55 protein-coding genes (2 of these 55 cut by a window edge) are annotated in these 56,241 nt (G+C 64.5%); 43 read left to right on the top strand and 12 right to left on the bottom strand.

Annotated features, from left to right (window positions below; all coding sequences use genetic code 11):
- The 3 genes in view from AC0Z35_RS11010 to purF are tightly spaced (at most 30 nt apart) and all read left to right on the top strand, a layout consistent with a single transcriptional unit that may run on beyond the window.
- Positions 1-574: the 3' portion of an SPOR domain-containing protein gene (locus tag AC0Z35_RS11010; protein ID WP_046807480.1), read on the top strand. 278 nt of this gene lie to the left of the window's left edge; 574 of the gene's 852 nt are visible here — the last part of the coding sequence; its start codon lies beyond the left edge, outside the window; the stop codon is at positions 572-574.
- Positions 574-1,062: a CvpA family protein gene (locus tag AC0Z35_RS11005; protein ID WP_046807457.1), complete on the top strand. Its 489-nt coding sequence runs from the start codon at positions 574-576 to the stop codon at positions 1,060-1,062. Before AC0Z35_RS11010 ends, AC0Z35_RS11005 begins: the two co-directional genes overlap by 1 nt.
- Before the next feature lie 30 nt (positions 1,063-1,092).
- Complete coding sequence (purF, locus tag AC0Z35_RS11000) at positions 1,093-2,613, top strand: amidophosphoribosyltransferase (RefSeq protein ID WP_485131962.1); 1,521 nt, start codon at positions 1,093-1,095, stop codon at positions 2,611-2,613.
- 1 nt (position 2,614) lies between these two features.
- Here the strand turns inward: purF and dld are convergent, their stop codons facing one another.
- The 7 genes from dld to map all read right to left on the bottom strand — a co-directional run bounded on the left by dld (position 2,615) and on the right by map (position 10,649).
- Positions 2,615-4,399 carry a D-lactate dehydrogenase gene (dld, locus tag AC0Z35_RS10995; protein WP_485131961.1) on the bottom strand — a complete coding sequence of 595 codons (1,785 nt, stop codon included), beginning with the start codon at positions 4,397-4,399 and terminating at the stop codon, positions 2,615-2,617.
- Positions 4,396-5,163 (bottom strand): transcriptional regulator LldR, encoded by a 768-nt coding sequence (gene lldR, locus AC0Z35_RS10990; RefSeq protein ID WP_485131960.1) that lies wholly within the window; start codon positions 5,161-5,163, stop codon positions 4,396-4,398. The genes dld and lldR overlap by 4 nt, the downstream gene beginning before the upstream one ends.
- Before the next feature lie 179 nt (positions 5,164-5,342).
- A complete protein-coding gene (locus tag AC0Z35_RS10985; protein ID WP_485131959.1) occupies positions 5,343-5,864 on the bottom strand; it encodes a M48 metallopeptidase family protein in 522 nt (173 codons plus the stop codon).
- The gene (locus tag AC0Z35_RS10980; RefSeq protein ID WP_046807197.1) at positions 5,861-6,355 is read right to left on the bottom strand and encodes a disulfide bond formation protein B; all 495 of its coding nucleotides are present in this window, start codon (positions 6,353-6,355) and stop codon (positions 5,861-5,863) included. Before AC0Z35_RS10980 ends, AC0Z35_RS10985 begins: the two co-directional genes overlap by 4 nt.
- Positions 6,356-6,409: 54 nt before the next feature.
- Positions 6,410-7,123, bottom strand: coding sequence for a MarC family protein (locus AC0Z35_RS10975; protein WP_046807192.1), 714 nt, complete (start codon positions 7,121-7,123; stop codon positions 6,410-6,412).
- Between the two features lie 80 nt (positions 7,124-7,203).
- Positions 7,204-9,810, bottom strand: coding sequence for a [protein-PII] uridylyltransferase (locus AC0Z35_RS10970; RefSeq protein WP_485131958.1), 2,607 nt, complete (start codon positions 9,808-9,810; stop codon positions 7,204-7,206).
- Positions 9,811-9,827: 17 nt separating this feature from the next.
- On the bottom strand, positions 9,828-10,649 hold the full coding sequence (gene map, locus AC0Z35_RS10965; protein ID WP_485131957.1) for a type I methionyl aminopeptidase: 822 nt from the start codon (positions 10,647-10,649) through the stop codon (positions 9,828-9,830).
- Positions 10,650-11,511: 862 nt separating this feature from the next.
- Between map and rpsB the strand changes: the two genes are divergently transcribed.
- The 16 genes from rpsB to AC0Z35_RS10885 all read left to right on the top strand — a co-directional run bounded on the left by rpsB (position 11,512) and on the right by AC0Z35_RS10885 (position 27,267).
- A complete protein-coding gene (rpsB, locus tag AC0Z35_RS10960; RefSeq protein ID WP_046807189.1) occupies positions 11,512-12,261 on the top strand; it encodes a 30S ribosomal protein S2 in 750 nt (249 codons plus the stop codon).
- A gap of 180 nt (positions 12,262-12,441) precedes the next feature.
- On the top strand, positions 12,442-13,320 hold the full coding sequence (gene tsf, locus AC0Z35_RS10955; RefSeq protein WP_046807188.1) for a translation elongation factor Ts: 879 nt from the start codon (positions 12,442-12,444) through the stop codon (positions 13,318-13,320).
- Positions 13,321-13,495: 175 nt separating this feature from the next.
- A complete protein-coding gene (pyrH, locus tag AC0Z35_RS10950; RefSeq protein WP_046807187.1) occupies positions 13,496-14,212 on the top strand; it encodes a UMP kinase in 717 nt (238 codons plus the stop codon).
- A gap of 15 nt (positions 14,213-14,227) precedes the next feature.
- Positions 14,228-14,788, top strand: a complete 561-nt coding sequence (gene frr, locus AC0Z35_RS10945) for a ribosome recycling factor (RefSeq protein WP_046807186.1) — start codon at positions 14,228-14,230, stop codon at positions 14,786-14,788.
- A gap of 179 nt (positions 14,789-14,967) precedes the next feature.
- Complete coding sequence (gene uppS / locus AC0Z35_RS10940; RefSeq protein ID WP_046807185.1) at positions 14,968-15,732, top strand: polyprenyl diphosphate synthase; 765 nt, start codon at positions 14,968-14,970, stop codon at positions 15,730-15,732.
- Between the two features lie 52 nt (positions 15,733-15,784).
- Positions 15,785-16,642 carry a phosphatidate cytidylyltransferase gene (locus AC0Z35_RS10935; RefSeq protein WP_046807184.1) on the top strand — a complete coding sequence of 286 codons (858 nt, stop codon included), beginning with the start codon at positions 15,785-15,787 and terminating at the stop codon, positions 16,640-16,642.
- Complete coding sequence (locus AC0Z35_RS10930) at positions 16,639-17,838, top strand: 1-deoxy-D-xylulose-5-phosphate reductoisomerase (protein ID WP_314364241.1); 1,200 nt, start codon at positions 16,639-16,641, stop codon at positions 17,836-17,838. The genes AC0Z35_RS10935 and AC0Z35_RS10930 overlap by 4 nt, the downstream gene beginning before the upstream one ends.
- 43 nt (positions 17,839-17,881) lie before the next feature.
- Complete coding sequence (gene rseP, locus AC0Z35_RS10925) at positions 17,882-19,213, top strand: RIP metalloprotease RseP (protein ID WP_485131956.1); 1,332 nt, start codon at positions 17,882-17,884, stop codon at positions 19,211-19,213.
- A gap of 53 nt (positions 19,214-19,266) precedes the next feature.
- On the top strand, positions 19,267-21,600 hold the full coding sequence (gene bamA / locus AC0Z35_RS10920; RefSeq protein WP_046807181.1) for an outer membrane protein assembly factor BamA: 2,334 nt from the start codon (positions 19,267-19,269) through the stop codon (positions 21,598-21,600).
- Between the two features lie 109 nt (positions 21,601-21,709).
- On the top strand, positions 21,710-22,270 hold the full coding sequence (locus AC0Z35_RS10915; RefSeq protein WP_046807180.1) for an OmpH/Skp family outer membrane protein: 561 nt from the start codon (positions 21,710-21,712) through the stop codon (positions 22,268-22,270).
- 17 nt (positions 22,271-22,287) lie between these two features.
- The gene (gene lpxD / locus AC0Z35_RS10910; protein WP_046807179.1) at positions 22,288-23,385 is read left to right on the top strand and encodes a UDP-3-O-(3-hydroxymyristoyl)glucosamine N-acyltransferase; all 1,098 of its coding nucleotides are present in this window, start codon (positions 22,288-22,290) and stop codon (positions 23,383-23,385) included.
- 67 nt (positions 23,386-23,452) lie between these two features.
- On the top strand, positions 23,453-23,908 hold the full coding sequence (gene fabZ, locus AC0Z35_RS10905) for a 3-hydroxyacyl-ACP dehydratase FabZ (protein WP_006219108.1): 456 nt from the start codon (positions 23,453-23,455) through the stop codon (positions 23,906-23,908).
- Positions 23,909-24,703, top strand: coding sequence for an acyl-ACP--UDP-N-acetylglucosamine O-acyltransferase (gene lpxA, locus AC0Z35_RS10900; protein WP_104145642.1), 795 nt, complete (start codon positions 23,909-23,911; stop codon positions 24,701-24,703).
- A complete protein-coding gene (gene lpxB, locus AC0Z35_RS10895; protein ID WP_485131955.1) occupies positions 24,700-25,896 on the top strand; it encodes a lipid-A-disaccharide synthase in 1,197 nt (398 codons plus the stop codon). Before lpxA ends, lpxB begins: the two co-directional genes overlap by 4 nt.
- On the top strand, positions 25,883-26,491 hold the full coding sequence (gene rnhB / locus AC0Z35_RS10890) for a ribonuclease HII (RefSeq protein ID WP_046807176.1): 609 nt from the start codon (positions 25,883-25,885) through the stop codon (positions 26,489-26,491). Before lpxB ends, rnhB begins: the two co-directional genes overlap by 14 nt.
- Entirely contained in the window at positions 26,488-27,267 is a 780-nt protein-coding gene (locus AC0Z35_RS10885; RefSeq protein WP_485131954.1) for a TrmH family RNA methyltransferase, read from the top strand. The genes rnhB and AC0Z35_RS10885 overlap by 4 nt, the downstream gene beginning before the upstream one ends.
- A gap of 599 nt (positions 27,268-27,866) precedes the next feature.
- Here the strand turns inward: AC0Z35_RS10885 and ppsR are convergent.
- Positions 27,867-28,694 (bottom strand): posphoenolpyruvate synthetase regulatory kinase/phosphorylase PpsR, encoded by an 828-nt coding sequence (gene ppsR / locus AC0Z35_RS10880; RefSeq protein ID WP_046807173.1) that lies wholly within the window; start codon positions 28,692-28,694, stop codon positions 27,867-27,869.
- 181 nt (positions 28,695-28,875) lie between these two features.
- On the opposite strand from ppsR, the gene ppsA reads away from it, so the two are divergent.
- On the top strand, positions 28,876-31,242 hold the full coding sequence (gene ppsA, locus AC0Z35_RS10875) for a phosphoenolpyruvate synthase (RefSeq protein WP_046807172.1): 2,367 nt from the start codon (positions 28,876-28,878) through the stop codon (positions 31,240-31,242).
- An 85-nt stretch (positions 31,243-31,327) separates the two neighbouring features.
- On the opposite strand, the gene AC0Z35_RS10870 is transcribed toward ppsA, so the two are convergent.
- Positions 31,328-32,257, bottom strand: a complete 930-nt coding sequence (locus tag AC0Z35_RS10870; protein ID WP_485131953.1) for a bifunctional transcriptional activator/DNA repair enzyme AdaA — start codon at positions 32,255-32,257, stop codon at positions 31,328-31,330.
- Between the two features lie 94 nt (positions 32,258-32,351).
- The gene (locus AC0Z35_RS10865) at positions 32,352-33,089 is read right to left on the bottom strand and encodes a glutamine amidotransferase (protein WP_046807171.1); all 738 of its coding nucleotides are present in this window, start codon (positions 33,087-33,089) and stop codon (positions 32,352-32,354) included.
- 169 nt (positions 33,090-33,258) lie between these two features.
- Between AC0Z35_RS10865 and AC0Z35_RS10860 the strand changes: the two genes are divergently transcribed.
- The 3 genes from AC0Z35_RS10860 (at position 33,259) to AC0Z35_RS10850 (ending at position 35,923) form a co-directional block, all read left to right on the top strand.
- Entirely contained in the window at positions 33,259-33,696 is a 438-nt protein-coding gene (locus AC0Z35_RS10860) for an NfeD family protein (protein ID WP_046807170.1), read from the top strand.
- Positions 33,697-33,783: 87 nt separating this feature from the next.
- Entirely contained in the window at positions 33,784-34,710 is a 927-nt protein-coding gene (locus AC0Z35_RS10855) for an SPFH domain-containing protein (RefSeq protein WP_046807169.1), read from the top strand.
- 25 nt (positions 34,711-34,735) lie between these two features.
- The gene (locus AC0Z35_RS10850; RefSeq protein WP_104145646.1) at positions 34,736-35,923 is read left to right on the top strand and encodes a GGDEF domain-containing protein; all 1,188 of its coding nucleotides are present in this window, start codon (positions 34,736-34,738) and stop codon (positions 35,921-35,923) included.
- 1 nt (position 35,924) lies between these two features.
- Here the strand turns inward: AC0Z35_RS10850 and smpB are convergent, their stop codons facing one another.
- Positions 35,925-36,455: an SsrA-binding protein SmpB gene (gene smpB / locus AC0Z35_RS10845; protein WP_255444759.1), complete on the bottom strand. Its 531-nt coding sequence runs from the start codon at positions 36,453-36,455 to the stop codon at positions 35,925-35,927.
- Between the two features lie 69 nt (positions 36,456-36,524).
- Between smpB and AC0Z35_RS10840 the strand changes: the two genes are divergently transcribed.
- The 7 genes from AC0Z35_RS10840 (at position 36,525) to AC0Z35_RS10810 (ending at position 42,227) form a co-directional block, all read left to right on the top strand.
- The gene (locus AC0Z35_RS10840) at positions 36,525-36,959 is read left to right on the top strand and encodes a type II toxin-antitoxin system RatA family toxin (protein ID WP_485131952.1); all 435 of its coding nucleotides are present in this window, start codon (positions 36,525-36,527) and stop codon (positions 36,957-36,959) included.
- A complete protein-coding gene (locus AC0Z35_RS10835) occupies positions 36,949-37,296 on the top strand; it encodes an RnfH family protein (protein WP_046807166.1) in 348 nt (115 codons plus the stop codon). Before AC0Z35_RS10840 ends, AC0Z35_RS10835 begins: the two co-directional genes overlap by 11 nt.
- A 276-nt stretch (positions 37,297-37,572) precedes the next feature.
- The gene (locus AC0Z35_RS10830; protein WP_046807165.1) at positions 37,573-38,727 is read left to right on the top strand and encodes an acyl-CoA dehydrogenase family protein; all 1,155 of its coding nucleotides are present in this window, start codon (positions 37,573-37,575) and stop codon (positions 38,725-38,727) included.
- A complete protein-coding gene (locus AC0Z35_RS10825) occupies positions 38,724-39,899 on the top strand; it encodes an enoyl-CoA hydratase/isomerase family protein (protein WP_046807164.1) in 1,176 nt (391 codons plus the stop codon). The genes AC0Z35_RS10830 and AC0Z35_RS10825 overlap by 4 nt, the downstream gene beginning before the upstream one ends.
- A gap of 229 nt (positions 39,900-40,128) precedes the next feature.
- Complete coding sequence (gene mmsB / locus AC0Z35_RS10820) at positions 40,129-41,019, top strand: 3-hydroxyisobutyrate dehydrogenase (RefSeq protein ID WP_485131951.1); 891 nt, start codon at positions 40,129-40,131, stop codon at positions 41,017-41,019.
- A gap of 1 nt (position 41,020) precedes the next feature.
- Positions 41,021-41,458 (top strand): PaaI family thioesterase, encoded by a 438-nt coding sequence (locus tag AC0Z35_RS10815; RefSeq protein WP_104145648.1) that lies wholly within the window; start codon positions 41,021-41,023, stop codon positions 41,456-41,458.
- Positions 41,459-41,537: 79 nt separating this feature from the next.
- Positions 41,538-42,227, top strand: a complete 690-nt coding sequence (locus tag AC0Z35_RS10810) for a VIT1/CCC1 transporter family protein (RefSeq protein WP_046807161.1) — start codon at positions 41,538-41,540, stop codon at positions 42,225-42,227.
- A 174-nt stretch (positions 42,228-42,401) separates the two neighbouring features.
- Here the strand turns inward: AC0Z35_RS10810 and ygfZ are convergent, their stop codons facing one another.
- A complete protein-coding gene (gene ygfZ / locus AC0Z35_RS10805; protein ID WP_485131950.1) occupies positions 42,402-43,430 on the bottom strand; it encodes a CAF17-like 4Fe-4S cluster assembly/insertion protein YgfZ in 1,029 nt (342 codons plus the stop codon).
- A 154-nt stretch (positions 43,431-43,584) separates the two neighbouring features.
- Between ygfZ and mltG the strand changes: the two genes are divergently transcribed.
- From mltG to AC0Z35_RS10740, 13 genes are all read left to right on the top strand, one after another.
- On the top strand, positions 43,585-44,739 hold the full coding sequence (gene mltG / locus AC0Z35_RS10800) for an endolytic transglycosylase MltG (RefSeq protein WP_485131949.1): 1,155 nt from the start codon (positions 43,585-43,587) through the stop codon (positions 44,737-44,739).
- Positions 44,736-45,359 carry a dTMP kinase gene (gene tmk / locus AC0Z35_RS10795; RefSeq protein WP_219992279.1) on the top strand — a complete coding sequence of 208 codons (624 nt, stop codon included), beginning with the start codon at positions 44,736-44,738 and terminating at the stop codon, positions 45,357-45,359. Before mltG ends, tmk begins: the two co-directional genes overlap by 4 nt.
- Positions 45,356-46,405, top strand: coding sequence for a DNA polymerase III subunit delta' (gene holB, locus AC0Z35_RS10790; RefSeq protein ID WP_046806813.1), 1,050 nt, complete (start codon positions 45,356-45,358; stop codon positions 46,403-46,405). Before tmk ends, holB begins: the two co-directional genes overlap by 4 nt.
- 80 nt (positions 46,406-46,485) lie before the next feature.
- Positions 46,486-47,256, top strand: a complete 771-nt coding sequence (locus AC0Z35_RS10785) for a TatD family hydrolase (protein ID WP_120155052.1) — start codon at positions 46,486-46,488, stop codon at positions 47,254-47,256.
- Between the two features lie 182 nt (positions 47,257-47,438).
- Positions 47,439-48,395 carry an ankyrin repeat domain-containing protein gene (locus AC0Z35_RS10780; protein ID WP_120155054.1) on the top strand — a complete coding sequence of 319 codons (957 nt, stop codon included), beginning with the start codon at positions 47,439-47,441 and terminating at the stop codon, positions 48,393-48,395.
- A 207-nt stretch (positions 48,396-48,602) separates the two neighbouring features.
- Positions 48,603-49,343 (top strand): IclR family transcriptional regulator, encoded by a 741-nt coding sequence (locus AC0Z35_RS10775; protein ID WP_046806816.1) that lies wholly within the window; start codon positions 48,603-48,605, stop codon positions 49,341-49,343.
- Between the two features lie 191 nt (positions 49,344-49,534).
- Positions 49,535-50,278 carry a transporter substrate-binding domain-containing protein gene (locus tag AC0Z35_RS10770; protein ID WP_485131948.1) on the top strand — a complete coding sequence of 248 codons (744 nt, stop codon included), beginning with the start codon at positions 49,535-49,537 and terminating at the stop codon, positions 50,276-50,278.
- Entirely contained in the window at positions 50,275-50,943 is a 669-nt protein-coding gene (locus AC0Z35_RS10765; RefSeq protein ID WP_046806818.1) for an amino acid ABC transporter permease, read from the top strand. Before AC0Z35_RS10770 ends, AC0Z35_RS10765 begins: the two co-directional genes overlap by 4 nt.
- Complete coding sequence (locus AC0Z35_RS10760; protein WP_046806819.1) at positions 50,940-51,722, top strand: amino acid ABC transporter ATP-binding protein; 783 nt, start codon at positions 50,940-50,942, stop codon at positions 51,720-51,722. The genes AC0Z35_RS10765 and AC0Z35_RS10760 overlap by 4 nt, the downstream gene beginning before the upstream one ends.
- Positions 51,719-52,666 carry a formimidoylglutamase gene (gene hutG, locus AC0Z35_RS10755; protein WP_485131947.1) on the top strand — a complete coding sequence of 316 codons (948 nt, stop codon included), beginning with the start codon at positions 51,719-51,721 and terminating at the stop codon, positions 52,664-52,666. The genes AC0Z35_RS10760 and hutG overlap by 4 nt, the downstream gene beginning before the upstream one ends.
- 272 nt (positions 52,667-52,938) lie before the next feature.
- A complete protein-coding gene (locus tag AC0Z35_RS10750) occupies positions 52,939-54,228 on the top strand; it encodes a Glu/Leu/Phe/Val family dehydrogenase (RefSeq protein ID WP_104145655.1) in 1,290 nt (429 codons plus the stop codon).
- A 312-nt stretch (positions 54,229-54,540) separates the two neighbouring features.
- A complete protein-coding gene (locus AC0Z35_RS10745) occupies positions 54,541-55,020 on the top strand; it encodes a thioesterase family protein (RefSeq protein ID WP_485131946.1) in 480 nt (159 codons plus the stop codon).
- 343 nt (positions 55,021-55,363) lie between these two features.
- Positions 55,364-56,241: the 5' portion of a porin gene (locus AC0Z35_RS10740; protein WP_046806857.1), read on the top strand. It continues 232 nt past the right edge of the window; the window shows 878 of its 1,110 coding nt (coding positions 1-878); it begins with the start codon at positions 55,364-55,366; its stop codon lies beyond the right edge, outside the window.

Here is a 56,241-nt window from a genome sequence, read left to right as displayed (position 1 = left end):
CGCGTCGGGCGCAGCCGCCGCCAATGGCGCCGCCACGGGCACCGCGCCTACCGAAACCCCGGTGCCCACGCCGCCTGCCGTGACCTCCACGCCGCCCGCCGCGACGGCGTCCAGCGCGCAAGGAACCACCGTGCAGGTCACGCCGCCCCTGGTGCCGCCGAAGCCCGAAGCCAAGCCCAAGCCGGAACCCAAGCCCGAGGCCAAGCCGGAAGCCAAACCGGCTACCCCCGCCAAGCCCGACACGCGTTCCGATGACGGTGCGCGCGCTTTGGCGCTGCTGGAAGGGCGCGCGGCACCGGCTGCTTCGGCGCCGGCCGCCGCGCCCAAGCCTGCCGCCAAGGGCAATTTCGTGTTGCAGATCGCGGCGTACACCACGTCGGAAGACGCCCAATCGCGTCGCGCCAAGCTGCATCAGGCGGGCGTCACCAACGCATTTGTTGAACAAGCCTCCATCGGAGGCAAGCAGCAGTACCGTTTGCGCGTGGGGCCGTTCCCCTCTCGCGAAGCGGCACAGGCGGCCCAGGCGCGTTTGCGCACCTTGGGCTATGACAATGGTTTTATCGCCGCCCAATAGTGACCGGTTTCGACTTCGTCGTGCTGGCCATCCTGGCGGTCTCGGGTGTGCTGGGCCTGGTGCGCGGCCTGCTCAAAGAGGTGCTGTCGCTGGTCGCCTATCTGCTGGCCTTCGTGGCCGCGATATGGTGGGGTCCCACGGTGTATACGTGGCTAGAGCCCTATATTGAAACGACGCTGCTGCGCATGGGAGTCTCATACGCCGTGGTGTTCATCCTCGTGCTGCTCGGTGTGGGTTTGGTCAACATGACGCTAGCCGCCTTGATCCGCAGTACCGGACTCAGCCCGGCCGATCACGGTCTGGGCGGAATGTTCGGGCTGGCCCGTGGTCTGCTGATCGTGCTGGCGTTGGTGGCCGCTGCCGGCTACACGCCGCTGCCCCAAGAGCCGTGGTGGAAGGACGCCATGTTTTCGCATTCGGCCATCGAGGCCATCAAACATATCAAAACGTGGCTGCCGCCGTCTTTGGCGACTTGGCTGCCGTATTGATTAGCTTCAAATCAACCAGGAAATCTCACCATGTGTGGAATCGTAGGGGTCATCGGGCGCGGGCCGGTCAACCAGCTGCTCTATGACAGCTTGCTGTTGTTGCAGCATCGCGGGCAGGACGCCGCGGGCATCGCGACGTCGCAAGGCAACCAATTCAATATGTACAAGGCTCACGGCCTGGTGCGCGACGTCTTCCGTACGCGCAACATGCGTTCGTTGCCCGGTACGTCCGGCGTCGGCCAGGTCCGCTATCCCACCGCGGGCTCCAGCGCCAGCGAGGAAGAGGCCCAGCCGTTCTACGTCAACGCCCCGTTCGGCATCATGTTTGCCCACAACGGCAACCTGACCAACTGGCGTGAACTGCGTGAATCGCTGTACCGCGTCGACCGTCGCCACATCAACACGAATTCCGATTCCGAAGTGCTGCTGAACGTGCTTGCGCACGAGCTGCAATCCTCGGCCAACGGTGTGTCGCTAGACGACGACGCGATCTTCCGTGCGGTGTCGGCCCTGCATAAGCGCGTGCGTGGCGCCTACGCCGTCGTGGCGCAGATTTCCGGTTACGGCCTGCTGGCCTTCCGCGACCCCAACGGCATCCGCCCGTTGTGTATCGGCCGCATGGAAACCGACGAAGGCGTTGAATGGATGGTGGCCTCGGAATCCGTGGCGCTGGAAGGCAGCGGCTTTGTCTTCGTGCGCGACGTCGAGCCCGGCGAAGCCGTGTTCGTCGACCTGGACGGCCGCTTCGTCAGCCGCCAGTGCGCCGAGAACCCGCAACTGGTGCCCTGCATTTTCGAATACGTGTACTTCGCGCGTCCGGATTCGCTGATCGACGGCGTGTCGGTCTACGACGCCCGCCTGCGCATGGGCGAGTACCTGGCCGACAAGGTCGCGCGCAACATGCGCCTGGGCGACATCGACGTCGTCATGCCGATTCCGGATTCCTCGCGCCCCGCCGCCATGCAGTTGGCCGCGCGCCTGAACCTGGACTACCGCGAAGGGCTCATCAAGAACCGCTACGTGGGCCGCACGTTCATCATGCCGGGCCAGGCGGTGCGCCGTAAGTCCGTGCGCCAGAAGCTCAATGCCATCGGCATGGAATTCAAGGGCAAGAACGTGCTGCTGGTTGATGACTCCATCGTGCGCGGCACCACTAGCCGCGAAATCGTCGACATGGCGCGCGCCGCCGGCGCCAACAAGGTGTACTTCGCGTCCGCCGCGCCTCCGGTGCGATTCCCGAACGTGTACGGCATCGACATGCCCACGCAATCGGAACTGATCGCCACCGGCCGCACCGACGAAGAAATCGCCCGCGCCATCGGCGCCGATTCGTTGATCTACCAGGATCTGTCCGACATGCAGCAGTCGGTGCGTGACCTGAACCCCAAGATGCAGCGCTTTGAGGCTTCGTGCTTCGACGGCGAATACGTCACGGGCGACATCACCGCCGAATACTTGGCCCGCCTGGGTCAGTCGCGCGCCGAACCCGGCCAGGACGAAGGCGCCAGCGGCTTGCAATTCAACATGGGCTACGCCGCCAACGACGCCTGATCTACCCCTGCGCGCCGCGGCCATCCTCTTGGCCGCGGTAAGCGGCCGGCAACCCTTGCTGGCCGCAGCAGGCGCCCCAATTCAACAGTTTTGACGTGTGCCCGATGCCCGGGTTGAACGTGTTGGTGGGGTCTAGTTCCCGATAAAACGCAGCCAGCGCCGGCTTGGCAACATACAAGTGCCCCACGTTGTGCTCGGCCGGATATTCCGCCTGCCGCGCGTCCAGCAACGCCCACATGCGATGCTCCATCGCGACCGGGTCGACGCCCTTGCGCACGATGTAGTCCTGGTGAAACACGTGGCAGAAAAAGTGCCCGTAATACAGCTTGTGCACGATGTCGCGTTCCATGTCGGCCGGCAGGGTCTCGACCCATTCCCGGTCATTGCGGCGCAACGCGATGTCCAGCGGCACGATGTCCTGCACCGTTGAGCGATGCGTGTCGCGATAGCGGATTGCCGCGCCCGCGATGGCAAAGCGGTGCAGGAAGGCCTTGCGTCCTTCTTCGGCGTCGCATTCAAAGAATGCGGCGTCCTTGCGCCCCGCGAAGTGCTTCGTCAAAAACGCGCGCGTGGCCTCGACCGTATCGTTGGACACGCGCAGCAGCAGGTGGTGTTCGTAGTGGTCGCGGTAGTCGCGCATGCGGCGCGGAAGATGATTCGGCAGCAGCGCCACAGCGGCCTGTATCGCGCGGTCGATCAGGCCTGGCAGGCCCAGCCGTTCCGCCATGCCGTCCAGCCGGCTCTTGATGGCAAAGGCCTTGGGTACGCGGGCGGTGCCCAGTTTGTCGATCAGCAAAAACACGTCTTTGCCGTAGCGCGCGCCGATATCGAATGCGTCGCGATGGATGTATTCGCCCGCGATGGGCAGCCGTGGAAGCTTGGCCAGCAGTTCGCGGCGCACGGCGGTCAGGTCATCGGGCAGGTTGCTGCCGATATAAAACACCGTGCTGGGTTCGCGCTCGAACGTGTCCAGCCGCACCGCGAACAGGCACACACGGCCGGCCGAGCCGGAGGCTTCGTGCAGGCGTGAGGGGTCCGCATTGAAGCGCGCCGGCGTGGGGGCGTCGATCTGGCGCACATGGTCGGCATAGTTGGGGTCTGACGCCGCGCCCACGTCATCGCTGATATCGCCGGGACCATAGTCGCCGGCCTGCAAACGGGTCAGGATCTCTTCGGGCGTCTGGCCCAGGTCGATGCCCAGATGGTTGACCAGGTTAAGCGAACCGTCTTCGTTCAGCCGCGCGTACAGCGCCAGTTCGGTGTACGCGGGCCCGCGCCGCAGCAAGGCGCCGCCCGAGTTGTTGCACACGCCGCCCAGCACCGACGCCCCAATGCAGGACGACCCGATCACCGAATGCGGTTCGCGACCCAGCGGCGCCAGCGTCTGCTCCAGCCGGTCCAGCGTGGCGCCGGGCAGGCACACCACCTGCCGCCCGTCGCGGATCACTTGCACCCCCGGAATGCGCAGCGTGCTGATCAGCACGATCTCGCGGTCGTACTGATCGCCATCGGGCGTGGACCCGCCGGTCAGCCCGGTGTTGGCGGCCTGCATGATGACGATGCGCCCCGATTGCACCACGGCTTGCAGCACACGCCACTGCTCCAGCAAGCTGCCGGGGCGTACCACCGCAAGCACACGGCCTTCGCCCGTGCGATGGCCGCGACGAAAGCGGCGCGTGGCCGCATCGCCGGTCAGTACATGCGCGTTGCCGACCACGGCGCGCAGTTGGGTCAGCAATTCGGTGCCGGTGTCGGTGTCGGTGTCCGGGGCGGAGGCAGGCGTCATGGTTGGGGCGAGGGCGGGGTCGGGGAGGGCAGGCGGGCGGCGCGGTCGCGCCGGGCGGCGTCTTCGTCCATTTTGACGAGCGTGGCGCGGATGTAGTCCAGGTGCTGGCCGATGACGGTGCGCGCCTGGTCGGCGTCGCCGTCAAGGATGCTTTGCATCAGCGCCTGGTGCTGATGGGTCAGCTTGTCGTGCGAGGACGGGCTGTCCTGGATGACCATGATGCGGCGGTTTTGCGCCACGGTGGACAGCATCAGGTCGAACAGCCCGCGCATGACTTGCAGCAGCACCAGGTTGTGCGAGGCTTCGGCAATGGCCAGGTGAAACTGCGCGTCGGCGTGGGCCGAGAGCTCGGCATTGCCGCGTTGCTGGTAGTCGACCATCTGATCGAAGCAGCGCTGGATCTTGGCCTTGTCCGCATCGGTGGCGCGTTGCGCCGCGTAGCTGGCGGTGCTGGTTTCCAGCGCGCAGCGCGTTTCCAGCACGTCATAGCGGTACTGCGGATCGTGCTGCATCAGCGCGGCCAACGGCGACATCGATTCCTGCGGCCATTGATGCGCGTCGGCCGCCAAAAACGTGCCGGCGCCGACGCGGCTGATCAGGATGCCGTGGCTGGACAGCTTCTGGATGGCCTCACGCAAGGCGGTGCGTGACACGCCCAGGCTCTGCGCCAAGCCGCGCTCGGCCGGCAGCCTTCCACCCGGCGCGATGTTGCGGGCCTGGATCAGGGATAACAGCTTTTCAGCGACTTGGTCTGACAGACGCATGGGATATTGGTACGACCAATTTGCCGCCCCTTGCGGGCGGCGGCGCATGCCAATCAGGCGCCGGAGGCAATGATACCCAAGAATCGCCGCTCAATCTCGCGGGAAGATTCGTTTAATTCGCGATATTGCCAAGCGAAACTGGTACGACCAATTTTTTGTAAAGCTACGCTGCCCGACCTTCAGCCCACCGGCGCCCACAGCGTTTCGCGGGTGGCTTCCAGATGCGTCAGATACAGCCGCAGATCAAATTCGTATTGGTGGTAGTGCGGTTCCATGCGCAGGCACAGGTTGTAGAAGGCCTTGTTATGGTCCTTCTCTTTCAAGTGCGCCAACTCATGCACGGTGATCATTTTCAGGAACTGCGCGGGCACGGTCTTGAATAGCGTCGCCACCCGGATCTCGTGCTTGGCGCGCAATTTCCCGCCCTGCACGCGCGAGATGTACGCGTGCTGGCCCAGCGCGTGCTGGATCACATGAATCTTGCTGTCGTACGCCACCTTGTTGATCTGGTCGCCATTGCGCAGATACGTGTTCTTCAGGTCGGTCACGTACTGGTAAAGCGCGCGGTCGGTGCGGATGTCGTGCGGCCCATCCGGGTAGCGCGCAAGCAGGGCGTCGCCCAGCTTGCCGCGCTCAAGCAGCGTCTGGGCCTGGACGAGCAGGGGTTCCGGATAGCCGGTAAGAAATTTCAGGGTAGTCACAGCGCCGAGCGAGCAGGCGCGCGCCCGAAGACCACCGGCAGCGCCATGAAGAACAGGATCACGAAAAGCGCCAGGCTCCACAGGGCGTATTCGATGCCCAGCACCGGCACCTTGGCGTCCATGCAGGTGGCGAAAATGCCGAACACCCAGGGCACGTTGCCTTCCAGGCCGATGCCCGTCATGAAGCGGTCGGCAAACGTCTGGTCGCACGACAGCATGTTGGCCGCCACGGTGTACTGGTACCAGGCCGCCACCACGCCGGACAACGACAACAGCGCCGCCAGCGCGCCGGCAATGCGGGTCAGCGCCCGGCCGCCACCAAAACCGCCCACCAGCGCCACCACCCCGATCACCAGATAGATCAGGCGTTGCAGCACGCACCAGGCGCAGGGCGGCATGTCAAAGACGTGTTGTGAAATCAGGGCCACGCCAACGGCGCCGAAGCAAAACAGGGCAATCAGGCGTAGCAGGCGTTCAGAGCGGGTAGTCATTTTTTTTAGCTTGTCTTGAGATTGGTCGATGCGGGCACGCGGCCCGGCCAACGCTTAGGCTTTGGGAACCGGAATTGGTTGCATCACCTGTGTCAACAAACCCAGCATCAGGTCGCGCGCGCCTTCCCAGAAGATCTGTACGCCCAGGCACAGCATGATGAAGGCGGACAGCCGCATGAACACGGCCGTGCCGTTGTCGCCCAGCCGGTGCAGCATCTGGGCGGCAAAGCGCAGGCAGATATACAGGGTCAGCGACACGGCGATGATGCCGGGAATCGAGCCGCCCAGGCGTACCAGGCTCAGCACATGGTTCTGGTCGCGCAGCGACACGCCCACGGTAATGGCGGCGGCAATCGAGCCCGGGCCGCAGCTGATGGGGAAGGTTAACGGGTAGAACGCGCGCGCCTTGGCCATTTCGGGCGTAAACGATTCGGCCATGCGGGCCACGCGCTCGGTATCGGCGTCGGGCGAATTCACCAGCCGCCACGCGCTGGCAATCACCAGCATGCCGCCACCCACGCGCACGATCGACAACGAAATGCCGAAGAAACTGAGCAGCACGTTGCCGGCCACCATGGCCACGACCAGCATCAGGCACACGTTGATAGCGACGCGCTTGGCCAGCACCACGCGCGTGGCCGACGAGGCGCCTTCGGTCAGCGACAGGAAGATTGGCGCGATGGCGGGCGGGTTCAGGAAGGGCAGTAGCGTGGCCAGCGCAAAAAAGAAGCTGCTGCCAAAGACGCGCAGATAGTCGTTGAGCTGCATGAGGGCGGGCATCGCGTGGCCGAAAACCCGGATTGTATGCGGTCCGGGTGCCGTCTGGCGATGCCGCGGCTGCGGTCAGATCAAGCGACCCGCTGTTGCGCCTCGTCGCCGGCCAGCGCATCCAGGATGTCGCGTTCAAACTGCATCTGGCTGCGGGGGCGGGCCAAGGTGGATCCGTCCACGATGAAGACGTCTTCCACGCGGTCACCCAGCGTCATGATCTTGGCCATCAAGAGGTTGATTTCGTGCCGCGCGAACACGCGCGCCAAAGCGTGCAGCAGGCCAGGGCGGTCGGTGGCCGTGACGGACAGGCGCCACGACGTGCTGCGCTCGTCCGGTTGCAGTTCAGCCTGCGGCATGACGGGAAATACCCGCGACACGCGCGATTGCCGGTTGCGGCCGTAATAGCCGCCCCGGTTGGGCTGCGCTTGCGCGGCCGCCTGTGGGTCTTTCAGACGTTCGGCCAGTTCGTGTTCCACCAGCGTGGCTTGCGCGCGCAGGTCGCTGGCACCTTCGGGCAGCAGCACGATAAAGCTGTCCAGCGCCCAGCCATGGCGGGTGGTGTGGATGCGAGCGTCCTGAATAGACAGGCTCTTGGCGTCGAAGTACCCGCAGATCGCCACGAACAGGTCCGGCGCATCGCGCGTGTAGACCATGATCTGCAAACCTTCGCCTTGCTCGGTGGGGCGCGCTTTGACCACGGCTTGCGCGGGAGCCACCTGGTGATACAGGTGGCGCGTGTGCCAGGCAATGTCGGAAGCGTCGTGGCGCAGGAAATAGGCCACGTCCAGCTGGTTCCAGAAGGCCTCGCGAGCGTCGTCGCGCAGGCCGGCCCGGCGCGTCAGGCGGGCCGCTTCTTCCTTGCGTTCGGTCAGCACCGTGTGCGCGTCCGCGTGGGCGCCGCCCAATGCGGCCAGCGTCAACTTGTACAGGTCTTCCAGCAGCTTGCCCTTCCAGGCGTTCCACACCTTGGGGCTGGTGCCCCGGATGTCGGCCACCGTCAGCAGATAGAGCGCCGTCAGATGGCGTTCGTCTTTGACCGTGCTGGCAAATTCCTGCACCACCGCCGGGTCGGAAAGGTCACGCTTTTGCGCCACGGCCGACATCAGCAGGTGCTGGCGCACCAGGAATTCCACCAGCTTGGCGTCTTCCGGGTCCATGCCGTGGTCTTGCGCAAACTTGCGCACGTCGCGGGCGCCCAATTCGGAGTGGTCGCCGCCCCGGCCTTTGGCGATGTCGTGAAACAGCGCGGCTACGTACAGCAGCCAGTGCCGGTCCAGCCCGGCAATCAGCTGGCTGGCCAGCGGATATTCCTGCGCGTGCTCGGGCATGGTGAAGCGGCGCAGGTTGCGCACCACGGCCAGCGTGTGCTGGTCCACCGTGTAGGCGTGGAAAAGGTCGTGCTGCATCTGGCCCACAATGCGGCGAAACACCGGCAGGTAGCGGGGCAGGATGTTCAGCATCGTCATGCGCCGCAGCTCGTGCACGATGCCGCGCGGCTGCTGAAGAATTTGCAGGAACAGCTTGCGGTTGACCGGGTTGCGTCGGAACTGCGCGTCGATGCGATGGCGCGAATGCCAGATGGCGCGCAGCGTGCGCGCCGACATGCCGGTCAGTTCGGGGTGCTGCTGCATCACCAGGAAGGCGCGCAGCAGCAGGGTGGGGTTGCGTTCGAAACCGTCGTCGCGAATGATGTCCAGGCGGTCGCGCAGGTTGCGGAAATCGTCGTCGATATCGCGCGCGTCGCTATCGGGGCGCGGAAACAGCCGTTCTTCGATGTTCTGCACCAGGATGCCGTTCAACTGCGTCACCAGCCGCGCTGCCCAGTAGTAGCGCTGCATCAGCAGTTCGCTGCCGCGCCGCGTGGCGGTGGCATGAATGCCGTAGACCTCGGCCAGCGCCGGCTGCAAGTCGAACAGCACGCGGTCCTCGCGGCGGTTCGACAGCAGATGCAATTCAATGCGCAGGCGTTTGAACGCCTGTTCGGCCTTGCGCAGGTCGCGCGCCTCGGATGAGGTCAACAGGCCCGCTTGCGCAACCGACCGCCAGCTGTCGCCAAAACCCGCCGCGCGCGCCATCCACAGAATCACTTGCAAGTCGCGCAGGCCGCCGGGCGATTCCTTGCAATTCGGTTCCAGCGCGTAGGGCGTGTCGTGATAGCGCGCATGGCGCTGCTGCATCTCGACCCGCTTGGCCTGGAAGAAGGCGCGCGGATCCAGCCGCGACTTGGTGGCCGCGTCGAACTTGCGCATCAGGATGCGGCTGCCCGCCAGCCAGCGCGATTCCAGCAGCGCCGTTTCCACGGTGATGTCAGCGTCGGCCTCGCGCTCGCAGTCTTCAATGGTGCGCACGCTGTGGCCGGGCTCCAGGCCCAAGTCCCACAGCGACGCCACCAGCCGTTCAATCGCCGTTTCTTCTTCGCGCGTGGGGGCGTGTGGCAACAGGATCAGCAGGTCGACGTCGGAATGCGGATACAGTTCGCCCCGGCCATAACCGCCCACCGCGGCCAGCGTGGCGCCCAGCGGCAGCGGATAGTGCTTGACCAGGTCTCGCAGCGCGGCGTCCACGATGCGCCGCAATTCAGACAGCAGGGTGTCCGGGCGCTCGTGTTCGCGAAACTGCGCCACCGCGGCGCGCCGGGACTGCTGGATGCGTTCGCGCAGGGAGCTCAGGAATTCGGCGGTCATGGGGGGGCGGCGATGCGTTACACGGCGGGGATGACGATGGGCTCGGTGATGAACGCCGGCGGGGGCGGCATGCCGGGCGACAGCGTCAGCACTTCATAGCCGGTTTCCGTGACGCAGACCGCGTGTTCCCATTGAGCGGACAGGCTGTGGTCGCGCGTGACCACCGTCCAGCCATCGGCCAGCTGGCGGATTTCGCGGCGGCCGGCATTGATCATGGGTTCAATGGTGAACAACATGCCCGTTTCCAGTTTCACGCCGGTGCCGGGCTTGCCATAATGCAGCACTTGCGGATCTTCATGGAAGCGCTGGCCGATGCCGTGGCCGCAGAATTCGCGCACCACCGAAAAGCCGTTGGATTCCGCATGCTTCTGAATGGCGTTGCCCACGTCACCCAGGGTGGCGCCGTTCTTGACCTGCTGAATTCCCTTCCACATGCATTCGAAGGTGATTTCGGTCAGGCGGCGCGACAAGATCGACTGTTCGCCCACGGGGTACATGCGGCTGGTGTCGCCGAACCAGCCGTCTTTGATGATGGTGACGTCAATATTGAGAGAGTCCCCACTTTTCAGGACCTTGTCGCCCGGGATGCCGTGGCACACCTGGTGGTTCACGGACGTACAGATGGCGCCGGTGAAGGGCGGGTAGCCGGGCGGGGCGTAGCCTACCGTGGCGGACTTGACCTTCAATTCGTCAGTCAGGTATTCCAGGCAGAGGCGATCCAGCTCGCCGGTGGTGACCCCCGGCTTGACGTAGGGGGTGATGAAGTCGAGGACTTTGGCGGCGTCCTGGCAGGCGGCGCGCATCTTGGCCAGGTCGGCCGGATTGGTAATTGTGCCCATGGAGTAACTTGACGATCTCTCGCTTGAATGTCTGCTTGAAAGAATAGTAGAATTATAGGCTTCCCTAAAATTTTGGGGAGCCATCGGTAGTGATACCGGTAGTAGCAGTGGTAGTAGTGGTAGCAGCAGTGGTAGTAGTGCTGGTAACAGTACTGTTACCGTAACTGGGTAACGGCAAGAGCCGATCCTGGCAGCGGTGGTCGAAGATGCGCCGCATGAGTTTTGCCAGTCTCTTTGCCCCGAACGATCTTTCATGAGATCGGCAGCATGCCCTGAAGTTTCACCGCAAGCGAAGGTTGTGGAGCGAAATCGGGCAGGTTGCCAGGTACTGAAAGAGTGCAAGGTGCGAAAGGGGCCACGCAGGATTTGTGTGGGTATTTGAAATCAGCAAAACCGGGGCACGGCGTGCTTGTACGCCCGGTCATGTTTTTGAGCGGCGATGCAGGTTCGGTATGGACGCCAGACTAAGTTCTTGAAAACCTTCGAGTTTTTTTAAGAAATGCCCTGGTGGTCTGATGCGCAAGATGGCGTTGAGCCTGACTGCGAAGAGCTGGATTTCGCTGCCAACAAAACAAGTCCGGGTGCGCTGAACCCCGGAAACTTCCAGGAATTTCCTGGAGGGTCTGGCTCAGCGCCTGCTTGTGCAGAACAAGCGGGAACAAGTGTGTAGTGCAAGGCTCTCGTCGTGTCGGTCGTCTGGGTTTATCGCGGAAGCAGTAGTTTTATTGCGACAGTGATCGGTCGGCCCGGTTAAAATTTTGTCCATCCCGCATGTTGCGGGAAATCGCGCGTCTCACCACCCAGGGTGTCAGCCAGATGCTGATGCAGGTGCGGCGCAAGAAACCAACCCTTGGAGAATTACATGTCTTTGATGCGCGAAATGCTGGAAGCGGGTGTCCACTTTGGTCACCAGACCCGTTACTGGAACCCCAAGATGGCTCCGTACATCTTCGGTCACCGCAACAAGATTCACATCATCAACCTGGAAAAGACGGTTGATAAGTACCAGGAAGCCACCAAGTTCGTGAAGCAGATCGCTGCTCGCGGCGGCAACATCCTGTTTGTCGGCACCAAGCGCGCTGCTCGCGAGCTGGTCGCCTCTGAAGCCGCTCGTTGCGGCATGCCCTTCGTCGACGCCCGCTGGCTCGGCGGCATGCTGACCAACTTCAAGACGGTCAAGACCTCGGTCAAGCGCCTGAAGGACATGGAAGTCGTCGTCGCCGAAGGCGGCGCCGAGCGCATGATCAAGAAGGAAGGCCTGCTGTTCCAACGCGAACTGGACAAGCTGAACAAGTCGATCGGCGGCATCAAGGACATGAACGGTCTGCCTGACGCCATGTTCGTCATCGACGTCGGCTACCACAAGATCGCCATCGCCGAAGCCAAGACGCTGGGTATCCCCGTCGTCGCCGTGGTTGATACCAACCACTCGCCGGACGGTATCGACTACGTCATCCCCGGTAACGATGACTCGGCCAAGGCCATCGCGCTGTACGCCAAGGGCATCGCCGACGCCGTGCTGGAAGGCCGCGAACAGAACATCAATGGTCTGGTCGAAGAGCAAGGCGAAGGTCAGGAAGAGTTCGTTGAAGTGCAGGACAACCAGGCCTAAGCCTGTTGTCATGTCCGGCGGTTAGTGTCCGGGAGCGGCTTTTGAAACAGAACCGCTCCCGCCTCGCCGGCACTGCGAAGGTGGGCTCCCATCTTCCTGGCCCGCCTCTGGCGGGCGTCCCATCGAATCAAATCACTGCCCCGGCGAGCCGGGGCGTGTCTTAGCAAAATTGGAGCAAACATGGCTGAAATTACCGCTGCCCTGGTCAAGGAACTGCGCGAGAAGACCGACGCGCCCATGATGGAGTGCAAGAAGGCCTTGACGGAAGCCGAAGGCGACCTGGCTCGTGCCGAGGAAATCCTGCGCGTCAAGCTGGGCAACAAGGCCAGCAAGGCCGCTGCCCGCGTCACCGCCGAGGGCCTGATCGGTCTGTTCATCTCCGCCGACGCCAAGCAAGGCGCCGTGGTCGAAATCAACTGCGAAACCGACTTCGTTGCCAAGAACGACGACTTCGTCGGCTTCGTGAACAAGCTGGCTGAACTGGTTGCCACGCAGAACCCGGCCGACGTCGCCGCTCTGTCGGCCCTGCCGTTCGGTGAAGGCACCGTTGAAACGACCCGTACCGCCCTGATCGGCAAGATCGGCGAAAACATCTCGATCCGCCGCTTCGAGCGCATCGAAACGCCGAACTCGCTGGCCAGCTACGTGCACGGCGGCAAGATCGGCGTGCTGGTGGAATACACCGGCGCCGAAGAAGTGGGCAAGGACCTGGCGATGCACATCGCCGCCACCAAGCCCAAGGCCCTGAACGCCGACGGCGTGAATCCGGCCGACATCGCCGCCGAGCGTTCGGTTGCCGAGCAGAAGGCCGCCGAATCCGGCAAGCCGGCTGACATCGTCGCCAAGATGGTTGAAGGTTCGGTCGCCAAGTTCTTGAAGGAAGTGACCTTGTTGTCGCAACCTTTCGTCAAGAACGACAAGCACACGGTCGAACAGCATCTGAAGGCCAATGGCGCTTCGATCAGCAAGTTCGTGCTGTTCGTTGTCGGCGAAGGTATTGAGAAGAAGACCAGCGACTTCGCCGCTGAGGTTGCCGCCGCCGCCGCCGGCGCCGCCTAACCTTCTGGGGTAGTGCTTAAAGGCCGGCACTAGATTAAATTCTAGTCCGGCCTTTTTACGCCGAGGGGCCGGTTCGGGTGCAGCAGCGCCCGGCAGATAGCCGGCCCTGGGGCTTTGAGGGTCACCCTCATTCTTGTCATACACTTTCGTCGGATTGTTCTTCGGGATATCACCTATGAGCAGCAGAGCATACAAACGGGTTCTTCTCAAACTTTCCGGCGAGGCGCTGATGGGCGAGGATGCTTTTGGCATCAATCGTTCCACCATCGTCCGCATGACCGATGAGATCGCCGAAGTCGCCGCCACGGGCGTCGAACTGGCCATCGTCATTGGCGGAGGTAACATTTTCCGTGGTGTCGCCCCGGGTGCGCAGGGCATGGACCGCGCCACCGCCGACTACATGGGCATGATGGCCACCATCATGAACGCGCTTGCCCTGCAAGACGCGCTGAAGCACAAGGGCATCGACACCCGCGTACAATCCGCCCTGAACATCGATCAGGTCGTCGAACCCTACATCCGCCCGAAGGCTTTGCGCTACCTCGAAGAGGGCAAGGTCGTCATCTTCGCCGCGGGCACGGGCAACCCCTTCTTCACGACCGACACCGCCGCCGCCTTGCGTGGCGCGGAAATCGGCGCGGAGATCGTGTTGAAAGCCACTAAAGTGGACGGCATCTACAGTGCGGATCCCAACAAGGATCCCACCGCGACGCGTTATTCGCGGATCAGCTTCGATGAAGCGATCGTGCGCCGTCTGGAAGTCATGGACGCCACGGCCTTCGCACTGTGCCGTGACCAGAAACTGCCGATCAAAGTGTTTTCGATCAATAAGTCCGGCGCGCTCAAGCGAGTGGTCAGCGGTGAAGACGAAGGCACGTTGGTACACGTTTAAAGAAAAGGAAATTCCATGAGCGCAGCAGAAATTCGCAAATCCGCCGAAGCCAGGATGGCCAAGTCGCTTGATACGCTCAAGATCAACCTGGGCAAGATCCGGACGGGCCGCGCCCACACCGGCATCCTGGACCACGTGCAGGTCGAGTACTACGGCTCGCCGGTTCCGGTCGGCCAGGTCGCCAACGTGAACCTCGTGGACGCCCGCACCATCAGCGTGCAGCCCTACGAAAAGCACATGGCCGGCCCGATCGAAAAGGCCATCCGTGAATCGGATCTGGGCCTGAACCCGATCTCGATGGGCGATACCATCCGCGTGCCGATGCCCGCCCTGACCGAAGAGCGCCGCCGCGATCTGACCAAGGTTGTGCGCAGCGAAGGCGAAGACGCCAAGATCGCCGTGCGCAACCTGCGTCGTGAAGCGAACGAAGCCCTGAAGAAGCTGGTCAAGGACAAGGAAATCTCCGAGGACGACGAACGTCGTGCGCAGGACGATGTCCAGAAGCTGACCGATCGCGCCGTGGCCGACATCGACAAGATGGTCGTCCAGAAAGAAGCGGAAATCATGACCGTATAATCCGTGGTTACTTCGGGGCGAGCGGCTTGGCCGTATCGCCCCGGCGTCAGGATTTTCTTGCCCATGCGCCGTCCTTACCATTGCTTCGCAGCACCCTTACGCAGCAATGGAACGACGGCGCAGGTTTTTCTCCCGTAGTTTCGATATTGGCCGGCTTTCCGCGCTTAAGTCCCACATCCATGGCAACCAGTTCGACCCAGGCGGTTCCCGATACTCGCGACATCCCAGAACACGTGGCCATCATCATGGACGGCAACGGGAGATGGGCCACGCGACGGCTGCTGCCTCGCACGGCCGGCCACGCCAAGGGCGTGCAGGCGGTACGCCGAGTGGTTGAAGCTTGCGGTCGCGCGGGCGTGCGCTATCTGACGCTGTTTGCGTTCAGCTCTGAAAACTGGCGCCGGCCCGCCGAGGAAGTCTCGCTGCTGATGCGCCTGTTCGTGCAGGCGCTTGAACGCGAAATCGGCAAGCTCGACGAGCAGGGCGTGCGCTTGCACGTCATCGGCGACCTGAGCGCGTTCGAACCCCGCTTGCAAGAGCTGATCCTGGCCGCGCAGGCGCGCACCGCCCACAACGACCGCTTGCACCTGACGGTGGCGGCCAACTACGGCGGCCGCTGGGACATTCTTCAAGCCACGCGCGCCATGCTCGCGGCCGAGCCCGAGCTGGCCGCCCACCCCGAGCGCGTCGACGAAGAGCGGCTGGCCCGGCACCTGTCGATGTCCTGGGCGCCCGAGCCCGACCTGTTCATCCGCACCGGCGGCGAGCAGCGCATTTCCAATTTCCTGATCTGGCAGATGGCGTACGCGGAGTTCTACTTCACGGATCGCTATTGGCCGGATTTCGGCGCCGCCGAATTGCAGGCGGCGTTTGACTGGTATCGCACCCGCGAACGCCGCTTCGGCCGCACCAGCGCGCAAGTCAGCGAAACCGGCGCGCAGTAAGCAGACCGCGACAAGCGTGTCTTTCCAGAGCAGCACACGAGGAGACCGTCATATGTTGGGCCAGCGTATCGTTACCGCCGTCATCCTGTTGGCCATTCTGGCCGCCGCGATGATCAGCGCGAATCCCTGGTGGTTTGTTGCCTTGCTGGCCCTGGCCGCCGCGTGCGCCAACTGGGAATGGCTGCGATTGACGCTGCCCCAGCCCCCGTCCCCCCTGATTGCCATCGGCGTCGCCGTGCTGCTGTTTTGCGGCATGCTGGCGCTGGCGTCGGCCTGGCTGGCGGGCAACGGCGTGGGCTGGCGCGATCCTACGTGGGTGTTGCGCTATGTGGTGCCGGCCGTGGCGGCCGTCTGGTTGTTGGGCGGCTTCACGGCCGTAATCCAGGGCCGTTCCGACGCTTCGCCTGCCAGCCTGGGCTGGTCCGTCTTCTCGGTGCCCGCCGCGTTTGCGGCCTGGGCGGTGCTGGCGCAGATGTTCATCGCGCGCGGCGCGGGGTTCGTGGTGTCGCTGCTGGCGCTGGTTTGGGTGGCCGACATTGCCGCTTATTTCGCCGGCCGTGCATTCGGCAAGCGTAAACTGGCTCCTCGGGTCAGCCCGGGCAAGACCATCGAGGGCGCCGTTGCCGGCGTGTTGGGCGCCGTGATCTGGATCGGCTTGTCCAGCCTGTGGGACGGCTCGTTCGGACATGCGCTGGTTGAACGCTGGAGCTTCTGGCTGGCGCTGCCCATTGCCGCCTTGCTGGGCGTGGTGTCCATTGTTGGCGACCTGTTCGAATCGCTGCTCAAGCGCCGCGCCGGCCGCAAGGATTCCAGCACGCTGCTGCCCGGCCACGGCGGGGTCTATGACCGCATCGATGCGATTCTTCCGGTGGCCCCCTTTGCGCTACTTTTGTCTGGAGTGTTGTTTTGACGGCTTTTCAACGCGTCGTCGTGCTGGGGTCGACCGGGTCGATCGGTGAAAGCACGCTGGATGTGATTGCCCGCCACCCCGATCGGCTGGCGGTTTATGCGCTGTCCGCGTACAGCCGGATGGAACGCTTGGCGCAACAGGCGCAGGCCAGCCGCGCCGCTGTTGTCGTGGTGCCGGATGACGCGGCGCGCAAGCAATTCACCGCCGCCTGGACAGGCAAGCAGCCGATGCCCGAAATCCGCGTCGGCGCCCAGGCGCTGGCGGACACCGCGGCCGACCCGGAATGCGATTCGGTCATGGCCGCCATCGTCGGCGCTGCCGGTTTGCCCGCCGCGCTGGCGGCGGCCCGTAGCGGCAAGCGCGTGTTGCTGGCCAACAAGGAAGCCCTGGTCGCGGCCGGGTCCTTGTTCATGCAGGCCATCCGCGACCACGGCGCCGAGCTGCTGCCCATCGACAGCGAGCACAACGCCATTTTCCAATGCCTGCCCCACGGCGGGCGGGCGCAAGCGCCCGATGCACCCGCCCCGGGCGTGCGCCGTCTGCTTCTGACGGCCTCTGGCGGCCCGTTCCGCGGACGCGACCTTGAAGACCTGCACGATGTGACGCCCGCCCAGGCATGCGCTCATCCCAACTGGAGCATGGGCCGCAAGATCTCGGTGGACTCGGCCACCATGCTGAACAAAGGCCTGGAAGTGATCGAGGCGCATTGGCTGTTCGCCATGCCGGCCGATCGCATCGAAGTCGTGGTGCACCCGCAAAGCGTCGTGCATTCGATGGTCGAATACGACGACGGTTCGGTGCTGGCGCAGCTGGGGCAGCCCGACATGCGCACGCCCATCGCCTACGGGCTGGGCTTTCCCGACCGCCTGGCCAGCGGCGTGGGCCCGCTGGACCTGACGCGTCTGGGCCGGCTGGATTTCGAAAAGCCCGATCTGGCCCGCTTTCCCTGCCTGGCGCTGTCTTTTGCCGCGCTGCGGGCTGGGCAGGGCGCCTGCGTGGCGCTGAACGCCGCCAACGAAGTCGCCGTGGCGGCATTCCTGGATGGCCGCCTTCCCTACACCTGGATCGCGCGCGTCATCGAAGCCACCCTGGAGTGGCAAGCCGCCCGGGCATCTGTTACGCTCAACAGTCTTGACGAAGTGCTGGCGCTGGATGCCGACGCGCGCATCTTCGCCGGTAACCTTGGGCTGGCCTGATGGCTGGCCCCGCTTGCTTCTGATTCCCTAGATCCCGATCCCGATGCTTTTCACCCTGCTGGCCTTTGCGGTAGCGCTTGGCTCCCTGATCACCTTCCATGAGCTGGGGCACTATTGGGTGGCTCGGCTTTGCGGCGTCAAGGTGCTGCGGTTTTCGCTGGGCTTTGGCAAGGTCATCTTGCGTCGCACGGATAAAAACGGCACCGAATGGGCCGTTTCGGCGTTGCCGCTGGGCGGCTACGTCAAAATGCAGGACGACGCGCCCGCCGGGGCCAGCCCGGCCGAGGCCGCCAGCGCGTTCAACAACAAATCCGTGGGCAAGCGCATTGCCATCGTTGCCGCGGGCCCCATCTTCAACCTGATCCTGGCGGTCTTCCTGTACGCCGGCCTGAACATGGCCGGCACGGACGAACCGCAGGCCATCATCGCCCAACCCGCTGCTGAGACGCCCGCTGCAAATGCCGGTCTGCTTGCGGGCGACCGCATCCTGGCCGTGGATGGCCAGGAAATTGCCTCGTGGTCCGACGCCCGCTGGCGCCTGATGGACGTCATGTCCACCGGCGGCCGCGCGCTGATCGAAGTCAGCACCCCTTCCGGCGCCGTCCAGCAACGCGAGCTCAATCTGCCGCCCAACGCCATGGACCCGTCCTCGGGCGATCCCCTGGCCGCTGCCGGCATCCGCCTGGCCCAGCCCAAGCCCGGCGTGCGCGCCGTGAACGACGGCGGCGAAGGGCAGGCGGCGGGCATGCGTACCGGTGACCTGATCGTAGCCATCGACGGCCAGCCCACGCCGGAAACGGAATCGGTCATCAAGCAAATCCAGCAAAGCGCCGGGCAGACGCTGACGCTGACCCTGCTGCGCGATGGCGCCAATATTTCGCTGAACGTGACGCCGCGCGCTGAAACGGTCAACGGCCAGGAAATCGGCCGCTTGGGCGTGCAACTGGGCGGCGACGTGCCGATGGTCACCGTTCGCTATGGCCTGTTCGAAAGCGTATGGCGCGGTGCCGTCCGCACCTGGGATACCGCCTGGTTCTCGCTGCGCATGATGGGCCGCATGGTCACCGGCGATATCTCGTGGCGCAACGTCAGCGGCCCGGTCACCATCGCCGACTACGCCGGCCAGACCGCCCGGATCGGCATTGTTGCGTATATCGCCTATATTGCCTTGATCAGTATCAGCCTGGGCGTACTAAATTTGCTGCCCATTCCTATGCTGGACGGCGGCCATCTGCTGTACTATCTCGTCGAAATTGTGCGGGGTAGCCCGCCGCCAGCGAGGTGGATCGATATCGGACAGCGCGCCGGCATAGGTTTATTGGCAGGCCTGATGGGCCTTGCGCTGTTCAACGATTTCACGCGTTTATTCACGTAAACGCGATTTAGCATAAAATCCCCCGCCATTTGCACGACCGAGGATACTCAAGGATGTCTTTTCGCCGGATGTTTCATCACAAAAAGGGTGTACTGCCGGGTCTCATCGCCGCATTAATGCTGCCGGCCATGGCCCAAGCCTTCGACCCTTTTGTCGTGCGGGATATCCGCGTAGAGGGTATTCAACGGACTGACGCCGGCACCGTCTTCGGTTATCTCCCCGTCAAGGTGGGCGAGAAATTCACCGAAGAAGAGGCCACCGAAGCCATCCGTCGCCTGTACGGCACGGGCTTTTTCACCGACGTGCAAATCCAGACGGACAACAACGTCGTGGTGGTCGTTGTGCAAGAGCGCCCGACCATCGCCTCCGTCAACTTCAACGGCATGCGTGAATTCGACTCCAAGGCGATCACCACGTCGCTGGGGCAGGTCGGTTTCGCCGAAGGCCGCATTTTCGACCGCTCGATGCTCGAGCGCGCGGAATACGAACTGAAGCAGCAATACCTGTCCAAGGGCAAGTACGGCGTCGAAGTCACCTCTACCGTGACCCCGCTGCCGCGCAACCGCGTGGGCGTGAGCTTCGACGTGTTTGAAGGGTCGGTTGCCCGCATCCAGGAAATCCGCTTCGTCGGCAACAAGGCCTTCTCGGAAAGCGACCTGCTTGACGAGTTCAAGCTGACGACGCCGGGCTGGTTGACCTGGTACACCGATACCGACAAGTATTCCCGCGAAAAGCTGGAAGGCGACCTTGAGCGCCTGCGTTCGTTCTACCTGGACCAGGGTTACCTGGAGTTCACGGTCGAGCCCCCGCAGGTCACCATTTCGCCTGACCGCAAAGACATCCGCATTACGATTACCGTTCACGAAGGCGAGCCCTACAAGGTGCGCAGCGTGAAGCTGGCCGGCAACCTGCTGGGCCTGGACAAGGAAATCAATGCCCTGGTGCAGACCAAACCCAACGAGACGTTCTCGGCCGCCAAGGCCAACGACTCGGCCAAGGCCATTACCGACTACCTGGGCGAATTGGGCTACGCCTTCGCCAACGTCAACCCGAACCCGCAGCTGGACCGCGCCAAGCACGAAGCCGACCTGACGTTCTACGTCGACCCGAGCCGCCGTGTGTACGTGCGCCGCATCCAGATCGGTGGCAACACCCGCACGCGCGACGAAGTCGTGCGCCGCGAAATGCGCCAGCAGGAAGCCGCCTGGTACGACGCCAAGGACATCAAGACGTCCCGCGACCGCGTCGACCGCCTGGGTTATTTCAGCGACGTCAACGTCAAGACCGATCCCGTCCCCGGTTCGCCCGACCAGGTTGATGTGAACGTGGACGTGAAAGAAAAGCCCACCGGCATGATCAACCTGGGCGTGGGCTACGGATCGTCCGAAAAGGCGATTCTGTCGGCCGGTATCAGCGAAGACAACGTTTTCGGCAGCGGCACCAACCTGACGCTGCAATTGAACACCAGCAAGACGAACCGCGCGGTCGTGCTGTCGCACACCGACCCGTACTGGACCAAGGAAGGCATCAGCCGCACGACGTCCGCGTACTACCGCGTGACCGAGCCCTGGAACAACAACGACGGCGACTACCGCGTCAAGGCGCTCGGCCTGGGCATGAACTTCGGCATTCCGATTTCGGAATACGACCGGATCTTCCTGGGTGCCAACTACGAACACAACCAGATCGACCTGTTCACGAACTCGCCGCAGGCCTACCGCGACTTCGTAAGTCAGTACGGCGATTCGACGAACGCGGTCATCTTCAGCACCGGCTGGTCCAAGGACACGCGTGACAGCGCGCTGGCGCCGACCAAGGGCTCGTACACGCGCCTGAAGGCCGACGTATCCACCGTCGACCTGCAATACACGATGTTGACCGGCCAACAGCAGTACTTCGTGCCGCTGGGTGGCTCGTACACGCTGGCCTTGAACGGCATGGTCGATTGGGGCAACAGCTACGGCAGCAAGAATTATCCCGTCATCAAGAACGTGTATGCCGGCGGTATCGGCACCGTTCGCGGGTATGAAGGGTCGTCGCTGGGTCCGCGCGATACGCTGACCGGCGATTACCTGGGCGGTACGCGTCGTGTCGTGGCCAACGCGCAGTTGTATCTGCCGTTCCCGGGCGCCACCAAGGACCGCACGCTGCGTTGGTTCATCTTCAGCGATGCAGGCCAGGTCGCTGCCGGCAGTGGTCTGAGCTGCACCCGGGGCCGCAACAACACCGAGGTCGAGGATCCTTGCGGCTGGCGTTTCTCGGCGGGTGTCGGCCTGTCGTGGCAGTCGCCGATGGGACCGTTGCAGCTGTCTTACGCGCGTCCGCTGAACTCCAAGCAGGGTGACGACAAGCAAAGCTTCCAGTTCCAGATCGGTACCGGTTTCTAAGCGCGCCGTTACGCTTGAAAACAAGGGAGGGGCCCCATGGCCCGGCTCCCTTGCTGTTTAGTGGCACAATACACACTTTGGCTTTGCCTTACTGGAAGGTGAGATTTTCATGATGTCTGATTTCGCACTTAAATCATCGAATACGCCGCGCGCCAAGCGCCGTGGCAAGCTGGGCGGCTCCATTGCCCTGGTGGGTGCTCTCATTCTCGGTTCGGCTGCTGCGATTCCCGCGCAGGCTCAAAACACCAAGATCGGCTTCGTCAACACCGAGCGGATCCTGCGTGAATCGGGCCCGGCCAAGACGGCGCAAAGCAAGATCGAAGCCGAATTCAAGAAGCGCGACGACGAGCTCCAGCGCCTGAACAACAGCCTGCGTTCGCAAGCCGAGAAGTTCGACAAGGACGCTCCGGTTCTGTCGGAATCCGACCGCGTCAAGCGCCAGCGCGAACTGTCCAACCTGGATACCGACCTGCAACGCAAGCGTCGTGAATTCCAGGAAGACTTCAACCGCCGCCGCAATGAAGAGTTCTCGGGCATCGTCACGAAGGCCAACGAGGCCATCAAGCGCATCGCCGAGCAAGAAAGCTACGACCTGATCATCCAGGACGCCGTGACGGTCAACCCGCGCATCGACATCACCGACAAGGTGATTCAGAGCCTGGGCAAGTAAGCAGCACCCGTCACACCATGCCGGTTTTACTGGATCTTGCTCGCGCGCCGACTCTTGAAGCACTGTTGAGCGCCGCCAATACCCAGGGTATGGACTGGCGCATCAGCGCGCCCCAGGGCGCAGAACCTTTCAAGGTCTGCGGTATCGGGACGCTGTCTTCGGCGGGTAGCCAGGAAATCACGTTCCTGGCCAACCCCCGCTACCAGAGCCAACTGACCACCACGCAAGCCGGGGCGGTCATCGTCTCGGCCGACGTGGCCGAGGCGCTGGAAGCCCAGGGCGCCGATCGGCCGCCCTTTGCGCTGGTCGTCTGCAAACATCCCTATCTGCTGTATGCCCGTGTGGCCCAATGGTTCGACGCGGCGCGTCGTCCTGCGTTGCCGGGTTCCACGCATCCGTCCGCCGTTGTTGCGCCCGACGCCGTCCTTGAAGAGGGCGTGCGTATCGGCCCCAATTGCGTGGTCGAGGCGGGCGCCCGCATCGGTCGCGACACGGTCCTGGGACCGGGCTGCGTGGTCGGGGCGGGCTCGTCCATTGGTGCGGGCAGCCGCCTGCACGCACATGTCACCCTTTACGAAGGCGTGAAAGTGGGCGAGCGGGCCATCATTCACAGCGGCGCCGTGCTGGGCGCCGACGGTTTCGGCTTTGCGCCGGACCCGACGCTGGGGCAGGGCGCCTGGGGCAAGATTCCCCAGCTGGGCGGCGTGTCCGTGGGCAACGATGTCGAAATCGGGGCCAACACCACCGTCGACCGTGGCGCCTTGGACGACACCGTGGTGTCGGACGGCGTCAAGCTGGACAACCAGATCATGGTGGCGCACAACGTGCGCATCGGCGCGCATACCGCCGTGGCGGCGTGCGTCGGCATCGCCGGCTCAACCACCATTGGCGAACGCTGCACCATCGGCGGCGCCGCGATGCTGTCGGGCCATTTGACCCTGGGCGACGACGTGCACATCTCGGGTGGCACGGCGGTCACCTCCAGCATCACCAAGCCAGGCCGCTATACCGGGGTGTTCCCGTATGCCGAGCATGGCGACTGGCAGCGCAACGCCGCCGTGATACAACAGTTGGCGCAACTGCGCCGCCGCGTGCGCACGCTGGAAAAAGACTAGAGCGCGCAATTGCCGCCTGGGCGTGCACGCGCCAAAATTATTTCATCTCGCAGGAAAGCATAGAAAAATGGAACTCGACATCAAGGGGATCATGGAGAGGCTGCCGCATCGTTATCCGATGCTGCTGATTGATCGCGTCGTCGAAATGGTGCCCGGCAAGTCTATTGTCGCCATCAAGAATGTCTCGATCAATGAACCGTTTTTCAACGGCCACTTCCCCCACCATCCGGTGATGCCGGGCGTGCTCATCGTGGAAGCCATGGCGCAAGCTTCGGCACTGTTCTCGTTCACGGACGAAAACGGCGGCCTCAAATGCGATAGCTCCAAGACGGCCTACTATCTGGTCGGCGTCGACGGCGCGCGCTTCCGCCGCCCCGTGGTGCCGGGTGATCAACTGCGCATCGAAGTCGAAGCCGAACGTCTGAGCCGCAGCATCTGTAAGTACGCCGCGCGCGCGACGGTCGACGGACAAGAAGTGGCGTCCGCCAAGCTGATGTGCGCGATTCGCAGCCTGGAAGAGTAAATGGCAGGAAACATCCATCCCACCGCAGTCGTTGATCCGGCGGCAAAAATTGACCCGAGCGCCGTAATCGGCCCGTTCGCAATGGTGGGGCCAGACGTCACCATCGGAGCAGGGACCGAAATCGGCCCCTACTGCATGGTTGACGGCGTCACGACCATCGGGCGCGACAATCGTTTTTACCGCTACTGCTCGATCGGCGGCATGCCGCAAGACAAGAAGTACGCCGGTGAAAAGACGCGCCTGACGATCGGCGACCGCAATACCGTGCGCGAATTTGTCACGCTGAACACGGGCACCGTCCAAGATGGCGGCGAAACGACGCTGGGCAGTGACAACTGGATCATGGCGTATGTGCACGTGGCGCATGACTGCCACGTTGGCAGCCACACCATTCTGGCCAACTCGGTGCAGCTGGGCGGCCACGTGCATGTGGGCGACTGGGCCATCATCGGCGGCCTGACCGGCGTGCACCAGTTTGCCCGCGTGGGCGCGCACACCATGACGGGCGGCAACAGCTCGTTGATGCAGGATTCGCCGCCGTTCGTGCTGGCGGCGGGCAACCCGTGCCGGCCGGTGGGCATCAACGTCGAAGGCCTGAAGCGTCGCGGTTTTACCCCCGTAATGATTTCGGCCCTGCGCGAAGCCTACAAGATCATCTACCGCCGTGGTTTGCCGCTGGACGCGGCGCGCGCTGAATTGCACAAGCGCCAACAAGAAATTCCCGAAGCGGCCGAGCATCTGCAAACGCTGCTGGATTTCCTGGACGTCGCCTCGCGCGGCATCATTCGCCCATGAACACTCGGATCGGCATGGTGGCCGGCGAGCCTTCGGGCGACTTGCTGGCCGGTCGGATCATTGCCGGTCTGCAAGCCCGCGATGCCAGCGTGCAGTGCGAAGGCATCGGCGGCCCGCAAATGCAGGCCCGCGAATTTGACGCCTGGCATCCCATGCACGCGCTGACCGTGTTCGGCTACGTCGATGCGCTCAAGCGCCTGCCCAGCTTGCTGAGCACCTATCGCGACGTCAAGCGCCGCTGGCTGGCCGAGCCGCCCAAGGTCTTCGTGGGCATCGATGCCCCCGACTTCAACCTGCGGCTGGAACATCAGCTACGCCTGGCCGGTACCCCTACGGTGCATTTCGTCGGCCCGTCCATCTGGGCGTGGCGCTACGAACGCATTCATAAGATCCGTGAGTCCGTGTCGCACATGCTGGTGCTTTTCCCGTTCGAGGAAGAGATCTACCGCAAGGAAAACATTCCGGTCACCTACGTGGGCCACCCGCTTGCCGGCGCCATCCCGATGCAGCCGGACCGCGCTGCCGCGCGCGCAAGCCTGGGCATCGACCCGAACGCGCGCGTGCTGGCGATTTTGCCCGGTAGCCGTTCGTCCGAAATCCGCCTGCTGGCGCCGCGCTTTTTGCAGGCTGCCCAGCTGTTAATGAAGAAAGATCCCGCCCTGCAGTGCGTCGTGCCGATGGTTAACGACCAGCGCCGCGCCGAATTCCAGGCGATTCTGGCTCAGCACCCGGTGCCCGGCCTGCGCTGCATTACCGCCGACGACCTGCATGGCGCCGGCGGCGATCGCAAGGCGCCCGTGGCATGGTCCGTGATGGAAGCGGCCAACGCGGTGTTGGTGGCCAGCGGCACGGCCACGTTGGAAACGGCGCTGTACAAGCGCCCCATGGTGATTTCGTACGTGTTGTCGCCCTGGATGCGCCGCATCATGACGTGGAAGTCGGGGCAGCAGCGGCCTTACCTGCCGTGGGTGGGCCTGCCCAATGTGCTGTTGCGCGATTTCGCGGTGCCTGAATTGCTGCAAGACGACGCAACGCCCGAAAAGCTGGCCGAGGCGACCTGGGCGTCCTTGACCGACGATGCGCTGATCGCCCGCGTCGAGGCCCGCTTTACCGCCATGCACCAGGAATTGCTGCGCGACACGCCGGCCCTGGCGGCCCAGGCGATTCTGGAGGTGGCGGGTGGAACAGCCTGAATTGTTCGCGGCCCCCGTGCAACCCGCCATGGTGACGGCGGGCGTGGACGAGGCGGGCCGTGGCCCGCTTGCCGGCGCGGTCTATGCCGCGGCGGTGATCCTGAACCCGGCGCGGCCCATCGATGGGCTGGCCGATTCCAAGGTGCTTAAAGCCGCCACCCGCGAGGCGCTGGCGCTTGAGATCCAGGAATACGCCTTGGCCTGGTGCGTTGCCAGTGCCAGCGTGCAGGAAATCGATACCCTGAACATCCTGCGGGCCACGATGCTGGCCATGCAACGGGCGGTGCAGGGCTTGTCCTTGCCCGCGCAACTGGCCTTGGTGGACGGCAACCAGGCGCCCAAGCTGGGTTGCACCGTGCAGACGGTCATCAAGGGCGATGCGCTGGTGCCGGCAATTTCCGCTGCCTCCATCCTGGCCAAGACCGCGCGCGATGCCGATCTGGTGCGCCTGCACAGCCTGTATCCGCAATACGCCTTTGACCAGCACAAGGGCTACGGCACCGCGCTGCACCTGCAAATGCTGCGCGAACACGGCCCTTGCGCGGAACACCGCCGCAGCTTCGCTCCGATCAAGGCGTTTGGCCTGGCGTCATGAAGCACATCAGTTCCCGCGACAATCCGGCGGTCAAGGCCTTGGCCAAATTGGCCGGCACGGCCGGCAAACGCGGCGCGCCCGTATTGCTGGACGGCGTGCACCTGTGCCAGGCCTGGTTGCAGCACCACGGTGCGCCGGACCAGGCCATCTTCGATGTGGACCGCCTGGCACAACCCGATATCGCCGCGCTGGCAGCCGCGGTTCCCGACGCCCGCTGCCTGGCGCTGGATGCACGCCTGATGCAGTCGCTGGCCAGCGTGGAAAGCGGGCAGGGCGTGGCCTTTCTGGTCACTCCCACGCCGTTGGAATTGCCGGCCGACATCGACGAAAACTGCGTGCTGTTCGACCGTATCCAAGACCCCGGCAACGTCGGCACGCTGCTGCGCACCTGCGCGGCGGCCGGCGTGAAACGTGTGTTCCTGGCAACGGGTACCGCCGCCGCGTGGTCGCCCAAGGTCTTGCGCAGCGGCCAAGGCGCGCACTTCGCGCTGGCCATCCACGAACACGTTGACCTGCCCGCCTTATTGCCCAGCCTGCGCGTGCCGCTGGTAGCGACCGCCCTGGACGGCGCACAGAACCTGTACGAAGGTGCGTTGCCGGCCCGGTGCGCCTGGGTCTTCGGGCACGAGGGCCAGGGCGTGGATCCCGCTTTGCTGGCCGCCGCCCGGCTCAAGGTCTGCATCCCCCACGACATGGCCGCCGTCGAGTCCCTGAACGTCGGCGCGGCTGCCGCGATCTGCCTGTTCGAGCAGCGGCGCCAAGCGCTTCGTTATTGAAACCACAGGGTTTGCAAGAGTCGGTGGCGGTCATAGACTGCGCGTTTTGACTTCTTCCGAGGTGGCTATGACGGCATCGCCGGCTCACAGGATCTGGGCGGAAAGGTTGCAAGGGCGCCCTGCGCGTATCTGGCGGGCGTTGCTGCTGGCGTCCGCATGCGCGCTTGCGCTGGGCGCCTGCACGTCTGGCATGCAGATAATCGGCATGACGCCCGTGGCTGCCGCGGATCCGGTCCACACTATCCGGTTGTCTCGCGCCGTCATCGCCGCTGGGCCTGAGGGCAACAGCGTGACTTTGCCAGCCGGGTCGCAGTGGCGCCGAGTGGGCGCCCTGCCTGAGGGAGACGTCTACCGTTCGGTGAGTGGCCCGTTTACTCTTCAGCCGAGGCGGCAAGGCGAGGCCTATCTGGTGGCCTCGTCAGGCAGACTTCTGGGTTTTTACCTGCCGGCGGAAAGCGCGTATTTGGCGCTGTCTCGTTCTGTCATATTGCCCGTGGGGATGCGGCAATGAAACCGTGGAGCGCGCCAAGTTCTGGCCCACGCCCATTTTTATTGAATAGGCCAAGCTTGGGCGCACCATTGGTGCGCCCAAGTTTTTTTCAGCCCCGATCCAGGCCCACTTCCTGCAACACCGTCGTCGCGATTTCTTCAATCGATTTGGTGGTGCTGGACAGCCACGAAATGCCTTCACGGCGCATCATCCGTTCGGCTTCCGCCACTTCGTAGCGGCATTGTTCCAGCTGGGAATAGCGGCTGTTGGGGCGGCGTTCGTTGCGAACTTCTGCCAGGCGCTCGGGCTGGATCGACAGGCCGAACAGCTTGGCGCGGTGCGGGGCGATGGTTGAGGGCAGGGTGCCGCGTTCGAAATCGTCCGGCGTCAGCGGGAAGTTGGCGGCCTTGATGGCGTACTGCATCGCCAGGTACAGGCTGGTGGGGGTCTTGCCGCAGCGCGACACGCCCACCAGGATGACATCCGCCTGGTCCAGCTGGTTGACGAACTGGCCGTCGTCGTGGGCCAGGCTGAAGTTGATGGCGTCGATACGGTTGCGGTACTTTTCGGAATTGGCCTGCATGTGCGACCGGCCGATCGAATGGCTGGACTTCAGGCCCAGCGCTTGCTCGATATGGCTGACGAAGGTGCCGAACAGGTCCATGAAGATGCCGTTCGCCTGGCGAACACGCGCCAGGATCTCGGGGTTGACCAAGGTGCTGAACACAATCGGGGGCACACCGGCTTCCAGGGCGCTGCGGTCGATGCGCATGGCGACTTCGGCGGCCTTTTCCAGGGTGTCGACGAACGGCAGCCGAATCGGCTTGAATTCCACCTCTTCGAACTGGGACAGCACCGACTGGCTGAAGGTCTCGGCGGTGATGCCGGTACTGTCGGAAACGATGTATACCGTGCGTGCGATCGGGGTAGATGTCATGTGTAAAAAATTCCAACCAGTCAGATAGCCCAGGGTACTCCACCGAGTACAATCAGGCCCCTATAAGTCACCCCAAGGGCGGTCCAAGGCCAGTTTGGTCAGCGTCTGAAAAAAGCAGTTTTTGTGCTTGTTTCGTGCTTTGACCTAACTCGCTTTCATTCCATTGTAAAAGGTGACTTCAATGTCGTATGTTGTTTTGTTCGAGCAGCTCCGCATGACGGACGTGGACTCGGTAGGAGGCAAGAACGCATCACTAGGCGAAATGATCAGCCAGCTGTCTGGCGCGGGCGTCCGCGTGCCGGGCGGCTTTGCCACGACCGCCGACGCCTTCCGTGATTTTCTGAAGGCCTCGGGCCTGGACAAGCGCATCGCTGAACGCCTGACCACGCTGAACCCCGAAGACGTGCGCGAGCTGGCCACCGCCGGCGCGCAGATCCGCCAATGGATCGTCGAAGCGCCGTTCTCGGCCGAATTCGAAGCACAAATCCGTGCAGCCTTTGCCAAGCTCGACGCTGACGGCAAGGGCTCGTTTGCCGTGCGCTCGTCCGCCACGGCGGAAGACCTGCCCGATGCGTCCTTCGCCGGCCAGCAGGAAACCTTCCTGAACGTTGTGGGCATCGACGACGTGCTGGACAAGATCCGCCACGTGTTCGCCTCGCTGTACAACGACCGCGCCATTTCCTATCGCGTGCACAAGGGCTACGCCCACGCCGATGTGGCGCTGTCGGCCGGCATCCAGCGCATGGTGCGTTCCGACAAGGGCAGCGCCGGCGTCATGTTCACCATCGATACCGAATCGGGCTTTGAAGACGTGGTGTTCATCACCTCGTCCTACGGCCTGGGCGAAACCGTCGTGCAAGGCGCCGTCAACCCCGACGAGTTCTACGTCTTCAAGCCCACGCTGGCCCAAGGCAAGTTCCCCATCGTCGGCCGCCGCATCGGTTCCAAGCTGATCAAGATGGAATTCGACCCCGAGCGTCCGGAAGGCCGCGCGGTGCGTACCGTTGACGTGCCCGTGTCCGAGCGCAACCGCTATTCGCTGACCGACGACGAAGTCAACGAACTGGCTCGCTACGCCGTCATCATCGAGCAGCACTACAAGCGCCCGATGGACATCGAATGGGGCCGTGACGGCGTTGACGGCAAGATCTACATCCTGCAAGCGCGCCCGGAAACGGTGAAGTCGCAGCAGGGCGTGAACGACGTGCAGCAGCGTTACCGCCTGAAGGCCACCGGCCAGGTCCTGATTACCGGCCGCGCGATCGGCCAGAAGATCGGCGCCGGCCCCGTGCGCGTGGTGGGCGACATCTCCGACATGGACAAGGTCCAGCCGGGCGATGTGCTGGTCACCGACATGACCGATCCCAACTGGGAACCCGTGATGAAGCGCGCCTCGGCCATCGTCACGAACCGTGGCGGCCGTACCTGCCACGCGGCGATCATCGCGCGCGAACTGGGCATTCCGGCGGTGGTGGGTTGCGGCAACGCCACCGACCTGCTCAAGGAAGGCCAGGCCGTGACCGTGTCTTGCGCGGAAGGCGACGAAGGCCGCATCTATGACGGCCTGATCGAAACCGAAGTCGAAGAAGTGCGCCGTGGCGAAATGCCCGCCATCGATCTGAAGATCATGATGAACGTGGGCAACCCCCAGCTGGCGTTCGACTTTGCGCAAATTCCCAACGGCGGCGTCGGCCTGGCGCGTCTGGAATTCATCATCAACAACAACATCGGCATCCACCCGAAGGCAGTCCTGGACTACCCGAACGTGGACGGCGAACTGAAGAAGGCCGTTGAATCGGCTGCCCGTGGGCACGCCAGCCCGCGCGCGTTCTTCGTTGAAAAGATGGCCGAAGGCGTGGCCACGATTGCTGCCGCGTTCTACCCGAAGCCGGTCATCGTGCGCATGTCGGACTTCAAGTCCAACGAATACCGCAAGCTGGTGGGCGGTTCGCGCTACGAGCCCGAGGAAGAGAACCCCATGCTGGGCTTCCGTGGCGCTTCGCGCTACATCGCCGAGGACTTCGCCGAGTGCTTCCGCATGGAATGCGAAGCGCTCAAGAAGGTTCGCGACGACATGGGCCTGACCAACGTTGAAATCATGGTGCCGTTCGTGCGCACGCTGGGTCAGGCCGAAAAGGTCGTGAACCTGCTGGCCAAGCATGGCCTGGCTCGCGGTGAAAACGGCCTGAAGCTGATCATGATGTGCGAAGTGCCGTCCAACGCCATCCTGGCCGACGAATTCCTGCAATTCTTCGACGGCTTCTCGATCGGTTCCAACGACATGACCCAGCTCACGTTGGGCCTGGACCGCGATTCCGGCATGGAGCTCCTGGCTGCCGACTTCGACGAACGCGACGAAGCCGTGAAGTTCATGCTGCGCCGCGCGATCAAGGCTTGCCTGGCCGCCAACAAGTACGTGGGCATCTGCGGCCAAGGCCCCAGCGACCACCCCGACTTCGCGCAATGGCTCAAGGACGAAGGCATTCTGTCGATGTCGCTCAACCCGGATACGGTAGTCGACACCTGGCAGCGTCTGGCCAAGCAATAAGCGCCTGGCCCGTTCCAATAAAAAACCCCGCGTCCGATCAGGATGCGGGGTTTTTTCTTTGGCGCACGATGCGGGGGCGGGAGTGCTACGCCGCTTTCAATTCCCGCGCGATCAATTCCCGCTTGCGATCGATGCCCCAGCGGTACCCCGCCATGGACCCGTCCGTGCGCACCACGCGGTGGCACGGGATGGCCAGCGCAATGGAGTTGGTGGCGCAGGCGCGCGCCACCGCCCGCACGGCGCGGGGCGCACCGATGCGTTCGGCCACTTGCGTGTAGGTGACCGTGGTGCCCACCGGAATGTCGCGCAGTGCTTCCCATACCCGGCGCTGAAAAGCGGTGCCGCGCACGTCCAGCGGCAGGTCCAGCCCGCGCGACGGGTCTTCGACGAAGCTCACCACGGCGGCAACCCAGGTCTCAAACTCGGCATCCGCCCCGATCAGGCGGGCGGCCTTGAAGCGGTCTTGCAGGTTGCGGACCAGGTGTTCCGGGTCGGCGTCCAGCGAAATGTCGCAGATGCCCGTGCCGGTGGCCGCCACCAGCAAGGCGCCCAGCGAACACTGCGCCACGGCGAAGCGGATGTCGATGCCTGCGCCGTTCTTGCGAAAGGCGGTGGGCGTCATGCCCAGGATGGCCGGGGCGGCTTCGTAGAACCGGCCGCTGGAGTTGAAGCCGGCGTCGTACATCGCGTCGGTGACGCTGGCGCTGCTTTCCAGTTGCTGGCGCGCGCGGGCGGCGCGCAGCGCGTTGGCGTAGGCCTTGGGCGTGATGCCGGTGGCTGCCTTGAATACGCGGTGAAAGTGAAAGCGGCTCATGCCGGCTTGTTCGGCCAGCGTGGACAGGTCGGGCGGCTGCTCGGCCTCAAGGGCGCGGCAGGCGCGTTCGACGACGGCGGCATGCTGTTTGCTTAACAACTCTTTGCTTACAAGCTGTTTGCTTACTAGCTGTTTGCTTAAACCGGCTGCGGCTGCGGCTGCGGCGGGCGGCTGCTTGCTTGCGGCGGCGATGGGGCTCATCGAAGACTCCTGACATGCGCGTAATGGATTGCGCTTTAGATTCATGGTCTCAGTTGCCGACTCGCCCCGCACTCCGGATGTTGCGCGCCGCCGTTCAGGCCGGCGCGTAAGCGTCCAGGAAGCGGCGCAGCAGCCCCCCGGCCACGGGCGTGGCGCGCACGTTCGCGGTCAGGTCCGGAAGGTCCAGGTTTTCCGCCGCGTAACGTCGGCCATAGCGATCCAGGTGGGCGCGAATGAAGTCGGGGCCAAATTCGGGATGGAACTGGGTCGAAAACACATTGCGGCCGATGCGGATCATCTGGTGTTCGTCCAGGTCCGAGCGCGCCAGCACGGCCGAGCCGGGCGGCGGCTGCAACACGGTCTGGGCATGCAGCATCTGGGCGGGAAACGTGCCGGGCAGGCCGGCCAGCAACTTGTCGCCCGAGGCCGGCGGCAGCAGCTCGACGGTTTGCGTGCCGACTTCGCGGCCGGCCGGGTTGTAGCCCACCTTGCCGCCCAGCGCATAAGCCAGCAACTGGTGGCCGTAGCACACGCCGAACATGGGCAACTCGGCGGCGGCGGCCTCGCGCAGCCAGGCGGCCGTGTCTTCGCTCCAGGGTTCCTTATCGGTAACCATGGCGGGCGATCCGGTGATGAGGGCGGCGCGATAGTGCGCCGGCGATTGTGGGCGCTGGCCTTCGTGCACGGCAACGATCTCAACCGCGTCGGCCGTCAGGCCGGCGGCCTGGGTCAGTTGTTCGGCATAGCCGCCGAACTGGCTTTTAAGCGTGTCGTCCGGATCGCCGGTATGCAGGATCAGGACGGGTAGGGCGGAAGGTGTTGCAGCGGTCATGGATCGATGTGCTTGAAAAGGCGGACGCGGGCCATCCGGGTGGGATCGTCGCGTCAGGCGCACATCATAATCCAGCGCCGCCGGGACCGAGGCCAACGGGCTTTCCCGTTACGTCCCGGAAATACGTACAATCCGCTCACGAATCATCCTTTCAGGCGACGTTAAGACTATGTGGATCTGGCTGGGACTGGCCGCGCTGGCCCTTATCGGGGAGTTGGCGACGGGTACTTTCTATTTGCTGCTGGTGGCCTTGGGGCTGGCGGCGGCCGGCGCTGCCGCGTGGCTTGGCACCGGGCTTGAATGGCAATTGGTGGCGTGCGGCGTGGTCTTGATGCTGGGTCTGCTGGCGCTGCGCAAGACGCGCGTGCTGAAAAAGCGCGAGGTCAATTCGGCGCGCAACGCCGACGTGAACCTGGACATCGGCCAGACGGTTTCCGTGGAATCGTGGTCCGAACAGCGCACGGCGCGTGTCTGGTATCGCGGCGCCCACTGGCAGGCCGAGCTGGCCCCGGGGCACGCGCCCCACGCCGGAGAACACACCATTACCGAACTGCGTGGCTCGACCCTGGTGCTCAAGCCCACGGGGGCGCCGGGTTCAACCAGGTAAGACCGGCTCGCGCCTCGCGCGGCCCGCAGCAGGCGTCGGGGGCTTGTTGTCCGACGCCATCGCATTAACTCAGAAGAGGTTTCAATCATGATCGATACATCCACTATCGTCCTGCTCGTCGTCGTCGCGCTGGCGATCCTGATCGTCATCAAGTCGATCGCCATCGTGCCGCAACAGCACGCCTGGGTGGTCGAACGCCTGGGCAAGTTCGACCGTGTCTTGTCGCCGGGTGCCGGTTTTGTCATCCCCTTCATCGAACGCGTGTCCTACAAGCATTCGCTAAAGGAAATCCCGCTGGACGTGCCCAGCCAGGTCTGCATCACGCGTGACAACACGCAGCTGCAAGTGGACGGCGTGCTGTATTTCCAGGTGACCGACCCGATGCGCGCATCGTATGGTTCGTCGAACTACATTTCGGCCATCACGCAGCTGGCGCAGACCACCTTGCGCTCGGTCATCGGCAAGATGGAACTGGACCGCACGTTCGAAGAACGCGATTCGATCAACAGCAACATCGTGTCGTCGCTGGACGAAGCCGCGCTGAACTGGGGCGTGAAGGTGCTGCGCTACGAGATCAAGGATTTGACGCCGCCCAACGAAATCCTGCGTTCGATGCAGGCGCAGATCACCGCCGAACGTGAAAAGCGCGCGCTGATCGCGGCCTCGGAAGGCCGCCGCCAGGAACAGATCAATATCGCCACCGGCGAACGTGAAGCCGCCATTGCCCGCTCCGAAGGCGAGAAGCAGGCACAGATCAACCAGGCGCAGGGCGAGGCCGCCGCGGTGCTGGCCATTGCCGAAGCCACCGCCAAGGCCATTACCCAAGTGGCCGATGCCGTGCGTCAGCCGGGCGGCATGGAAGCGGTGAACCTGAAGGTGGCCGAGCGCTACGTCGAGGCGTTCGCCAACGTGGCCAAGGAAGGCAACACGCTGATCCTGCCGGCCAACATGTCCGACGTGGGCGGCATGATCGCCTCGGCCATGACCATCGTGAAGTCCACGCGCAACACCTGATACCGCGCCTAGCGGCGCGCCGCCCATGATCGCTCCCGTTAATTTGCTTCTGATAGCAGCACTGGCGGGGGTGCTATCGCTCTGCGTGCTGGGGTCGCTGGCTCGCAGCGGCATGGCCGGCATCCGCGAAACCATACGCGCCAACTTGCTTACGCTGTTGGCGTTTTTTACGTTTGCGCTTCAGAACACATCGGCGCCCTGGCTGGTGTCGGTTGTGGTGCCCAACGCGGCCGTGGGCCTGGCGCTGTTTTCCTATTACTCGGGCGTGCGGCGCTTGCTGGGGCTTAGCGTGCCCAAGCACCTGATGACGCTGGCATGCCTGGTGGCGCTGGTGGTGTTGCTGGCCTATACGTATGTGGACTGGCGCATCGGCCCGCGCATCGTGGCGATGTCGCTGCTGCAAATGGGCTTTCTGATTGCGGTGGCGGTCACCGTCCAGCGCAACATGCCGGTGCATCGTTCGCGCTACAGCTATCGCTTCGTGTGGACCGTGGCGCTGATCTCGGCCGCCGTCTGTGCGTTGCGGGCCGCGATCTACGCGCTGGACCTGGCGCTGCCCGAATCCTTGATGGAACCAAACGTCTGGAACATCGCCTTCCTGACGCTGGGCGTGCTGATCATGCCGTGCCTGACGCTGGGCACCATCATGATCATCCACGACCGCATGCTGGCCGACCGCGAGCAAGAGGCCAACACCGATTTCCTGACGGGCCTGATGTCGCGCAAGGCGTGGTGGTTGCAGGCCGAACGCTATTGCGCGCAGGCGCTGCGCACGCGGCGTCCGCTGACCCTGCTGCTATTGGATATCGACCATTTCAAGCGCATCAACGACACGCATGGCCATGTGGCGGGCGATGCCGTGCTGCGCCATTTTGGCTTGCTGGCCACCGCCACCTTGCGCACGGGCGACCATGTCGGGCGCGTGGGCGGCGAGGAGTTCGGGGTGTTGTTTCCGGATATGCGCGGCGACGCCGTGCTGGATGTGGCGGCGCGCTTGCTCGATTCCGTGCGGCGCACGCCTTGCGCGCATGGCGGCAGCACCATTTCGTACACGTTCAGCGCGGGCGTGGCCGAATGGGTGCCCGGCGAAAACCTGCAAGTGTTTTTCGAACGCGCCGACCGCAAGCTCTATGCCGCCAAGGCGGCGGGGCGCAACCGCATCGTGGGGCCGGCCGAGCAGGCAGAGCGCCTGGTCATGCCGGCCGCGGCCTGAATCAATCGTCTTTGTCTTTGCGGGGTGCGCGCGTGTCGTGCTTCATGATGCGTTCTTTCTCGCGCTGCCAGTCTTTTTCGCGGGCGGTGTCGCGCTTGTCGAACAGCTTTTTGCCCCGGCCCAGCGCGAAGTCCAGCTTGATGCGGCCATTCTTGTAGTGCAGGTTCAGCGGCACCAGCGTGTAGCCGCGCTGCTCGACCTTGCCGATCAGCTTGCTGATTTCTTCGGCCTTGAGCAGCAGCTTGCGCGTGCGCATGGCATCGGGGTGGATGTGGGTGGACGCCGTGGGCAGCGGGCTGACGTGCATGCCCAGCAGGTACAGTTCACCATCGCGTACGATGACGTAGCTTTCCTTGAGCTGCACGCGGCCGTCGCGAATCGCTTTGACTTCCCAGCCTTGCAGGACAAGGCCGGCTTCATAGCGGTCTTCGATGAAATAGTCGTGCGTGGCCTTGCGGTTGTCGATAATGCTCATAACGCCTTTTTGCGCATAACGCCTTTTTTGCTCATAACGGCAATTTGCGGGCTGCAAAGCGCCACATTAGGCTCATGTTGCGCGGTGCCGGTAAAATCTTGCCATTCTAGCCATTTGCGATAGTCGATGCACAAAGTACAACGATCCGTCCTGGTGCCTTACAGCGCCGCCCAGATGTTCGACCTGATTGCCGACGTGGAGAAGTACCCCGAGTTCATGCCGTGGTGCGGCGGGGCCGAGGTGCAAAGCCGCGACGAACATGGCATGCAGGCCTCTATCCTGATCAGTTTCGCGGGCATGAAGCAGCGCTTCACCACGCGCAATACCCACGTCTATCCCGACCGGATCGACCTGGAACTGGTGGATGGCCCGTTCTCCAGCCTGGTCGGGCACTGGGAATTCCAGGCGCTGGCCGAAGATGCCTGCAAAGTCCTGTTCACCATGGAATACGCGTTTTCGAACCGCGCGCTGGAAATGGTGGTGGGGCCGGTATTCAACCGCATCGCGACCAGCTTTATTGATTCCTTCACCAAGCGGGCGCAGGCCAAATATGGCGAATGAGCCATCTGAGGCGGCGTTGCTGAACGTCAGCGTTTGCTATGCCTTGCCCGGCCACGTGTGGCTGCGCGAACTGCGCCTGCCTGACGGTGCCACGGTAGCGGACGCGCTGGCGGCCAGTGGGTTTGCGCAGGCCTTTCCGGTGGTGCAGCCCTGGGAACGCGGGGTGGGCGTGTTTGGCCGCGCCGCCGAACCGCAATCCCGGCTGGCCGAGGGCGACCGCGTCGAAATCTACCGGGGCCTGAGCTTCGACCCCAAGGAATCGCGCCGCCGCCGCGCCGAACACCGTCGGACCAAGACGGCCAAGAACGGCCGGGTTCGGCCCGCGGGCTTGCTGTAGGCCGCTTTCTGTAGGCCCCTTCTGTAGGCCCCTTGTGCAGGCCGCCTTGTGCAGGCCACCTTCCGCAGGCTGCTCTCCGGGCCGGGCCGGCGCCGCCGGACATTGTCACCAACAAGACAAATACCGCCCCGGCATCCGGCGTAACATAAACGCGGTTTCATATTTACGTTTACGTTAACGTCATGCCAGAATCCATCTTGCCACGGCGATGGGCGGGCGTTCACGAGACGACCCGCAACGCCAACAGACAATACCGACACCAACAGGAGACAGGCTGTGGACTTGGAACTGACCGACGAGCAGCGCGCGTTTGCGCAAGCCGCCCGCGACTACGCCGAGGGCGAACTGGCCCCTCACGCCGCGCGCTGGGACGCTGAAGGCATTTTTCCGCGCGAGGCCTTCGCCCGGGCGGGCGAAATGGGCTTTTGCGCCATCTACGCCAGCGAAGAAATCGGCGGCCTGGGCCTGCCGCGCCTGGACGCCACCCTGGTGTTCGAGGAAATGGCCGCCGTGGACCCGTCCACGACTGCGTTCCTGACGATACACAACATGGCCACCTGGATGGTCGGAAAATGGGGCCAGCCCGCCCTGCGGGAGGCTTGGGGCCCGCTCTTGGCCAGCGGCCAGAAACTGGCTTCTTACTGCCTGACCGAACCGGGCGCCGGATCGGACGCCGCGTCCCTGTCCACGCGCGCGCAACGCCAGGGTGACGACTACGTGCTGAACGGCGCCAAGGCGTTCATTTCGGGCGGGGGCGACACGGACCTGCTGGTCGTCATGGCACGCACGGGCGGCGAGGGGGCGGGCGGTATCAGCGCGTTTGCCGTGCCCGCCGACAGCCCGGGCATCAGCTACGGCCGCAAAGAAGAAAAAATGGGCTGGAACAGCCAGTCCACCCGCCCCATCACTTTTGAAAACGTCCGCGTGCCGGCCGCCAACCTGCTGGGCCAGGAAGGCGAAGGCTTCAAGATCGCCATGAAGGGCCTGGACGGCGGGCGCATCAATATCGGCACTTGCTCGGTGGGCGCGGCCCAGGGCGCGCTGGACGCGGCCCGCCGCTACATGGACGAACGCCGGCAGTTCAACCGCCGCCTGGCGGAATTCCAGGCGCTGCAATTCAAGCTGGCGGACATGGCCACCCACCTGGTGGCGGCACGCCAGATGGTGCGGCTGGCGGCCTGCAAGCTGGACGGCGGCGCGCCGGACGCGGCCACCTATTGCGCCATGGCCAAGCGCTTCGCTACCGACATGGGCTTCCAGATCTGCCTGGACGCGCAACAGATTCATGGCGGTTACGGATACTTGAAGGACTATCCCTTGGAGCGTCTGGTGCGCGATACTCGCGTTCATCAGATTCTGGAGGGCACCAACGAGATCATGCGCGTGATCATTGCCCGCCAATTGTTGGAAAAAGGAGCCGACATAAGATGAATGCACCGGTGTTGTTCGAAGAAAGAAGCGCGGCGAACGGCATGCGGTTCGGGATTGCGACGCTGAACGCGCCGCAAACCCTGAACGGCCTGTCGCTGGAAATGGTGGACTTGCTGGCAGAGCGCCTGGACCAATGGGCGCGCGATCCGGGCGTGGCCCTGGTGGTCTTGCAAGGCGCGGGCGAAAAGGCCTTCTGTGCGGGCGGCGACCTGCACGGCCTGTACCGCAGCATGACCGAAAACGCGGGTAAAAGCGGCTGGAGCAACGCTTACGCGCGCCGCTTCTTCGAGCACGAATACCGGCTGGACTACCGCATTCACACGTATCCGAAACCCGTGCTGTGCTGGGGCCACGGCATCGTCATGGGCGGCGGCATCGGCCTGATGATGGGCGCCAGCCATCGCGTTGTCAGCGAAAGTTCGCGCCTGGCGATGCCGGAAGTCTCGATCGGCCTGTTCCCGGACGTGGGCGGAAGCTGGCTGCTGAACCGCATGCCGGGCCGCATCGGCCTGTTCCTGGCGCTGACCGGCGCGCAGATGAACACGGCGGACGCGTTCTTTGCGGGCCTGGCGGACTTCCGCCTGAACCACGCCGACTGGCCGCGCCTGCTGGCGTCGCTGGAAGAACAGCCGTGGGCGGGCAAGCCGGCCGGCGCCTCGGACGAGGCCATGGCGCCGCGCTCCATCAACGACGGCCTGCTGCGCCGCGCGCTTACCGCGCTGGAACCGCAAACGCCGCTGGAACCCGGCCACCTGCGCCAGCATTCGTTCCTGATCAACAACCTGTGCACGGGCAACCGGCTGGACGAGATCTACGAAGAGCTGGCGCTGCTGAAAGACCATGAAGACCCCTGGCTGGCGCGCGCCGCGACGACCATGTTGGCCGGTTCCCCCGGTTCGGTACGCCTGGCCTTCGCCTTGCAGCAGCGCATGCGCCTGCGCTCGCTGGACGACGTGTTCCGCGCCGAATACATCGCGGCGCTGGCGTGCACGGCCCATGGTGATTTTGCCGAGGGCATCCGCGCCTTGCTGATCGACAAGGACAAGAAGCCGCGCTGGAACCCCGCAGTGATCGACGTCGCAACCGACGCCTGGGTGCAAAAGTTTTTCGAGGAACCCTGGCGCGAGGGCGAGCCGCATCCCTTGGCCGACCTGGGACAGGAAGGGCGCTGATTGCCGCGGCCGGCCCGTACGCGCGGGTCGGCGTGCCGCGCGTACCCCGCCGAGGAACCTTCGCGTAGCCTCGCGTACCCGCGTATCCCGATAGACGACTCGGGCCCGTCATGCAGGTCACGATGAGTCCATACCTAAAGCAAGAACAACAGCAATAGCAATAGCAATAGCAATAGCAATAGCAATAGCAAGCCATAGCCATAGCCATAGCACCAGGAGACAAAACATCATGAGCAGTATCGCGTTTATCGGTTTGGGCAACATGGGCGCGCCCATGGCATTGAATCTGATCAAGGCCGGACATAGCCTGACGGTCTTTGACCTGGTGCCGGCAGCGGTGACGCTGCTGACCGATGCCGGCGCCAGCGCCGCGGCATCGGCGGCGGAAGCGGTCAAGGGGGCGGACGTCGTCGTGACCATGCTGCCCGCCAGCAAGCACGTCGAAGGGCTGTACCTGGACCACGACCTGCTGGGCAAGATTTCGGCCAGCGCACTGGTCATCGATTGCAGCACCATCGCGCCGGACACGGCCCGCAAGGTGGCGCAGGCCGCCGAGGCGCGTGGCATTGCCATGATCGACGCGCCGGTCTCCGGCGGCACGGCGGGCGCGGCGGCGGGCACGTTGACGTTCATTGTGGGCGGCCCCGCGGCCGCGCTGGAGCGCGCCCGGCCCGTGCTGGAAAAAATGGGCAAGAACATCTTTCATGCCGGCCCCGGCGGCGCGGGCCAGGTGGCCAAGATCTGCAACAACATGCTGCTCGGCATCCTGATGGCTGGTACGTCCGAGGCCCTGGCGCTGGGCGTGGCCAACGGGCTGGACCCCAAGGTGCTGTCGGACATCATCGCCAAGAGTTCGGGCCGCAACTGGGCGACCGAACTCTACAACCCGTGGCCGGGCGTGATGGACCATGCGCCCGCGTCCAAGGGCTACGCCGGCGGTTTCGGCGTGGACCTGATGCTGAAGGACCTGGGCCTGGCCGCCGAGGCCGCGCTGTCCACGCGCGCCTCAATCCCGCTGGGCGAACTGGCCCGCAACCTGTATTCGCTGCATAGCGCGGGCGGCTCGGGCAAGCTGGATTTCTCCAGCATCGTCAACCTGGTCAAGCGCGAGCAAGACTGACATGGCCGCGCCGCAAGCGTCGGCTGATCCCGCCGCGCGGGTCAAGGCCAGCTTCGACCAGCAGACCGTCATGCGGCTGCTGGGCGCGCGGCTGGATGTGGTGGAGCCGGGCAGGGTGGACATCGGGCTGCCTTACCGGGCCGACCTTTGCCAGCAAAACGGCTTTCTGCACGCCGGCATTTCCACCACAATTGCCGACAGCGCGGGCGGTTACGCCGCCTACACGCTGTTTGGCCCGGGTGAAGACGTACTGACCTCGGAGTTCAAGATGAACTTCCTGGCGCCCGCCAAGGGCGACCGCTACGTGGCCAGCGGCCGCGTGGTCAAGCCGGGCAAACGTCTGTCGATCTGCCAGGTGGAAGTACATGCCTACGAAGGTGAGCAAGCCACGCTTTGCGTGATAGGCTTGCTCACCGCGGTGCGCGTGACACCGCGATGACTCCGGCGCGCCACGCGCCTGGCCCTTTCATGGGGCAGGTGCGTGTCGCGCTTGTCACGCGTTGCATGGGTACCGGGTAATGCCAGCCAAAGAACATCACCGAATTTTCCGCAGCAACTGGCTGCGCGCCGCCGTGCTGGGCGCCAATGACGGCATCGTGTCCACCGCCAGCCTGATCACCGGGGTGGCGGCCGCGCAGGCCTCGCATGGCGCAATCCTGACGTCGGGCCTGGCGGGGCTGGTGGCCGGCGCCTTATCGATGGCGGCCGGCGAATACGTGTCCGTCCGGTCACAGGCCGACACCGAAGCGGCCGACCTGCGGATGGAACAGCGCTCGCTGAAGGGCAACTCGGAAGAAGAGCTTGCCGAACTGATCGATATCTATGTAGACCGGGGCTTGACCCGGCAGCTGGCGACGCAGGTGGCGCGGCAACTGACCCGCCATGACGCGCTGGACGCGCATGCGCGCGATGAACTAGGCATTTCCGTTCATAACCGCGCGCGGCCCGTGCAGGCGGCCGTGGCGTCCGCCGCGTCGTTCGCGGGCGGCGCGGCGCTGCCTTTGGTCGTGGCCGTGGTGGCGCCGGTGCCGCAACTGATCGGCTGGGTAATCGGCGCGTCGGTGCTCTGTCTGGCCGGCTTGGGCACGCTGGCCGCGCAGGCGGGCGGGGCGCCCAAGGGGCCCGCCGCGCTACGCGTGACGCTGTTGGGCGCTTTTGCAATGGCGGCAACGGCAGGCGTCGGCGCGCTGTTTGGGGTGGCGGTCTGACGTTATGTGGGACGGCGGTCTGACGTTATGTGGGACACGCGGCGGCGCAAAGCAGGCCCGCGTCCGGTTGCCACGGCGCTAAGCGCGCCCGCGTCCGCTTGCCACGGCGTATTGCAGCAACGCGCCGCCGGCCCTGGCGCGCGTCCGCGTCCGCCTTAACGCGTCCGCCTTAACTTACGGCGTAATGGAATACGGCAGCGGCCCAACCGTGATGCGCGGGCCGTCCTCGGCGCCCAGGCGCAGGTCCCCCTGGGGCAGCGCGGCAAGCGTGGTTTCGAACAGCACTGAAGCCACGCCGGCTTCGCTGGCGGCATCCACGACGCGGCCGATGGGCTCGCCCGGCTGGGTGGCGTCGAACACGTCCACGCCGGCCAGCGCCGCGCTTTGCCCGCCCGCTTGCTCGCCGGCCTGATCAATGGTGCCGTACGCCATGCGCCGCTTCACGGTGCCACGGTAATGGCTGCGCGCCACCACTTCCTGGCCCGGGTAACAGCCCTTGGTGAAGCTTACGCCCTGAACCAGCTCCAGGTTGACGGTCTGCGGGATGAATACGTCCTGCGTCGCCGAGGCAATCCACGGAATGCCCGCGGCAAGATCAGCCACCTGCCAATGCGTAGCGGGCGCCAGGCTTAGCGCGCCGGCCAATGCCGAAGACTGGGCCAGTTGTTCGTCCGAAGCAATCCACCACCAGCGCAGGCGGGTATCGGCCGACGGGGCGGCGATCCAGGTGCCCGACGGCAGGTCCACGCGCTGCCACGGCGCTCGCGGCAGGGCGCCAGTTACGGCTTCCAGGGCGGCAGCTTGTTCGGTGGTGGCCTGCACACCCGCCACGTTCAAGGCGGTTGCGGCCAGCTTGACCTTGGCGCGCAGCACGAACATGGACAGGCGCTTGAGCAACGTTTCGGAAAGGTCGCGGCGGACCAGCCCATACAGTTGCGGGGCGTCGTCGGCGCCGGGGGCGGCGCGCCACATGACCAGGGTGGCCAGAAGGCGGCCCTTGGCCGTGCAGTAGCCCGCCAGGCGGGCGGTGTCCAGCGGCAGGCCGGTAACGTCTTGCGTCAGTTGGCCGTGCAGGAAAGGAAGTGCGTCGGCGCCGGACGCGCTGAACACCAGAAAATCATCCAGCGGCGCGCACGGAGCGGACGGGGCACCCGTCGCGCAACCTTCGGCGCTGGCAGGAATCGAAGAATAGAAAGCGTGCATGGCGGCGGTGTGATCACGTCATCAAAGTGCAGATGATAGCCGCCTTCACCGCGTCATTGGCCCCTTGCCCACGCCGCGCAAAGGGCCGCCCCGTAACGTCTGGCCCCGGTTTTGCCACGACAGGTCCGCGCGATCCATTAAACTTCTGGGACTTATGAAGAAGCGACTCCGTTTTTACGTCTTGTGGTCATTCCTGCTGATCGTGATCGCCGCCGCCGCAGCGGTTGGCGCCGCCTGGAGCTGGATGCATCGACCCATGCATCTACCCGCCGACAGAATCGACTTTGTGGTGGACCCGGGCAGTAGCCCGCGCACGGTCGCGCGCGCGCTGAACGCCGTGGGCGTGCCCATCTGGGAGCCCGGCTTTGTCTGGATGGCGCGCCTGTCCGAGCAGGACAAACTGCTGAAGGCCGGCGGCTATCAGGCCATCAATGGCGACTCGCCCTGGCAACTGCTGGAACGCATGGCGCGGGGCGACATGACCCAGCGCCAGATCACCTTTCTTGAGGGCTGGACGTTCCGCCAGATCCGCCAGGCGCTGCGCGAGCACCCCGACGTCAAGCAGACGCTGGGCGAAGTCAGCGACGAAGAGTTGATGACGCGCCTGGGTTCCGACATCAAGCACCCCGAAGGGCTATTTTTTCCCGACACCTACATCTTTACCCCGGGCAGCACCGACTACGACCTGCTGCGCCGCGCTTATCAAGAAGGCCAGCGCATTTTGCAGGACACCTGGGCCAAGCGGCAGGCGGACCTGCCCGTGGCCACGCCTTACGAGGCCCTGGTGCTGGCGTCCATCATCGAAAAGGAAACGGGGCACGGGCCGGACCGCCGCCGTGTGTCCGGCGTGTTCACCAACCGCCTGAAGATCGGCATGCTGTTGCAAACCGACCCCACTGTGATCTACGGCATGGGCGACGCCTACCAGGGCCGTATCCGCAAGCGTGATTTGCAGACCGATACGCCGTGGAATACCTACACGCGACCCGGCCTGCCGCCCACGCCCATCGCGGCGGCGGGCAGGGCGGCGTTGCTGGCGGCGGTGCAGCCGGAGCAACACAAGTACCTGTTCTTCGTGTCGCGCGGCAACGGCACCAGCGAATTCGCCGAGAACCTGTCCGGCCACAATCGCAACGTGTCGCGCTACATCCTGGGCCAGGGCGCCCGCCCGACCCCGACCCCGACGCCTACGCCGAGCCCCGCGTTGACGCCCGCGCCCCCCCCGGCCACCGCGCCCGTCACCGTGCCGGACGGCCCCGGCGCGGCGACGGACTCCGAAACCGACACACCTGAAGGACAAGACCAATGACCTCTCGCGGACGCTTCATTACGCTGGAGGGCGTGGACGGCGCCGGCAAAAGCACGCATACCGACTGGATCGCGGACTTCCTGCGCAGCCAGGGGCTGGACGTGGTCTCCACGCGCGAGCCGGGCGGCACGCCCCTGGGCGAAAAGCTGCGCGCGCTGGTACTGACCGATCAGATGGGCCTGGATACCGAAACCCTGCTGATGTTCGCGGCGCGCTGCGAACATGTGCGGCAAGTCATCGAACCGGCGCTGGCGCGTGGCGCCTGGGTGGTGTGCGACCGCTATACCGACGCCACTTACGCCTACCAGGGCGGCGGCCGCGAGTTGGGCGCCGAGCGGGTCGCCGTGCTGGAACAATGGATGCACGCGGGCCAACCCGATCGCACCTGGCTGTTCGACGTTCCCCTGGAAGTGGCGCGCGCCCGGCTGGCCGATGCGCGCGAGCCCGACCGCTTCGAACGCGAAGGCGCTGCCTTCTTCGAGCGCACCCGGCAGGCGTATCACGCCCGCGCCCAGGCTAACCCCGACCGCATCCACATCATCGACTCCACCCAGTCCATCGCGCAGATCCGCACGGAACTGGAAGCCGGGCTGCGGGCGTTGCTGGCCGCGACGACATGAGCGCGCCCCAGTTCCTGCCGTGGCAAATGGAGACGGCGCGTGCCTGGCTGGGCAACCGCGACCGCTTTGCGCACGCCTGGCTGGTGCACGGCCTGGCCGGCATCGGCAAGCTGGATTTCGCGATTGCCGCCGCTGCCAGCCTGCTGTGCGAAACCCCCGATAACGGCCTGGCCTGCGGCCACTGCGCCGCCTGTGCCTGGTTTGCCAGCGGCAACCACCCTGATCTGCGCCGCATCCGCCCCGAGGCCGTGGCCGTGGAGGAGGGCGCGGACGCCGCCGAGCCTGCCGAGGACGCCGAACCGACCTCGGGCGCGGCCAAGCGAGCCCCGTCCAAGGAAATTCGCATCGATCAGATCCGGTCGCTGGAGTCCTGGTTCAACACCGCCACGCACCGGGGCGGATGGCGCGTGGCGCTGCTGTACCCGGCGCACGCGTTGAACGTGGTGTCGTCCAACGCCTTGCTCAAGGTGCTGGAAGAACCGCCTCCCCATACCGTTTTCCTGCTGGTTGCCGACGCGCCTGACCGCCTGCTGCCCACGCTGGTATCGCGCTGCCGGCGCTTGCCCTTGCCGGCGCCCGACCCCGATACCGCGCTGCAATGGCTGCGCGCGCAGAACGTAGAGCCGGCGCGGGAATGGCTGGCGGCCGCGGGCGGCGCGCCGCTGGCTGCGTTACGGCTGGCGCAGGCGGGCGATACGCCTTGCCCGCCTTGGCTGTCGCAACTGATCAACCCCTTGGCGCAGGGGCAGGCGCCCGATGTCGGCACGATGGCCGAAACGCTGGAAAAGGTGCCGGCCACGGAATGGATCGACGCCTTGCAGCGCCTGTATACGGATCTGATGCTGGCCAGCGCCGGCGCGCCCGTGCGGTACTTTCCGGCGTTGGGCGCGGGCGTGGCCAAGGTGGCCGCGCGCATGAACACGGCCCGCGTGGCCGAGGCGGCGCGCTGGCTGACGCGGCAGCGCGCGCTGGCCACCCACCCGCTGAACGCCAAGCTTTTCGCGCACGCCACCCTGCAACGCGTGGTGCTATCCTGCCAGGCGTAAGTCCCTGATTCAGCGGCGCTTTGCCTGTCGCGATTTCCTTTCGCAGCGGCCGCGCCGCGATCACTTTATGTAGTCACATCATGTACGTCGATTCGCACTGTCATTTGAATTTTCCTGAACTGGCCGCCGATCTGCCAGCCATTCTTGAGCGCATGGCCGCCAACCAGGTCAGCCACGCGCTGGTCGTCAGCGTCAACATGCCCGAATGGCCCGGCCTGATGTCGCTGGTGGAGCCCCAGCCCAACCTGTGGGCCTCGGTGGGCGTGCACCCCGATTACGAAGACACGCCCGATCCGTCGCCCGAAGAGCTGGCGCGCTTGTCGCGACACCCCAAGGTGGTGGCCATCGGCGAAACCGGGCTGGATTACTACCGTTTGTCCGAACCGCTGGATTGGCAGCGCGAACGCTTTCGCCGGCATATCCGCGCCGCGCGCGACACCGGCTTGCCGCTGATCGTGCACACGCGCTCATCCGCCGAAGACACGGTGCGCATGCTCAAGGAAGAAAAGGCAGCCGAGGTGGGCGGCGTGATGCACTGTTTCACCGAAACCTGGGAAGTGGCCCAGGCCGCGCTGGACCAGAATTTCTACATTTCGTTGTCGGGCATCGTCACGTTCAAAAACGCGCAGATCGTGCACGAAGTGGCCAGCAAGGTGCCGCTGGACCGCCTGCTGATCGAAACCGATTCCCCATACCTGGCGCCGGTGCCGTATCGCGGCAAGCTGAATGACCCGTCCAAGGTGATCCACGTGGCCGAAAAGATTGCGGACCTGCGAGGCATCCCGGTGGCCGACGTGGCGCGGGCGTCCACGGAGAACTTCTTCAAGCTGTTCGGCAAGATCAAGAAGTAAGCAGTAAGAAGTAAGCAGTAAGCAGGAAGCAGTAAACAGTAAGGGCGGTGCGCAAAGACATACCGTTCAAAGACATACCGTTCAAAGACATACGGTTTGAATGCACACCATCGGCCAGGCCAGAAACCCGGCCTTCAGGCCGCCGCCCACCTAACCCTCGTTCCTTTCCATCCAGGATAGCCATGACCGCCCGCACACCGACTTTCCGCCCAGTCCTGTCGCAATGCCGAGGCGCGCTGTTGGCGCTGGCCATCGCCTTCGGTGCCTGCGCGGCCCCCGTGGCCGACGCCGCCAACCCGGGCGATTGGTGGGTGTACGTGGCCAACGATTACCCGGACGACGTCAAGGACCTGCTGGCGCAGGGGGCCGACCCCAATGTGCGCTACCAAAACGGGCAACCCGCCCTGATGCGCGCGGTGGTCGACGGCGCCTGGAAGGTGTTTGACGTGATTGCGGCCGACAAGCGCACGGACGTGAACGCCGAGAATCCGGCCGGCGAAACGCCGTTGATGTACCTGGCCATTGCCGGCCAGACCGAACGCGCCAAAAAGCTGATCGCCCGGGGCGCCCAGGTCAATCGGCTGGGCTGGACGCCGCTGCACTACGCCGCGTCCAAGGGGCAGATGGAAATGGCGCGCATGCTGCTGGGCAAGAAAGCCATGGTGAACGCGCCAGCGCCGGGCGGTGAAACGCCCCTGATGATGGCGGCGTTGGGCGGCAACCGAGAAATGGTCGATCTGCTGATCAAGGCGGGGGCGGACGTCACCACGCGCGACCTGAAGAGCCAAAGCGCTGCTGACTGGGCGCGCAACGGCAAGTCGGCGGCGGTGGCGACGTACCTGACCACGAAGGTGGCCCAGGCGGACGAGGCCAAGCGCGCGCGCCGCGCGGCCAGCCCCGCGCCGGTAGAGGCCGATGCCGCGACGGGCGCGGATGCCGCCGCGCAGGGTAGCGCGCAAGGTGCCGCGCAGCCGGCTGGGGAAACGTCTGGCGCGTCGATGGGCGTTGCGCCGGGCGCCGCGCCGGCGGCCGGGGCTCCGGCACCCGCCGGCAGTGCCTCGGCCCCGGCCGCCGCACCCAGCGTGGGCGGGGTGTCCGGCGTCAAGCTGAACAACTACGACACCCCTGCCGCACCGTAAACACGCAGGACGCGGGGCGCCCAGCCATCGCAATGCGCTGTTGCCCCTTTTGCCCCTGATAGGGACACATCAAAGAGACCGCATTGCGGTCTTTTTTTTCGTACTTATCTGGGGTTTTCCCTGCTTATTCTCATCCTCCGGGAAAAAATCAAAGAAGAACCACCATGAATTGATAATCTCGGCTCCTTAATGGCGGGAGCAGAGTTGATGTCGGAACCATCGGTAGGGGCGGGCGCGGATCGTGTCCTGTACGTGTTGGCCACGCTGGCCCGGCACGATGGCCCGTTGACGATCGCCGCCCTGGCGGAAAAAACCGGGCTGGCCCAAAGCACGCTGTATCGCCAGGTTGCCTTGCTCAAGCGTTGGGGCTTCGTGGCCGAGCACGAGGGCGAATACGGCCCGGGGCCGCTCTGCGTTCAACTGGCGTGGGGCTTTGACCAGTCGTCCTTTTTGATACACGAAGCGCAGCCCGACATGGCGACGCTGGCTGCCGCATCCGGCGAGACCATCGGTTTGCTGGTCGCCGTCAAGGATCAGGCCGTGTGCCTGGACATGATCGAAAGCCAGCACCCGCTGCGCTGTTCGTTCACCAAGGGACGCGGCCTGCCGTTGGCGCGCGGCGCATCCGCCAAGTCATTGTTGGCCTTCATGCCGCTGGGCCGTCTGCAAGCCGCCTTGGCCTATCTGGCCGACGAAGCCGGGGTGGACCCGTCCCGCCTGGAAGACGAGCTGGAACGGATACGCGGGCAGGGCTATGCCGTCACCGATAGCGAAGTGGATGCCGGCGTGTGGGGCGTAAGCGTCCCGATATTCCAGCGGCCCAATCAGGCCGTGGCCTCGATCACGCTGATGGCGCCGTCCACGCGCGCGGCGCAACGGCCCGACGCACTGATCGCCATGACCGTGGCCGCGGCGCGCCGCATTTCCGACCGCCTGAAGGTCCACTAAAGAGCCTCTGACCGGGCGCTGTCGCCCGATCCCAATCGAATATGTCGTTGCACTGTCGCCCCAGCCGTTTCGTTTAGCCGTCCCCTTGGCCGCCTGCTCCGCCGCATCCGCGGGCCGGCCCTTTTAGCCGCCTGTTCCGCCGCATCCCTCTAGCCGTACTCACCGCCGTACCCATTCGCATAGGACTCACCATGACTACTCGCCGCACATTGTTGACCGCCGCCCTGACGCTGGGCCTTGCCTGGAGCGCCGGCGCGGCGCATGCCCAGGAAACCATCCGCGCCGTTACCGACGCCACGTTCCCGCCGATGGAGTTCGTCAAGGACGGCAAGCGCACCGGCTTTGACATCGAGCTGGTCGAAGCGCTGGCCGGCGCCATGGGCAAGAAGGTCGAGTGGATCGACATCGATTTCAAGGGCCTGATCCCCGCCTTGCAAGCCGGCCGTGCCGACATCGCCGTGTCCGCCATCTACATCACGCCCGAGCGCAGCAAGGTGGTGGACTTCACCGACCCGTACTACGCGGGCGGCCTGGTCGTGCTGACCAAGACCGATAGCCCCATCAAGACGCTCAAGGACCTGGACGGCCGCAACGTGTCGGTGCAGGTGGGCACGAAGTCGGTCAACTACCTGAAAGAGCACCTGCCGGCCGTGCAGCGCGTGGAAGTCGAGAAGAACCAGGAAATGTTCAACCTGGTGCAGATCGGCCGCGCCGACGCCGCCGTGACGGGCAAGCCCGCCGCCAAGCTGTTCGCGCAAAGCACCACCGGCCTGACCGTGCTGGACGACCAGGTGACGACCGAGGACTACGGCATCGCCGTGCCCAAGAGCAAGCCCGAGCTGACCCGTGATTTGAACGCCGCCCTGAAAAAGCTGAAGGCGGACGGCAGCTACCAGGCCATCGTGAACAAGTGGTTCGAGGCGCCCAAGAAATGAACCTGGAATTCGCCCCCGTCTTCGCCGACTTCGACAGCCTGATGCGGGGCGCGGTGGTTACCGTGGAGGTAACCGCCGGCGCCTTGCTGCTGGGCTGTGTCATGGGCCTGTTGGTCGGCGTCGGCCGGCTCAACCCCAAGCGCTACGTCATCTACAACCTGTGCAGCGTTTATCTGCTGTTCTTTCGCGGTACGCCGTTGCTGGTGCAGCTGTTTATCTGGTTCTTTGGTCTGCCGCAGTTTGGCGTGACCTTGCCCGCGTTCGCTTGCGGCGTGCTGGGCCTGGGCATGTATTCGGGCGCCTACGTGTCGGAAATCGTGCGCGGCGCCATTCAGTCGGTGGACCGTGGCCAGACTGAGGCCGCGCGTTCGCTGGGTATGTCGTCCGGCCAGGCCATGCGCATCATCATCCTGCCGCAGGCGGTCGTGCGCATGATTCCGCCGCTGGGCAACGAGTTCATCGCGCTGATCAAGAATTCGGCGCTGGTGTCGCTGCTGACCATTCACGACCTGATGCACGAAGGGCAGAAGATCATCAGCGTGTCGTATCGGTCGCTGGAGACCTATCTGGTGGTGGCCTTGATCTACCTGGTGCTGACCACCGCCGCCATGTTGATTTTGCGCAGGGTTGAAAAGCACCTGCGCGCCGGAGGGATGGTGCAATGAACCCGCTAGGCAATCCGCAGGAAATGATCCGCATCCGCGGCCTGGAAAAATCCTACGGCGAGCATGCCGTGCTCAAGGGTATCGACTTTGACGTGCTGCCGTCGCAGGTAGTCGTGGTGATCGGCCCCAGCGGGTCGGGCAAAAGCACGCTGCTGCGTTGCTGCAACGGCCTGGAAGTGGCCGAGGCGGGCACCGTGGACATCTGCGGCCAGACCTTGCTGGACCACGGCACGCTGCTGCCCGAGGCCGCGCTGAACCAGCTGCGCATGCAGGTGGGCATGGTGTTCCAGAGCTTCAACCTGTTTCCGCACCTGTCCGTGCTGGATAACGTTACGGTGGGCCCGCGCACGCTGCGGGGCATGGGGCGCGACCAGGCCAATGCGCTGGCCGAAGACCTGCTGAAAAAGGTGGGGCTGGTGCAGAAAATGGCGGCCATGCCGGCCAGCCTGTCGGGTGGGCAGAAGCAGCGCGTGGCCATTGCGCGCGCGCTGGCCATGCAGCCTAAGGTCATGTTGTTCGACGAGCCGACCTCGGCGCTAGACCCCGAACTGGTGGGCGAAGTGCTGCAGGTGATGAAACTGCTGGCGCGTGAAGGCATGACCATGATGGTCGTCACGCACGAAATGGGTTTCGCGCGGGATGTGGCCGACGTGGTGGCGGTGATGGACGGCGGGGTGATCCTGGAATCCGGCCCGCCCGAAGTGATCTTTACTGAACCGCGCGAGGCTCGCACCCGTGAATTCCTGCAAGCGGTATTGAGTCAGGGGACGGCGGCATGAGCGCGGCACAGCTGGATCAGAATGTGTGGAAGGCGCGCGACGACAGCGCCGAACAGGGCGACACGCGCCGCTTGGCGCACATCGTTCAGGCGGAAGCCGGCCAGGCAAACAAGGGCGAACCCGTCCTGCTGGGGTTTGCTTGCGACGCGGGCGTGGCGCGTAACCAGGGGCGTGTCGGCGCGGCCGAAGGGCCGGCGGGCATCCGCAAATTCCTGGCCGGCTTGCCGGCGCATGGACTTGCCCGGCTGCTGGATGGCGGCGATGTGGTGTGCCAGGGCGATGCGCTGGAAGACGCGCAAGAACGCCTGGGCCTGCGCGTGGCGGAACTGCTGGGGCAGGGCGCCCGCCCGTTGGTGTTGGGCGGCGGGCATGAAATTGCCTGGGGCACTTTCCAGGGTTTGGCGCGTTGGCTGCAAGCCCGTGGCGACACCGAACCCGTGCTGGTCCTGAACCTGGATGCGCACTTCGACCTGCGTACCGGCCGCCCGGGAAGTTCCGGCACGCCCTTTGACCAGATCGCGCGCTACTGCGAAGCCGAGGGGCGGGCGCTGCAATATGCCTGCCTGGGCGTCTCGCGGCTGGCGAACACGCCGGCGTTGTACGCCCGTGCCGCCGAGGTGGGGGCCGTGTGGGTAGAAGACCGCGACATGCAGGAGCGCCATCTGGAAGCTCGGCTGGCCAACGTGGACGCGTTGCTCGCGCGCGCGCGCCACGTGTACCTGACCATCGACCTGGACGTGTTGCCGGCGGCGGTGATGCCCGGCGTGTCGGCGCCCGCGCCTTACGGGGTGCCGATGGCCGTTGTTGAGGAAATCGTGCTGCGCGTGAAGGCCAGCGGCAAGCTGCGGGTGGCCGACCTGGCCGAGTACAGCCCGCGCTTTGACGTGGACGGCCATGGCGCGCGCGCGGCGGCGCGATTGGCCTGGCAGCTGATGGCGCCGTGAAGAGGTGCGCGGTGAAAGGGGGGGCAGTCCTGAACGGGGCTGCCCCTTTTTCATCGCTGTTCCGGTAAAGCCCGGCCGACGCGGCTTGCGGTTGACCGAGGCTGGACGCGTGCGCGTTCGCGGCTTAGGATAGGTCAGTTTTCGAGCCGGGCTCGTGACCCGTACGGTATCCGCCCCAACTATGCGTCCCTATTAAAAATATTTAGGTTTTAAATAGGGACGCTATAGTTTTCGTGGATAAAATGGCGCAACTTTGTCAGGAGATCATGCTCATGTCTCACACTCCCACCCATGCCTTGCCGTCTTATCTGAATGCCGATGACCTCGGCCCCTGGGGTAATTACCTGCAACAAGTCGACCGGGTCACCCCGTACCTCGGCACCTTGGGTCGGTGGGTCGAGACGCTGAAGCGTCCCAAGCGCGCCTTGATCGTCGATGTGCCGATCGAACTCGATAACGGCACCATCGCGCACTTTGAAGGCTATCGCGTGCAGCACAACGTGTCGCGCGGCCCGGGCAAGGGCGGTGTGCGTTTCCACCAAGACGTGACGCTCTCCGAAGTGATGGCATTGGCCGCATGGATGTCGGTCAAGAACGCCGCCGTGAACCTGCCTTATGGCGGCGCCAAGGGTGGCATCCGCGTTGACCCGCGCACGCTGTCGCAATCCGAACTGGAACGCATGACGCGCCGCTACACCAGCGAAATCGGCGTCATCATCGGGCCGTCCAAAGACATTCCCGCCCCCGACGTCGGCACCAACGCCCAGGCCATGGCCTGGATGATGGACACCTATTCCATGAACGAAGGCGCCACCGCCACGGGCGTGGTCACCGGCAAGCCGATCGCGCTGGGCGGCAGCCTGGGCCGTGTCGAAGCCACCGGCCGTGGTGTGTTCGTGGTGGCGTGCGAAGCCGCTCGCGACCTGAACATCGACGTGTCCAAGGCGCGCGTGGTCGTGCAGGGCTTTGGCAACGTGGGCGGCACCGCTGCCCGTCTGTTCCATGAAGCCGGCGCCAAGGTCATTGCCGCCCAGGACCACACCGGTACCGTGCACAACCCCGCCGGTCTGGACGTCCACAAGCTGCTGTCGCACGTGTCGCAACATGGCGGCGTGGGCGGCTTCTCGGGTGGTCAGGCGCTGGACAAGGACGAATTCTGGACGCTGGAAACCGAATTCCTGATCCCGGCCGCATTGGAAAGCCAGATCACCGCCGACAACGCCGCCAAGGTGCGCGCCAAGGTCGTGGTGGAAGGCGCCAACGGCCCCACCACCCCGGAAGCGGACGACATCCTGTTCGAACACGGCGTGTATGTGGTGCCGGACGTGCTGGCCAACGCCGGCGGCGTGACGGTGTCGTACTTTGAATGGGTGCAGGACTTCTCCAGCTTCTTCTGGAGCGAAGAAGAGATCAACCAGCGCCTGGAACGCATCATGCGCGAAGCCTACAGCGCGGTGTCGCAGGTGGCCAAGGAACACAAGGTAACGCTGCGCACCGCCGCGTTCATCGTGGCTTGCACGCGCATCCTGCAAGCGCGCCAGGTGCGCGGCCTGTATCCGTGATGACTGAATCGGCGTGGCGTCATTGACGCGGCGCCGAGGAGGCCGAGGCAGACAAAAAGAGAAATCGCCCCGCAAGGGGCGATTTCCATTGGGGCATGGCCGGCGCAATCTGAATAGAATGTGCCGGAGCTGGAGCCCAAGCTCAAAGCCGAGCCCCAGCCCATGCCAAGGTCCAGGCCAAGATCCAGGCCAAGATCCAGGCCTAGGTCCATGCCAAGGTCCAGGCCTATACCCAAGCTGAGCCCGTACCCAGGCCGGTCGCAGCCGCCGCCGCTCATCGACACTTCCCCCTTTCGCCACCCGGAGACCTTCATGACTCAAGCCCTGCCGTCCACGACACTGACCGTGGACCCCGCCTGGATCGACGCGTATGGCCATTTGAACGCCGCGCACTATGTCGGCATCTTCGATCGTGTGGGCTTTGAGCTGCTGGGGCAGGTGGGCGTGGGGCTGGACTACACCGAGGCCACGCGCTGCGGCATCTACACCATGAACGTGCACGTGGCCTATCTGCGCGAAGTGCTGGCCGGTGACCCGCTGATGCTGCGCGTGCGCTTGCTGGAATCGGATGACAAGCGGGTGCTCTGCCTGATGGAACTGACCCAGACCCGCGACGGCTACCTGGCCGCCACCATGGAGCAGCTGTCCTTGCATGTGGACCTGAACACGCGTCGCGCCACGCCGTTCCCGCCCGAGTTGGAACAACGCCTGGCCCGCGCCGTAAGCGAACACGCGGCCGAGCCACTGCCGCCGGGCTACCGCCGCCTGCTGCCGCTGAAGGGTCCGCGTTAAGGGACGAAGCGACGCTTGAGTCGACGCCCAAACCCAGGTCGAAACTGCGCCGAAACAACACTCCAATCCGCGCCGAACCACGCTCGGTGATGCCGTGATTGCATTGCCAGTGCGCCCTTCATAACATGCTCTGGTGACGTGCTCGTGGCCGCACCGGCATTCTTCCCGGTTGTGGAGCGCTGACCACAGTGGGGCTTTTTTTTCGCGAATCGGGGCCACTAGCCGTACCGCATCATTTTCTGACACATAGCGTCCCTAGAATTCGTTCCTGCCATGCGCCATGCGCCGCTTGCCCAGCAAGCCGGCACGCGGCCTGGGTATGTTCAATCAAAGGGAATATGTAATGAAAAAGACTCTGCTCGCAACCGCGCTCCTGGCCGCCGTCACCGGCGTGGCCCAAGCGGAAACCTCGGTAACGCTGTATGGCCTGATCGACACCGGTATCGGCTACCAGCGCATCAAGGGCGACGGTTATCACGAATCCAAGGTCGGCATGGTTAACGGCGTGTCGAGCGGCTCGCGTTGGGGCCTGCGTGGCGCCGAAGACCTGGGCGATGGCCTGTCTGCCGTGTTCACGCTGGAAAGCGGCTTCAATTCGGGCAACGGCCAATCCGGCCAAAGCGGTCGCCTGTTCGGCCGCCAAGCCACCGTCGGCCTGAAGGCCGATTCGTGGGGCCTGCTGGAATTCGGCCGCCAGACCAACATCGCATCCAAGTACCTGGCCTCGATCGACCCGTTCTCGGGCAGCTATGGCCAAGCCAACGTGGGCGTGGCCTTCAGCGCCGCCAACACCGTCCGCTACGACAACATGGTCCAGTATTCGACCCCGTCGTTCAGCGGCTTCCAGTTTGGCGTGGGCTACTCGTTCAACGCGTCCGACACGACCGCCGCCCAAACCGGCTTCAAGACTGCTGACAACACGCGCGCCATCACGACCGGCCTGCGTTACGTGAACGGCCCGCTGAACGTCGCCGCCACGTACGACCAACTGAACCCGGCCAACCAGCTGGGCACGGATGCCACGCCCAAGTCCTGGTCCATCGCGGCCGCCTACGACTTCGAAGTCGTCAAGCTGGCATTGGGCTTTGGCCAGACGCGCGACGGCTGGTTCACCGGCCAAAGCATCAACTCGTTCGGCAGCGGCAGCCCCACGGCCAGCAGCTTCGGCACCAACGTTGCCGTGTCCGGCTTCAAGGCCAATTCGTACCTGGTCGGCCTGAC

It is taken from the genome of Achromobacter sp. 1L-A-4-B-C2 (genome assembly GCF_057291955.1).
Note: the sequence above shows the minus strand (reverse complement) of the source record. Positions and strands in the feature narration are given on the sequence as shown.

Excerpts from the sequence above, each read along its gene's own strand:
- AC0Z35_RS10970 (WP_485131958.1), bottom strand. The coding sequence starts at position 9,810 with ATGACCGCCGAATTCCTGAGCTCCCTGCGCGAACGCATCCAGCAGTCC.
- lpxA (WP_104145642.1), top strand. The coding sequence starts at position 23,909 with ATGGCAGGAAACATCCATCCCACCGCAGTCGTTGATCCGGCGGCAAAA.
- rseP (WP_485131956.1), top strand. The coding sequence starts at position 17,882 with ATGCTTTTCACCCTGCTGGCCTTTGCGGTAGCGCTTGGCTCCCTGATC.
- AC0Z35_RS10870 (WP_485131953.1), bottom strand. The coding sequence starts at position 32,257 with ATGAGCCCCATCGCCGCCGCAAGCAAGCAGCCGCCCGCCGCAGCCGCA.
- ppsR (WP_046807173.1), bottom strand. The coding sequence starts at position 28,694 with ATGACATCTACCCCGATCGCACGCACGGTATACATCGTTTCCGACAGT.
- AC0Z35_RS10765 (WP_046806818.1), top strand. The coding sequence starts at position 50,275 with ATGAACCTGGAATTCGCCCCCGTCTTCGCCGACTTCGACAGCCTGATG.
- mltG (WP_485131949.1), top strand. The coding sequence starts at position 43,585 with ATGAAGAAGCGACTCCGTTTTTACGTCTTGTGGTCATTCCTGCTGATC.
- rpsB (WP_046807189.1), top strand. The coding sequence starts at position 11,512 with ATGTCTTTGATGCGCGAAATGCTGGAAGCGGGTGTCCACTTTGGTCAC.
- AC0Z35_RS10745 (WP_485131946.1), top strand. The coding sequence starts at position 54,541 with ATGACTCAAGCCCTGCCGTCCACGACACTGACCGTGGACCCCGCCTGG.
- lldR (WP_485131960.1), bottom strand. The coding sequence starts at position 5,163 with ATGCGTCTGTCAGACCAAGTCGCTGAAAAGCTGTTATCCCTGATCCAG.
- hutG (WP_485131947.1), top strand. The coding sequence starts at position 51,719 with ATGAGCGCGGCACAGCTGGATCAGAATGTGTGGAAGGCGCGCGACGAC.
- holB (WP_046806813.1), top strand. The coding sequence starts at position 45,356 with ATGAGCGCGCCCCAGTTCCTGCCGTGGCAAATGGAGACGGCGCGTGCC.
- ppsA (WP_046807172.1), top strand. The coding sequence starts at position 28,876 with ATGTCGTATGTTGTTTTGTTCGAGCAGCTCCGCATGACGGACGTGGAC.
- map (WP_485131957.1), bottom strand. The coding sequence starts at position 10,649 with ATGGGCACAATTACCAATCCGGCCGACCTGGCCAAGATGCGCGCCGCC.
- dld (WP_485131961.1), bottom strand. The coding sequence starts at position 4,399 with ATGACGCCTGCCTCCGCCCCGGACACCGACACCGACACCGGCACCGAA.
- bamA (WP_046807181.1), top strand. The coding sequence starts at position 19,267 with ATGTCTTTTCGCCGGATGTTTCATCACAAAAAGGGTGTACTGCCGGGT.
- AC0Z35_RS10885 (WP_485131954.1), top strand. The coding sequence starts at position 26,488 with ATGAAGCACATCAGTTCCCGCGACAATCCGGCGGTCAAGGCCTTGGCC.
- AC0Z35_RS10760 (WP_046806819.1), top strand. The coding sequence starts at position 50,940 with ATGAACCCGCTAGGCAATCCGCAGGAAATGATCCGCATCCGCGGCCTG.
- AC0Z35_RS10915 (WP_046807180.1), top strand. The coding sequence starts at position 21,710 with ATGATGTCTGATTTCGCACTTAAATCATCGAATACGCCGCGCGCCAAG.
- mmsB (WP_485131951.1), top strand. The coding sequence starts at position 40,129 with ATGAGCAGTATCGCGTTTATCGGTTTGGGCAACATGGGCGCGCCCATG.
- AC0Z35_RS10750 (WP_104145655.1), top strand. The coding sequence starts at position 52,939 with ATGTCTCACACTCCCACCCATGCCTTGCCGTCTTATCTGAATGCCGAT.
- uppS (WP_046807185.1), top strand. The coding sequence starts at position 14,968 with ATGGCAACCAGTTCGACCCAGGCGGTTCCCGATACTCGCGACATCCCA.
- AC0Z35_RS10780 (WP_120155054.1), top strand. The coding sequence starts at position 47,439 with ATGACCGCCCGCACACCGACTTTCCGCCCAGTCCTGTCGCAATGCCGA.
- AC0Z35_RS10850 (WP_104145646.1), top strand. The coding sequence starts at position 34,736 with ATGATCGCTCCCGTTAATTTGCTTCTGATAGCAGCACTGGCGGGGGTG.
- AC0Z35_RS10980 (WP_046807197.1), bottom strand. The coding sequence starts at position 6,355 with ATGACTACCCGCTCTGAACGCCTGCTACGCCTGATTGCCCTGTTTTGC.
- tsf (WP_046807188.1), top strand. The coding sequence starts at position 12,442 with ATGGCTGAAATTACCGCTGCCCTGGTCAAGGAACTGCGCGAGAAGACC.
- AC0Z35_RS10815 (WP_104145648.1), top strand. The coding sequence starts at position 41,021 with ATGGCCGCGCCGCAAGCGTCGGCTGATCCCGCCGCGCGGGTCAAGGCC.
- AC0Z35_RS10975 (WP_046807192.1), bottom strand. The coding sequence starts at position 7,123 with ATGCAGCTCAACGACTATCTGCGCGTCTTTGGCAGCAGCTTCTTTTTT.
- AC0Z35_RS10855 (WP_046807169.1), top strand. The coding sequence starts at position 33,784 with ATGATCGATACATCCACTATCGTCCTGCTCGTCGTCGTCGCGCTGGCG.
- fabZ (WP_006219108.1), top strand. The coding sequence starts at position 23,453 with ATGGAACTCGACATCAAGGGGATCATGGAGAGGCTGCCGCATCGTTAT.
- pyrH (WP_046807187.1), top strand. The coding sequence starts at position 13,496 with ATGAGCAGCAGAGCATACAAACGGGTTCTTCTCAAACTTTCCGGCGAG.
- AC0Z35_RS10935 (WP_046807184.1), top strand. The coding sequence starts at position 15,785 with ATGTTGGGCCAGCGTATCGTTACCGCCGTCATCCTGTTGGCCATTCTG.
- tmk (WP_219992279.1), top strand. The coding sequence starts at position 44,736 with ATGACCTCTCGCGGACGCTTCATTACGCTGGAGGGCGTGGACGGCGCC.
- lpxD (WP_046807179.1), top strand. The coding sequence starts at position 22,288 with ATGCCGGTTTTACTGGATCTTGCTCGCGCGCCGACTCTTGAAGCACTG.
- purF (WP_485131962.1), top strand. The coding sequence starts at position 1,093 with ATGTGTGGAATCGTAGGGGTCATCGGGCGCGGGCCGGTCAACCAGCTG.
- ygfZ (WP_485131950.1), bottom strand. The coding sequence starts at position 43,430 with ATGCACGCTTTCTATTCTTCGATTCCTGCCAGCGCCGAAGGTTGCGCG.
- AC0Z35_RS10840 (WP_485131952.1), top strand. The coding sequence starts at position 36,525 with ATGCACAAAGTACAACGATCCGTCCTGGTGCCTTACAGCGCCGCCCAG.
- lpxB (WP_485131955.1), top strand. The coding sequence starts at position 24,700 with ATGAACACTCGGATCGGCATGGTGGCCGGCGAGCCTTCGGGCGACTTG.
- AC0Z35_RS10825 (WP_046807164.1), top strand. The coding sequence starts at position 38,724 with ATGAATGCACCGGTGTTGTTCGAAGAAAGAAGCGCGGCGAACGGCATG.
- AC0Z35_RS10775 (WP_046806816.1), top strand. The coding sequence starts at position 48,603 with ATGTCGGAACCATCGGTAGGGGCGGGCGCGGATCGTGTCCTGTACGTG.
- frr (WP_046807186.1), top strand. The coding sequence starts at position 14,228 with ATGAGCGCAGCAGAAATTCGCAAATCCGCCGAAGCCAGGATGGCCAAG.
- AC0Z35_RS10835 (WP_046807166.1), top strand. The coding sequence starts at position 36,949 with ATGGCGAATGAGCCATCTGAGGCGGCGTTGCTGAACGTCAGCGTTTGC.
- AC0Z35_RS10810 (WP_046807161.1), top strand. The coding sequence starts at position 41,538 with ATGCCAGCCAAAGAACATCACCGAATTTTCCGCAGCAACTGGCTGCGC.
- AC0Z35_RS10785 (WP_120155052.1), top strand. The coding sequence starts at position 46,486 with ATGTACGTCGATTCGCACTGTCATTTGAATTTTCCTGAACTGGCCGCC.
- AC0Z35_RS10860 (WP_046807170.1), top strand. The coding sequence starts at position 33,259 with ATGTGGATCTGGCTGGGACTGGCCGCGCTGGCCCTTATCGGGGAGTTG.
- AC0Z35_RS10865 (WP_046807171.1), bottom strand. The coding sequence starts at position 33,089 with ATGACCGCTGCAACACCTTCCGCCCTACCCGTCCTGATCCTGCATACC.
- AC0Z35_RS10770 (WP_485131948.1), top strand. The coding sequence starts at position 49,535 with ATGACTACTCGCCGCACATTGTTGACCGCCGCCCTGACGCTGGGCCTT.